Genomic DNA, 56,991 nt, shown 5'->3' with positions numbered 1-56,991 from the left:
GCTCGGGGTTGATCGGCATCGTCGGCTACCGGTTCATCCACATCCTGAACCGGATCGGTACATGGGTGCTCGGCATCGGGATCCTGGTCGGCTTCTGGATGATCCTCACGCACGTGAGCACCGACGATTTCCTGACGCGCGGCGGCTTCAACTTCGCCGGATGGCTCGCGACGGTGTCGCTGTCGGCGTTGTGGCAGATCGCGTTCGCGCCGTACGTGTCGGACTATTCTCGCTATCTGCCGGAAAACGTCGGCGTGGCGTCGACGTTCTGGGCGACCTATCTCGGCTGCACGATCGGCTCGACGCTCGCGTTCATCTTCGGCGCGGTCGCGGTGCTCGCGGTGCCGGCCGGCGCGGACGCGATGGATGCGGTCAAGCAGGCGACCGGCCCGCTCGGCCCGCTGATGCTCGTGCTGTTCCTGCTGAGCGTGATCAGCCACAACGCGCTGAACCTGTACGGCGCGGTGCTCGCGGTGATCACGTCGGTGCAGACGTTCGCGTACAAGTGGATTCCGACCGCCAAGGCGCGTGCGGTGGTGTCGGTCGTGATCTTCGTCGCGTGCTGCTACGCGGCGATCGGCGCGTCGACGAACTTCGTCGGCAATCTGGTGGATCTGGTGCTCGCACTGCTGGTCGTGCTGGTGCCGTGGACGGCGATCAACCTGATCGACTTCTACGTGATCCACAAGGGCAAGTACGACATCCAGTCGATCTTCATGGCCGATGGCGGGATCTACGGCCGCTTCAACCCGCAGGCGCTGCTCGCGTATGCGATCGGCATCCTCGTGCAGATTCCGTTCATGAACACGCCGATGTATGCGGGCCCGATTCCCGCGCATCTCGGCGGCGCGGACCTGTCGTGGCTCGTGGGGCTCGCGCTGACGTCGCCGCTGTACTACTGGCTCGCGACGCGCGACAGCGCGTATCGGCGCCGGCAGACGGGCGCGACGATGCCGCCGACGGCGGCGCGGTAAGCGGGGCGTTTTCGACGCGGGGAAGGAAGCGCCGGGCCGCCGCATCGGTGGTGGTGCGGCGGCCCGTGGAAGCGTTTCGGCATGACGAGGGCAGGCACGCGGCCGGCGACGCGCCGCGAGCCTGCCCGCGCATCACACGACCGCCGAGCGCGCGACCCGCACCGGCACCGACTTGTACGACGGCGTGCCGCTTTCCTTGTCGATGTAGTCGAGCGGCACGAGCACGTTCGCTTCCGGGTAGTACGCGCCGACCGACCCCGGCGCGATGTCGTACTCGATCGCGGTGATCTTCTCGAGACGCAGCGTGCGGCCGGACGCGGTGATCGTCTCGATGTCGACGAGGTCGCCGTGTTCGAGCCCGTACTTCGCGAGATCCGCCGGGTTCATGAACAGCACGTCGCGCCGCCCGAACACGCCGCGATAGCGGTCGTCGAGCCCGTAGATCGTCGTGTTGTACTGGTCGTGGCTGCGCAGCGTGATCAGCCGCAGCACCTGCTCGGCGCCGAGCACGTCGGCATCCTCCTTCACGCCCTTGTAGACCGAGAACATCGCCTTGCCGGTCGGCGTCGGCCACACGCGCTCGGTGGGCGGCAGCGGCAGGCGGAAGCCGCCCGGCGTGCGGATGCGCTCGTTGAACGCCTCGAAACCGGGCACCGTGCGGTCGATCAGGTCGCGGATACGGTCGTAGTCGGCGATCAGGTCGAGCCATGCGACCTTGCTCGCCGGCAGCGTCGCATGCGCGATCCCGGCGACGATCGCGGGCTCCGAGCGCAACTGGTCGGACGCCGGCTTGAGCTTGCCGGCCGACGCGTGCACCATCGACATCGAATCCTCGACGGTGATCGACTGCCGGCCGCTGGCCTGCATGTCGAGCTCGGTGCGGCCGAGCACCGGCAGGATGAAGGTTTCCTTCGCCACCAGCAGGTGCGAGCGGTTCAGCTTGGTGCCGAGATGCACGCTCAGGTCGAGCTTCGCCATCGCCGGGAACGACTGCTCCGGATCGGGCAGCGCGACCGCGAAGTTGCCGCCGAGGCACAGCAGCGCCTTCGCGGTGCCGTCGATCATTGCCTGCATCGCCTGCACGGCGTCATGCCCGTGATGCGCGGGCGGCGTGAAGCCGCACACGTCCTCGATCTTCTTCAGGAACTCGGCCGACGGCTTCTCGGTGATGCCGACCGTGCGGTTGCCCTGGACGTTCGAATGGCCGCGCAGCGGGCACACGCCGGCGCCGGGCTTGCCGATGTTGCCGCGCATCAGCAGCAGGTCGGCGATCAGGCGCACGGTTGCCGTGCCCTTGTTGTGCTGCGTGACGCCCATCCCGTACGTGACGATCGTCGCGTTCGACTTGGCGTAGGCGAGCGCCACCTGTTCGAGCTGCGCCTGGCTGAGTCCGCTTGCGCGCTCGATGTCGTCCCACGACGTGGCGACGAGGTCGGCCGAGAACGCATCGAAGCCGTCGGTGTGCTGCGCGATGAATTCGCGGTCGAGCACGTCGCCGCGTTCGGCTTCCAGCTGCAGCAGCGCCTTCATGATGCCCTTCAGCGCGGCCGCGTCGCCGCCGGCGTCGACCTGGTAGTACGTCGACGCGATCCGCGTCGAGCCGAACGACGCCATCTCGATCATGTCCTGCGGATCGGCGAAGCGTTCGAGCGCGCGCTCGCGCAGCGGGTTGAACACGATGATCGGCACGTTGCGGCGCGAACACTCGTGCAGCGTGCCCATCATCCGCGGGTGGTTCGTGCCGGGGTTGTGGCCGATCGAGATGATCAGCTCGCAGTGGTCGAAGTCCTCCAGCGATACGGTGCCCTTGCCGATGCCGATCGACTGCGGCAGGCCGACGCTGGTCGGCTCGTGGCACATGTTCGAGCAGTCGGGGAAGTTGTTGGTGCCGAGCTCGCGCGCGAACAGCTGGTACAGGTACGCGGCTTCGTTCGATGCGCGGCCGGACGTGTAGAACTCGACTTGGTCGGGCGGCAGCGCGCGCAGCACTTCACCGATGCGCGCGAACGCATCGTCCCATTCGATCGCACGGAACGTGTCGGTCGCGCGATCGTAGACGAGCGGATGCGTGAGCCGGCCCATGTTCTCCAGCTCGTAGTCCGACATGCGCAGCAGCGACGACACGGTGTTCGCCGCGAAGAACTCGGGCGTCACGCGCTTGGTCGTCGCTTCCCACGTGACGGCCTTCGCGCCGTTCTCGCAGAACTGGAACGTCGACTTGTGTTCCTTGTCGGGCCACGCACAGCCGGGGCAGTCGAAGCCGTCGGGCTGGTTGGTCCGCATCAGCACGATCGGCGCCTCGATGGTTTCCATCTGCGTGCGCACCGCATCGGCTGTCGCGCGAAGCGCGCCCCAACCACCTGCGGGCCCGTCGTACTTCCTGATGCCTGGCACTTCGCGTCGATTTGTCATGTGAATCTCCATCAGCCGGTCCCGATGCGGGCGGCTCGGTTTGCGCCGTGTCGCGGCGTGGGGCGGCTCCGTCCGGTGGACGGAGCCGGTCATGCGTGCTCCGGGCGTGCGGGGCACGCGGGGTTTCAGTGCGCCGCCTTCTTCGCGCCGGTCGACTTCTTGCCGGACGGTTTCGCGGCGGGTGCGGGCGGCGGCGTGTCGGCAGGCGTGTCGCCCGTCTTCGCATCGTCGCCTGCCTTGGCCGCCTTGCCGTTCGGTTTCGCGTTGCCGCCGGCGTCCTGCTTCGCGTCCTTGGCGTCCTTCGTGTCCTTCGCTTCCGGCGCGGCGAGGCTGTTGAACTTCACTTCGTCGCTGTCCTTGTCGTAGTCGACTTCGACGCGGTCGCCGGACTTCAGCCGGTCGGCGAGGATCTCCTTCGCGAGCTGGGTCTCGATGGTCTGACGGATCTGGCGCTTCAGCTCGCGTGCGCCGAACTCCGGCTGGTAGCCGGCTTCGGTCAGGTGCTCGACGAGCGCATCGCCCATCACGAGCGTGATGTCCTGCGCGGCGGCCGTGCGCACCACACGGTCGAGCTGGATCTGCACGATCGCGCGGATGTTCTCCTTCGACAGCGCATGGAAGACGATCACCTCGTCGATCCGGTTCAGGAACTCGGGGCGGAAATGGCCCTTCAGCACCTGCATCAGCTCCTCGCGGATCGCCTTGTCGGTCTTGCGCGCGGCTTCCGGCTGCGTGAGGTTGTCCATGATGATCGCGGCGCCGAGGTTGCTCGTCGCGATGATGATCGTGTTGCTGAAGTCGACCACGCGGCCCTTGCCGTCGGTCAGGCGGCCGTCGTCGAACACCTGCAGCAGCACGTTGTAGACGTCCGGATGCGCCTTCTCGATCTCGTCGAGCAGGATCACGCTGTACGGGCGGCGCCGCACGCGTTCGGTGAGCTGGCCGCCTTCGTCGTATCCGACGTAGCCGGGCGGCGCGCCGATCAGCCGCGCGACCGCGTGCCGCTCCATGTACTCGGACATGTCGATGCGGATGATCGCCTGCTCGTCGCCGAACACGGTCTCGGCGAGCGCCTTCGCGAGCTCGGTCTTGCCGACGCCCGTCGGCCCGAGGAACAGGAACGTCGCGATCGGCCGGTGCGTCTGGCCGAGCCCCGCGCGCGACAGCCGCACGGCGTCGCTCACGGCCACCACCGCATCGCTCTGACCGACCACGCGCTCGCGCAGTTGCTCTTCCATCTTCAGCAGCTTCTGGCGTTCTTCCTGCGTGAGTTCGGACACGGGAATGCCGGTCAGCCGCGACACGACCTCGGCGACCGATTCGACCGTCACCTCCAGCGTCTCGGAGCCGGTCTTGCGCTGCCACGCCTCCATCTTTTCATCGACCGTCTTCTGCTTCGCGTTGATCTGCTCCTCGAACTGCTTCGCTTCGTCGAAGCGCTTGCGCGACGTTGCGTAGTCCTGCTCGCGCTTGAGCTGCGCGATCTGCGCTTCGCCTTCCTGGATGTCGGCCGGGCGCGACGTGGCGCTGATCCGCACGCGCGCGGCGGCCTGGTCGATCAGGTCGATCGCCTTGTCGGGGAGGAAGCGCGACGTGATGTAGCGATCGGCGAATTCCGCGGCCGCGACGAATGCGTCGTCGGCGAACGTCACCTGGTGGTGCGCCTCGAGGCTGTCGCGCAGCCCGCGCAGGATCACGATCGTCTGCTCGACGCTCGGCTCCGGCACGAACACCGGCTGGAAGCGCCGTTCGAGCGCGGCGTCCTTCTCGATGTACTTCTGGTATTCGTTGAGTGTCGTCGCGCCGATCAGGCTCAGCTCGCCGCGCGCAAGCGCGGGCTTCAGCACGTTCGCGATATCGAGGCCGCCTTCGCCGCCGCCCTGGCCCGCGCCGACGATCGTGTGCAGCTCGTCGATGAACAGGATCAGTTCGTCCTGCTTCGCGGTGACTTCGTCGATCAGCTGCTTCGCGCGCTCCTCGAATTCGCCGCGATACTTCGCGCCGGCCACCATCGAGTTGATGTTGACTTCGACGAGCCGCTTGCCGCGCAGCACCTCGGGCACGTCGCCGTTGACGATCCGCTGAGCGAGCCCTTCGACGATCGCCGTCTTGCCGACGCCCGGCTCGCCGATCAACACCGGGTTGTTCTTCTTGCGGCGCGCGAGCACCTCGATCGTGCTTTCGATTTCCTGCGCGCGGCCGAGCACCGGGTCGAGCTTGCCCTGGCGCGCGATCGCGGTGAGGTCGCGGCCGAACTTGTCGAGGTTCGGCGTGCCGGTCGGCGCATCGACGCGGCCGTCTTCCGCGCCTTTGCCGACCACCTTCACGACTTTCTGGCGCAGCGCCTCGGGCGTCACGCCGTATTTCTTCAGCAGCGTGCCGGCGATGCTGTCCGGCACCGACGCGAGCCCGATCAGCAGGTGCTCGGGGCCGATATACGAGTGGCCGAGATCGCGCGACGCCTGGAACGCGTATTGCACGGCTTTCTTCACGCGCGGCGAGATCGACAGCTTGTCGAGCGGCGCATCGGGGGCGGCCGTGCCGGTGTGCGCATGCTCGTCGATATACGACTTGATGTCCTGCGGCGACAGCTTCAGTTCCTTCAGCAGTGCGGCGCACACGTCGGTGTCCGCAAGCGCGTAGAGCAGGTGTTCGGAGTCGAGTTCGCTGCGGCGCAGCTCGTGTGCCTTCTCGGCCGCGCGCTGCAGCAGCTCCAGCGTCTGCTCGCTGAATGCGTCGGTCGGATCGACCGACTCGCGCGGCACCTCGGCGGCGAGCGGCGCTTCGTCGTCGAGCCCGCCGAACAGCGACGGTGAGCCGCCACCGCCCAGCAGCGAATCGAACGGGTTCAGCATGCTCTGATGTCGCATCAGCTGGCGGAAGTGGTAATCGCAAATCGAGATCGTCTTGCGCTCGCCGTCCTGCATCACGGTTGCGCGCGCGACGGCCGGCCGGGCGTGACAGATATCGCAAAGTGCGGGCATGGTGGTCTGGCTCCTGTCGGTGAAAGTGGGTCGAAGGGTGACGTCCCGATGCGGTGCGGCGCTTGGGCGCTTCCCGACCGCGAACGCACGACGCGCGGCACGGCGGCGCGCGGGCGGCGCCGGTGCTGTCACGCAGCGCGCGCCGGCGTCGTGCACGGTCGCGGTCAGGGCGGCAAGCGTGCGTGCCGGGTGGAGCCCACGGCATCGCTTCGACTGCGTTCAAAATAGCGAATCGGCGCAGGCCATCCAAGACACAGTTCCGCCGCGGCCCGGCCGCGAATTGCACCCTCGCATGCGCGCGTGTCCGGGCGGCAAGGAGTACAGACGGGCGGGCACGCGGCGGCACGGGCATGCGCGGCGTGTGATGGCAGGACGCGGGAGCGGGCTGGGCGCGATCGGATCGCGGTGCGGCATCGGCGCGCAGGGCGCCGGTTGCCGGCGGGGAGGCGGCGATGCGGGAGGGCGTGCGCGGCGCAAGCGCCGCAGCGGAGGTGTGCCGCGACCGGCCAAGCGCAACCCCGCACGCACCGCAGACGATGCGTGTGTGGCGGCCGGAGGCGAGGGCAGGTTGCACGGTCCGGGCCGGACACGGCGCAACCGTGGCGTGCCGTGGTCAGTCCGGAAGTGTCATCGCCAGCCGTTGCCGGGCGATCCGCTTCACGTCCGTCGACAGTGCCGCATCCGGCAGGCCGTTGGCCCAGACGGAGAACGAATCCTCGATCAGGTTGCGCGTGTCGGGCGGCAACTCCGCCAGGACCAGCGACAAGACGGTGAACAGCACGGCGGTGTCGCCGGCCTGGCTGCTCGCGTTCGCATCGACCGCCTGCTTCAGGCGGTCGACCGACGCCTGCAGCGCCTGCACTGCCTCATTCGACTCGCTCATCACACACTCCATGCAAGATGGGTTTGATCGGCGACGAACATGCGGCCGGCGGTGCGGCCGCTCGCGCGCGACGCCCGGCGGGCATCGCGCGCAGGCAACCGCGGTCAGGCCGCCGTGTTGCCCTGCGGCGCCACGGCCACCGATGCTTCGCTCGTCAGCATCAGGAACGTGAACGTTTCGCGCAGGTACAGGCGGACGACCTTGTCGGTATGACTCGTGTAGCCGATCGATACGTCTTCCCCGAGGTGCAGCTCGTAATCGCCGCCGCGCGTGGACAGCACGCAGCCGCCGCTGATCGCCGGCGCCCAGATGATCTCGCCGCTGACGATCCGCTTGATATGGCCGAGGACCGGATAGCCCTGGTCGCGCGCTTCGCTGAGCGCCGTGTATGCATCCGAGCCGAGCACGACCGAGTACGGGCCGTCGACGCCGGCAAGCCGCAGCGCCTCGAGCGCGTCGCTGATCGCGTCGGGGTAGGCGCCGACGTCCGCCGGCAGCGTGAGCTTGCGGTTCGACGTGCCTTCGCGGATGCCGACGATGCCGGCTGCCTGGTAGCCGTCGAAAATCGCGTTGTCCTCGGCGAATGCGAGCCGCTGCGCGGCTTCCTTCGCCGGTTGCCAGTCGGCGTCGCGCGCGCCGCGCTCGACGCTGTCGATCGCATCGCGGCTCAGCTCGAACGGCACCGTCAGTTCGACGATCGTGCGGACTTCGCGCAGCCGCGCAGTCACCAGCTCGCGCGGCGCGGCGACCTCGACGAGATGCCCGGTGCCGACGGCCGACAGCTCGGGGCCTTCGGGGCCGTCGACGTCGACGACGCGGCGGCCGGCCACCGATCGTTTGAAGGTGCGTGCCACTTCCTCCTCGATTTGTTCCCAGGCGGAAGACGAGATCGGGGCGAGTTCGCGGTGCAGGTTGTTCATGGGTTCTGGTTGCCTCACGTCAGCGAAAACACTTCATGGTGGGCCGATCGGCTGACGGACTGCGCCTGATGCCAGGCCTGCCGATCGCGGGTGAAAATGCATATTAGCAGGCTCGATCGACACCGCTGCAGCACAAATCGAAACGACACCGTGCGGTGGCGCAACTGTTATGCAAGTCGCGTACGGGGAGAGGGGGCAGGCGCGTGCGGCATGCCGCGACCGGATTGCGATACGCGGGTTCCGGACGTCGCTCACGCCGCTCGGGCCGCGCGCGATCACGCGCCGAACCACTTGCTCTCGACGGCGCATCGCGCGTCGTGCATTCTTGCGAACATTCATCCGGCAGGGTTTCCGGAAACCGGGGCTGGGCGGCGTGCAGCTGGCGGGGCCACGCCCGGATGAATCATAGACGCAGCCTATTGAAGCTTCACAACACGTGGAGGTCGTTCATGGCACTACAACTCGTCTCGCCCGAAGACAAATACTTGCTGAAGACGGGCGTCATCAATCACGAGGCGGTCATCGGGCATTTGAAGCAGGTATTGAACGCGTTTGCCGCAAAGCCGGAGTACAGCAAGTTCTATATCGGCATTACCAGTGACCTGTACACCCGGCTGGCGAAACACCGCGCCACCAAGCCTGATTTCAAACTGATGTGCCCGATCTATCTGGAAGCGCACAACCTGGTCGGGAACGCGTTCGACCGTCTGGAGCGCAAGGCCATCGAGACATTCCGTACCGGCATCATGCACCCGCAATCCGGGGAGCGGCTGCTGGCATGCAGCAACGGCCCCGGCGGGGCGCTGCCGAAGAACTGGCTCTATATCCTGGTCGGCTGATTCGCGCGGATGGAACGCCGGGCGCAGTGGCAGGGCGGCGCGGCGGCCCGTGCGCCGCGCGCGCTTCGCGCGAGCGCCCCGGCGGACTGAACCGCGGCCATTTCGGGCACGTCCGGCGCGGGTTGCGCGCCGGGCTGTCATTGGCGCGTTGCCTTACGACGGCACGCCTTTCAGCGAGCCGATTTTCAGCGAGCCGTCGCGATGCGGCGCGGACGAAGCGGGCTCCGGCGCCGCGGCATCCGCGGCCGGCGCCGCGCGATCGGCGAGCGCCTCGAGCAGGTCGGCGGACGGCACGAAGAACAGCGAGCCGGTGACGGCGCGGCTGTAGTCGAGCAGGCGGTCGTAGTTGCCGGGCGGGCGGCCGACGAACATGTTCTCGAGCATCTGCTCGATCGGCGCCGGCGTGCGCGCGTAGCCGATGAAGTAGGTGCCGAATTCGCCCGCGCCCGGGCGCCCGAACGGCATGTTGTCGCGCAGGATCTTCACTTCCTGGCCGTTCTCGTCGAGCGTGGTCAGCGAGCTGTGCGAGCACGACGGCTTCACGTCCGGCGCAAGCTCGATGTCGGACAATTTGGTGCGGCCGATGATGCGCTCCTGCGTCTCGACCGCGAGCGCATTCCAGCCGGCCATGTCGTGCAGGTACTTCTGCACGATCACGTAGCTACCGCCCGCGAATTCCGCGTCTTCGTCGCCGATCACCGTGAAATCGACCGCCTCGCGGCCTTCCGGGTTCTCGGTGCCGTCGACGAAACCGATCATCGCGCGCTGGTCGAAATTGCGGAAGCCGTGCACCTCGTCGACGACCGTGACGGCATCGCCGAGCGCGCCGAGCAGTTGCGTCGCGAGTTCGAAGCACAGGTCCATCGCTTCGGCGCGAATGTGCAACAGGATGTCGCCCGGCGTCGCGACCGCGACGCGCTGCCCCGCACCGAATTCGCGGAACGGATGCAGCGCGGCGGGGCGCGGGTTGCCGAACAGCGCATCCCATGCGTCGGCGCCGAAGCCGCACACGCAGGTGAGGTTGCCGCCCGGCACGCGCTTGCCGACCGAGCGCACGAGCGCGGCGATGTCGCCGCACCATGAACGGATCGTGTCGGCGTGATCGGCGCCGGGATTGATCGTCGCCACGAGGAAGATCGCGCTGCGCGTGATCGTGCTGTGAACGGCCTGGGAGAGCGGGGGAGGTGTCTGCATCGTGGCTTGCCGGTCAGTCATGTCGGGACGGAAGTGCCGTGGCGCGCGAAGGCGAACGGTTGAACTGTGTCATGCGGATGGACGACGTTGCGCGGGCATCGCGCAACGGGCCGCAGCGGTGGCGGCCGGCCGCACGGCGCGTGACCGGCTCGCACCGCGTAACGTCGTCGAGCAAGCAATCTAGCAGCTTCGGCCAGTCTTTGGAACACGTATCGCCAAACTGTCATGCGAATGCGTCAAACAGGGCCGGAATTTGGGCGGCGCACGCGCAGCTGTACTCCTGGTGCATGCGGCGCTGTGCTCTTGAGCGCGCGTGCCGCGTGCAGTAGATTAGGTCCCGCTGCGCCCGCCGACGAGGAGCGTCATCATGAACCTGCTGGAAGCGATGCATGTGTATGTCGCGGTGGTCGAGCATGGCGGCCTGTCCGGTGCGGCGTCCGAACTGCAGCTCGACGAAGCGCAGGTGAGCGAACGGATCGACGGTCTCGAGCGGTATCTCGGCTGCCGCCTGCTGCTGTGCCGCGACCACGACGACGTCGCCTGCACCGACGCGGGCGATGCGTTCCACGTGTGCTGCCGCCGGACGCTATCGGCGGTCGAGCAGGCGATCGGCGCGGCCGGCCCGCACGCGCCGGATAGGCCCGACGCGCACGGTACCGTGCCTGCCGCCGCGCGCGACGCGACGTTCCCGCCGCCCGGCGCCGTTCCAGCCTCATCACCGCGATTGTCACCTTGAATACGACCACCCTTTCCAGCTCGCCGGCCGAGCGCATTCGCCGCCGCTTCGGCCATTTCCTTCACGCGGCCGAACTGGCCGGGCTGATCGTGATCGGGCTCGCGACCGCGTTCGCGATGACGCAGGAGGCGTGGAAGGTCGTGCTCGCGGGCGAGGTGTCGCTGACCGACCTGCTGCTGATGTTCCTGTATCTGGAAGTGCTCGCGATGGACGTGCGCTACCTGCGGCTCGGCCGGTTGCCTGTGCGGTTTCCGTTGTTCATCGCGATGACGTCGCTCGCGCGCGACCTGATCCTGCGCGGTGCAACCGACAGCCCCGAGCGGATGTTGATGACGACGTTCGGGATCGTGCTGCTCGCGGTGGGCGTGCTGATCCTGAGTTTCGGCCAGCACCGCTTCCCGGCCGACGTCGACGATGTCGAGGACGATGCGCATGTGCGCAGGTGAAGCGCGGGCGGCGGGCCGCAAGCATGTTCGCTGTTCCTGCAAGAAAGAGGATGCCGGATGACCACGTATTTCGATGCAACGAAACAGGCGATCGAACTGCAGCACGCGGCGTCGGACGCCTACCGGCTGGCGCGCGACACGCGCGATGCCGATCCGGCGCTCGCACGCGCGCCTTCCGTCGCCAGGCTGCAGCGGGCGGCTGCGCATGCCTATGCCGATGCGGCGCGGGCACGCGCGGCGGCCACCGGCATCTGAAGCGAACCCCGGCGTGCCGTATGCGGTGCGGCCCGCCACTGACCATCCAAGCGAGCGAGGTGTCGAATGACCCATCAACTGATCGTCGCCGTGTTCGGCAGCGTCGATACGGCCCGCCAGGCCGCGAACGATTTCGAGGCGCTGTCGGAGAAGAACGAAGGATTCCACATCGAGAACGGCGTCGTCGTCGAGAAGGACGTGACCGGCAAGCTCGCGGTACTCCATGCCGAATCGCGGCCGTTCAAGGGCGGCGTGATCGGCGCGATCGCAGGCGGTTTGCTCGGCCTGCTCGCCGGGCCGCTCGGCGTGGTCACCGGCATGGCGGCCGGCGCGGGGGCCGGCGTGCTCGCGCAAGCGGCCGGCAATGCGCTGCTCGACGGCACGTTCGTCGAGACGATTGCCGCTCGGCTCGTGCCCGGCAGCGTCGCGATCATCCTGGAAGCGAAGGAGGACACGCCGTTCTCGGTCGACAACGTCGTGACGGGATTCGGCGGCAAGGTATTCCGCCAGACGCTCGATTGAGCGTGTCGCTGTCGAACCGCAAAGGGAGAACCGCATGCGCATCGATCAATCGTACCGGCGCTTCGACATCGCGGCGACGCTGTCGCCGCTGCCCGGCAACCGCAACCGCGCGATCGCGATCGTCGATGTGACGACCGACGATCCGGCCCGCATCGCCGATCTCGGCACCGGGCAATTCCTGCAGATCCGCCAGTGGGTCGAGTCGAACGACGCCGCATCGCTGACGGTGGTGTTCGACGCGTGCAAGGTCGCGATCGATCACTACGCGGATAACGTCGACGACGCTTGAGTGAACGCGGGGCCCGCGCATGACCGGGCCTCGCGCGATCGCTGCCCGACGGTCATCGGCAAGCCGCGATGACGCGCGCCGGCACCGCGCCCGGCGAACGGTTGCCGCGCGATCGCGCGGGGCCGCGCCGTCGCGTTCGAATCTGTTCACCACGCCGGCCGGATTTCGCGTTTCCTCGCCAAACTGTCACTTACATTCGTCGAAATGACGCAGTAGGATGCCGAACCTTGTCTTGATGAGATTCGCATTGCTATCCGCCTTCAATTTCGATAACGGACGAGGTTCGCACCGGGACGCCCGCGCCCGGGCCCGGCTATCCGGCTTCGTGCACCGGCGCGGCCATGCCGCCCGTGCATCGCAGGCCGGTTCACCGCTGGCGGGGCGAGGCGGATGAAGCTCTACGAGAAATTTGCAAACGACATAGAGCGACTCATTCGGCAAGGGGTATATCGACACGGCGATCGTGTGCCGTCGGTGCGGCAGGCGAGCCAGCAGCACCGGATCAGCATCACGACCGTGCTGCACGCGTACCTGCTGCTGGAAAGCCGCGGGTTGCTCGAAAGCCGGCCGCAGTCGGGCTATTTCGTGAACCTGCGGCGCGACGACGGCCATGCGCCGGTGCGCGAGTTGCGGCCGTCGAAGCCGATCGCGATCTCGTCGTCGGTCGACGTGAGCCGGCTGGTGCTGTCGACGCTGCGCTCGATCGGCGCCGACGATGCGGTGCCGCTCGGCTCGCCGTATCCGGACCCGAGCCTGTTCCCGTTCGAGAAGCTGAACCGCTACGCGTATGCGGCCGGCCGCGACAAGTCGCTGTGGGGCGTGACGGACGGGTTGCCGCCGGGGCATCCGCGGCTGATCCGGCAGATCGCGCGACGCTACCTGGAAAACGGGATGTCGGTGGATCCGAACGAGATCATCGTGACGGTCGGCGCGACGGAGGCGATCAACCTGTGCCTGCAGGCCGTCGCGAAGCCGGGCGACACGATCGCGGTGGAATCGCCGACGTTCTACGCGATGCTGCACGCGATCGAGCGGATGGGGATGAAGGCGATCGAGGTGGCGACGCATCCGGAATACGGGATCGACATCGCGGCGCTGGCGGCGATTGCGAAGTCGCAGCCGATCGCCGCCTGCATGGTGATGCCGAACTTCCAGAACCCGCTCGGCTTCCAGATGCCGGACGAGCGCAAGCGCGAGCTGGTCGAGTTCGCCGCGAAGGCCGATCTGCCGATCATCGAGAATGGCGTGTACAACGAACTGTACTTCGGCAACATGCATCCGAGCACGCTGAAGTCGTTCGACCGCCACGACATCGTGCTGCATTGCGCGTCGTTCTCGAAGAGCCTGACGGCCGCGTACCGGATCGGCTGGGCGCTGCCCGGGCGGTATCGCGAGCAGGTCGAGAAGCTGAAATTCCTGAACACGCTCGCGACGCCGTCGCTGCCGCAGCTCGCGATCGCGGAGTTTCTCGAACGCGACGGCTACGAGCATCACCTGAGGCGGATTCGCAAGGCATATGCGCAGCAGGCGAACCTGATGCGTACGATGGTGTCGCGGTTCTTCCCGGAAGGCACGCGCATCTCGAGCCCGGCCGGCGGGTACGTGCTGTGGGTCGAGCTGCCCGCGCAGGTCGATGCGATGCGGCTGTACCAGCTCGCGCTGGAGCAGGGGATCACGATCGGGCCCGGCTACATGTTCTCGATCACGGACAGCTATCGGAACTTCATCCGGCTGAACTACAGCAGCCCGTGGTCGCCGGAGATCGAGCAGGCGGTGATCACGGTCGGCAAGCTCGCCGCCCACTGCCTCGACTGAACGGTCCGCCGCGAGTCGCGTGTCGCGCGCGGCATCACGTCAGCCGGTACGACTGCGCGCCCGTTCCCGCGAGCGTGCCGCCGTCGACGATCAGGTATTCACGGCGAATCGGCTTGCCGTCGAACCAGCATTGCAGGATTTCCAGCGTGCCGGCCGCGTAGCGTGCCTGCGCGGACAGCGACGTGCCGGAGATGTGCGGCGTCATTCCGTTGAACGGCATCGTGCGCCACGGGTGATCGGCCGGCGCCGGCTGAGGAAACCACACATCGCCGCCGTAGCCCGCGAGATGCCCGGACGTGAGGGCATTCACGACCGCGTCGCGGTCGACCAGCTTCGCGCGCGCGGTGTTGATCAGGTACGCGCCGCGCTTCATGCGCGCGATCATCGCCGCGTCGAACAGGTGCTCGGTCGACGGGTACAGCGGGATCTGCAGGTTGACGATGTCGACGGCGCCCGCGAGCGCCGCGGCATCGGCGTGATACGTGAGCCCGAGTGCCTGCTCGACCGATGCGTCGAGCCGGTGGCGCTGCGTGTAGTGCAGGTGCAGGCCGAACGGCTTCAGCCGGCGCAGCACGGCGAGCCCGATGCGCCCCGCGCCGACCGTGCCGAAATGCATGCCCTCGACGTCGTAGCTGCGCGACACGCAATCGGCGATGTTCCAGCCGCCTTGCTGCGCGACCGCATGCGACGGCAAGAAGTTGCGCACCAGCGCGAGCGTCGTCATCACCACGTGCTCGGCCACGCTGATGCTGTTCGAGCCGGTGACTTCGGCGACGGTGATGCGGGCGCGCGCGGCGGCATCGAGATCGACGTGATCGGAGCCGATGCCGGCCGTCAACGCGAGCTTCAGCTTCGGCGCGCGGGCGATCCGTTCGGCCGTCAGGTACGCGGGCCAGAACGGCTGCGAGATCACCACGTCGGCTTCGGGCAGCCGGCGCTCGAATTCGGAGTCGGGGCCGTCCTTGTCGCTCGTGACGATCAGCGTGTGGCCGTGGGCCTCCAGATAGCCGCGCAACCCGAGCGCGCCGGACACCGAGCCGACGAGTTCGCCGGGCCGGAAGCCGGGCGGGCCGGCCGGCGTCGGCGCCGTTTGTCCGTCCGCGTAGCGCGTGATGACCGGAATGGCGTCGCGCACGTAGCGCGGCGGATAGCCGTCCACGGGGTCGGGGTAGAGCACGCACAGGACGGTGGCCATCGGGTAGCACTCCTGGTGACGGGGTGAAGGCGGCACGCGGATTGCGCAGGACGCGCGACGTGCGCGGCAGGCAGCGGGTGTGTTGCGCCGCAACGTTGGTGACGTTCTACGCCCGTCATGGATCGCACGCAAGCTACAGTGCGTGTTTGCGTGCGCTGCGGGGACGTCTGTACCTGTTCTTTTCATGGGGGACGCCGATAATGGGATCGTTACCTGACTCTGCGGGAGCGATGTCATGTCCGGAAGCGATTCCTCGCCTTCACGTCCCGATCTCACGCAAGGCATCGCGCTCGACGATCTCGCCGACGGTGCCATGATCGAGGGCCATGTCGGCGATGCGGCGGTGCTGCTCGTGCGCCGCGCCGACGAACTGTATGCCGTGGGCGCGCAGTGCCCGCACTACGGTGCGCCATTGGCCGACGGCCTGCTCGAGGGCGACACGATCCGCTGCCCGTGGCATCACGCGGCGTTTTGCCTGCGCAGCGGCGAACTGCTGCGCGCGCCGGCGCTCGACGGGCTGCCGTGCTGGCGCGTCGAACGCCGCGACGGCCGCGCCGTCGTGCTCGACGCGCGGCCGGCCGCCGCGCCGCCTGTGCTGAATGCGGCCGGATTGCCCGCGTCGGTGGTGATCGTCGGCGGCGGCGCCGCGGCGATCGCGGCCGCGGTGACGCTGCGGCAGGAAGGCTATCCGCATCCCGTTACGCTGCTGACCGCCGATTCCGATCCGCCGTACGACCGGCCGAACCTGTCGAAGGACTATCTCGCCGGCACGGCCGACGCCGACTGGCTGCCGCTGCGTGCGCCGTCGTTTTATGCCGACCATCGCATCGACGTGCGGTGCGGCACGCGCGTCGCGCGGATCGATCCCGCGCGGCAGGCGGTCGAACTGGCCGACGGCAGCCGCGTCGGCTACGGTGCGCTGCTGCTTGCAACGGGGGCCGAGCCGAACCGGCTGACGGTGCCCGGCGCGGACCTGCCGCACGTGTGCGTGCTGCGCTCGCGTGCCGATTGCGACGCGCTGATCGGCAAGCTGAAAGCGGCGCGCCGCTGCGTCGTGGTCGGCGCGAGCTTCATCGGGCTCGAAGCGGCCGCCGCGTTGCGCACGCGCGGGCTCGACGTGCAGGTCGTCGCGCCCGATGCGCATCCGATGGCGCACGTGCTCGGCGAAGCGCTCGGCAGCACGATCCAGGCGCTGCACGAGTCGCACGGCGTCGTGTTCCATCTCGGCGCGACACCCGCGCAGATCACGCCGGACAGCGTGACGCTGTCGACGGGCGACGTGCTGCCGGCCGATCTCGTGGTGGTCGGCATCGGCGTTCGTCCGAACGTGGCGCTCGCGCAGGACGCGGGGCTGGCCGTCGAGCGCGGCGTGACGGTCGACCGCTTCCTTCAGACGAGTGCGCCCGGCATCTACGCGGCCGGCGACATCGCGCGCTGGCCCGATCCGCTGACGGGCGAGCGGATTCGCGTCGAGCACTGGGTGGTCGCCGAGCGGCAGGGCATCGCCGCCGCGCGCAACATGCTCGGGCAGCAGCGGCCGTTCGATGCGGTGCCGTTCTTCTGGAGCCAGCATTACGACCTGACGATCAACTACGTCGGGCATGCGGAGCAATTCGATCGTGTCGAGATCGATGGCGACCTCGGCGCGCACGATTGCTCGATCGCGTACTGGCGCGGCAACACGCGGCTCGCGGTCGCGACGATCGGCCGCGATCTCGACAGCCTGCAGGCGGAAGCGGCATTCGAGCAGCAGATTGCAGCCGCGTGACAGCGGCATGACGACATGATTCGAACCCGGAGGCGAGATGAATCCCGATGTCCGTGCACGTTTCGAAACCGAGTTTGCGCCGCGCATCGCGGCGCGTGTGCTCGGCCTGTATCGGCCTGGCGAAGTGAGGGTGGATGTCGTGCCGCATGACGGGCAGGGCAGCCCGACCTGTGTCGAGGTGATCGGCCTCACGTCGACGGTCGGATTGCCGAACCGGCTGAACGCGCGGCTCGCGTGGCGTGACGATGCGATCGATGCGTTGCTGGCCGAGCCCGACCGCAGCCGCTTCGACCGCTATCTCGCGGCGCTGCCGGTCACGATCGAACGCTGGCAGTTGGAATTGCCGGTCGATTTCAGCACGCGAACCCAGCGCGATCGCGAGATCCTGATCGGCGATCTGGATTTCGATGCGTGAAACGCGCCGCGCGACGCGCGCCGATGAACCGGTTGCCGCTAGCGGTCGCGTGTCTTGATCATCACGCGGCCCTGGTCGATGCCGCCGCGCAGTGCTTCGTCGCACGTGAGCCATTCGGGGGTGACGAGCTCGGGCGCCGACAGGTCGACCGGCGCGCCGTCGCGGAAGATCCGCACCTGCGCGACCCAAGCGCCGTTCGCGTTGCGCGTCGCATCGACGCGAATCTCGTGATCCATGAAGGTGTCGGTGGCTTGCATCGGTCGGGGCCCTCCGTCGTGCGTGAACGCGGTGCGACGATCGTAGCAGCACGGCGCGCGCCGTGCATCGGAAACGAAGCGGAACCTGCGTGCGATTCGACATGCGCGTCGACGCGCGAACCGGGAGCGAACCTGTGGCCTTCGACCTGACCTTTTCCATCAAGGTGTTCGCGGCGCTGTTCGCGATCATGAACCCGATCGCGAACATCCCGGTGTTCCTGTCGCTGACGGAAGGCGCGGCGGACGGCGTGCGCCGCAGGATCGCGCTGACGGCTGCGATCGGCGTGACGGTCGGCTGCATCGTGTCGGCCGTCGCGGGTGGCGCGATCCTGCATGGGTTCGGCCTGACGATCGACGACTTCCGCCTCGCGGGCGGGCTGCTGGTGCTGCTGATCGCGCTGTCGATGCTGCACGGCGCACCGAGCCGCCAGCATGCGCCGGGCGATCACGAAGGCGCCGTGCCGGCCGCGGACGAGAGCGTCGCGATCTATCCGCTGACGATCCCGCTGCTCGTCGGCCCCGGCACGATCGCGACGATGATCGTGCTCGGGCACAGCGCGCTATCGACCGGGCAGGCATTCGCGTTCGCGCTCGGGCTTGCCGCGTTTCTCGTGCTGCTGGCCGTTTCGTTGTGGTCGGCGCCGCTGATCGGCCATTACCTGTCGCCGCGCGTGACGGCGGTGACACAACGGCTGATGGGGATGATTCTCGCGGCGATCGCGATGCAGATGATCGTCGCGAGCCTGAAGGCCGCGTTCGGGCTACCGCATTGAGCGCGGCGCATCCGAACGCGGCCGCCTGATTTCATGGAGTGGCTGATGAATACGCTGATCGTGTTGTCCTATCCCGACCTCGCGGCCGCGCATCGCGCGCTCGCCGAACTCGATACGTTGCGCGACCGGCACGTCGTCGTGCTGTCGGGTGCGGCGATCGTCGAGTGCGCGGCCGATGGGCAGTTGCGCGCGCATGCAGTCGACCCCGGGCGCACGCCGCCCGGATCGCTGCTCGACAGCGTGGTCGAGCATATCGAATCGTCGCTCGATGCATGGCGCGAGAAGCCGGTGGACGACGCGCTGATCGACCGCGTCGCGCGCAAGGCGCGCCCGGGCACCGTGTCGCTCGGGCTGGCCGCGACGCAACTCGATATCGAGGCGCTGAGTACGGCGCTCGCACCGTTTGGTGGAGAAGTGACCGACACGACGCTGTCGATCGACGACGAACTGAAGCTCGTCGAAGCGATTTCGAAAACGCGCGACGGCGGCAGTCAGGCAGCGTCCAACTGACTGACTCGCTGCCGCCGTCGCGCGGGGGGCTCGATGCGACGCGCGTGACGCAGCAGGGTCTGATCGAACACAAGCTATCGCATCACCCCTGTCGTCATCGACGGATTTCGACATGCGAAAAGTCAGACCGGAAAGTTTGACCGCATAGGACGTCGAAGTGTGCAAAAGACGCGATCGAGACGGCTTCGCGCCGCATGATCCGCTCGAAAACGATGGCGTTCTTACCGATTGCGGCGCATTGAATCTGGCAATGCAGGTGACGTGCGCGGATAGATTTATTCGATCATCGGCGAATGCGCGACATGCGGCTCTTATACTGAGATGGACTGCTTTTCACGGGAGGACAGCCAGTCGGCACGAGAGCATCGATCATGCCGTATCGTGGTGTGACCGATGGCCGGACTTCGCTGCAACCCGCCGCGGTCCCGGCGGAGACGCGTGCCGGGCCGCTTCACAAGGAGGCACGATGCCCTACGTCCTGATCGTCGAAGATGACGCCGACACGCGGACGATGCTTGCGACGCTCGCGCGCACGCAGCAGCTCGCCTGCGACACGGCCGCGACGCTCGAAGAAGCGCGCACGCTCGTCACGACCCATACCCCCGATCTCGTGCTGTGCGATCTCGTGCTGCCCGACGGCAACGGGATGGACCTGTTCGATTCGCTGCCCAAGCGTTCGCACTGCGAAATGGTGCTGACCACCGGCCACGCAAGCCTCGAAACCGCGATCGACGCGTTGCGGCGCGGTGCGACCGACTATCTGGTGAAGCCGCTCAACATGCAGCGGCTGAACAGCATCTTCGCGCGCGTGCCGCGCACCACGGCGCTGCACGAGGAGATCGCCGAGCTGCGCTCGGAATTGCAGCGGCTCGGCCGCTTCGGCCGCATGCTCGGCAGTTCGCCCGCGATGCAGGCGGTCTACGACGCGATCGGCCGGGTCGCGCGCACCGAGGCGTCGGTACTGCTGACGGGGGAATCGGGCACCGGCAAGGAGCTGGCCGCACAGACGGTGCACGACCTGAGCCTGCGCCGCCGCGGCCCGTTCCTCGCGGTGAATTGCGGCGCGATTGCCGCGAACCTCGTCGAGAGCGAGATGTTCGGCCACGACCGCGGCAGCTTCACGGGCGCGGAGCGCCAGCACAAGGGCTTCTTCGAACGCGCGGACGGCGGCACGCTGTTTCTCGACGAGATCACCGAGATGCCGCTGGAGTCGCAGGTCAAGCTGCTGCGCGTGCTCGAGACGGGGCGCGTCACGCGGCTCGGCTCGACGCGCGAGATCGACGTCGACGTGCGCATCGTCGCGGCGACCAACCGCGATCCGGAAGCCGCGATGGCCGACGGCAAGCTGCGGCCCGACCTGTTCCACCGGATCAACGTGTTCCCGATTCCGCTGCCGTCGCTGCGCGAGCGCGGCGACGACATCCCGATGCTGGCCGATGCGTTCCTGCAGCAGTTCAACGCCGAAAGCGGCCGGAACCTGCGCTTCGCGCCGGCCGCGCGCGAAGCGCTGAAGACCTATGCATGGCCGGGCAACGTGCGCGAGCTGCGCAACTTCGTGCAGCGCGCGAGCATCTTCAGCGATGCCGACGTGATCGATTCGCTGCCGCCGCCGATCATGGACGAACTGTCGAACCTGGCCGATTCGCACGAGGATCGCGTGACCGTGCCGTTCGGCACGCCGCTCGAGGAAGTCGACCGGCGGCTGATCCTCGGCACGATCGCGCAATGCGGTGGCGTGAAGGCGCAGGCGGCCGAGGTGCTCGACGTCAGCCTGAAGACGATCTACAACCGGCTCGCGCAGCTCGAAGACGAAGCGGACAAACCGGAATCCTGATGCCGCGCCGACCGCACACGCCACCAGCAGCGCGACCGATGTTCGATCTGTCGCGGATGCGGGCAGGCAACTTCGTCACGGCCGTGATGCTGGTCGCGATCGCGACCGTGCTGCAGGCGCTCGCGATCCGCTTCGGCGGCGTGAACCTGCCGCTCGTGCTGTACTACCCGCTGCTCGCGGGCGCCGCATGGGCGACATCGTTCCTGTTCGGCGTCGTCTCGACCGTGGTCAGCGGCCTGCTCGTGTGGACGCTGTTCCTGTCCGATCCGGCGGCCTATTCGGAGCCGCTGCCCGAGCGGCTCGTGCGGCTCGGCACGTTCGTGCTGGTCGGCGCGCTGGCCTGCGCGGTCGCGTCGATGCTGCGCCATGCGCGCTTCACGAACGATGCGGCGCTGCGCCGCGAAGCGGCTGCCCGCCGGCGGCTCGAAGCCGTGCTGCAGGCCTTGCCGCATGGCGTGATCGCCACCGATACGAACGGGCGGCTCACCTACATCAACGCAGCCGCGGCCGCGCTCGTCGGTTGCCGTCCGGACGACGCGACGGGACAGGCCGCGCGCGACGTGCTGCGGATCGTCGATCGCGACGGCCGGCGCGTTCAATCGACACCGCTCGATCTCGCGCGCGGCGGCGCGGGTGTCGTGTCCGATCGCCACTGGCTGCAGGCGGCGGGCGGCGAGCGGGTGCCGATCGTCGAGGTCGCCGGGCCGCTCGGCGATGCGGACGGCAATGTCGACGGCGCCGTGCTGTTGCTGCGCGACGCCGGTGCGGATCGCTCGCAGGCCGATGCGTCGCGGTTGCAGCGCGCCGTGGTCGACGCGTCGCCGGATGCGATCGTCGGCATCGACACCGACGGCCGCATCGTCAGCTGGAACCCGGCCGCGCAGCGCATGTTCGGCTACGACGAGGACCATGCGCGCGGCCGTGCATTCGAATCGCTGGTCGCGATGCGCTGGCTGAAGCGCAAGCCGCTCGCCCAAGCGTTCGACGACATGCACGAAGCGGTCGGGCCGATCGACCTGCTGTGCGTGCGGCGTGACGGCCGGCGCTTTCGTGCGACCGTGTCGGCGTGCCCGGTGCGCGGCGACGCGCGCGCCTGCGTCGCGTTTTCGCTGACGCTGCGCGAAGCCGGCGCGCAGCGCCGTCGCGACTTGCGCGCGCAACGGTCGCTGCAGGGCGCGCGCGTGGCGCGCGACCAGGCCGCGACATCGAACCGCCTGAAGGACGAGTTGCTCGCGACGGTGTCGCACGAACTGCGCACGCCGCTGAACGTGATCTACGGCTGGGTCGAGGTGCTGCGCAATGCGGGCGACAACGCGCTGCAGCGGCAGGCGATCGATGCGATCGACCGCAGCGCGCGCTCGCTCACGCGCATGGTCGGCGACATCCTCGACGCGTCGTCGCTCGCGACCGGCAAGCTGCAGCTCGACGCGATGCCGGTGGACGTCGTGCGGCTGTTCTCCGATTCGGTCGGCGCGTTCCAGACGGCCGCGTCGGCGGCCGGCATCATGCTCGAATTCGACTGTGCGGCGTCGACCTGCGTCGTGTCGGGCGATGCCGAGCGATTGCGGCAGATGCTGTCGAACCTCGTGTCGAACGCGCTCAAGTTCACGCCGGCCGGCGGCAGCGTGACGGTCGGGCTCGTGCGCGACGACGCCCGGGTGGTGCTGACCGTCTCCGACACGGGGCAGGGCATCGTGCCGGCGTTCCTGCCCCACGTGTTCGACATGTTCCGCCGCGCGGACGATTCGCCCGCGTCGTCGCGGCGCGGGCTCGGCCTCGGCCTGTCGATCGTGCGGCATATCGCCGAGCTGCACGGTGGCAGCGTGACGGTCAAGAGTGCAGGCCGCAATCGCGGCGCGACGTTTACGGTGACGCTACCGGTCGGCTGGCAGCCGATCGGCGCGATGGCGTGGGGGAATGCGCGCGCGGACGACCATCGCGACCCGCCGATGCTCGATACGCAACGCATCCTGATCGTCGACGACGATGCGACCACGCGCGAGAGCCTCACTGCCGCGCTGACGACGTTCGGCGCGGCCGTCGCGATCGCATCGACGGGCCGCGAAGCGCTCGCGGTGGCCGCCGACCTGCGGCCGACCGTCGTGCTGTCCGATCTCGCGATGCCCGACGGCGACGGCTTCTGGCTGCTCGACGCGTTGCGGCACGCCGGCATGAACGGCGGCGGTGCGCCGCCCGCGGTGCGGGTGCTGGCCGTGACCGCGCATGCGGGCCTGGCCGACGAACGCCGGGCGCTCGAGGCCGGGTTCGACGGCTATCTGTGCAAGCCGGTCGACGTGCGAGAACTGGCGGACAAGATCGTGCGCGTGACGAAGCACGACGTCTGACGCTGCGGCCATCCATCCTTCCGCTGCCACGACGGCCTGGGTCGGTGATGCGGTGCCGACCTCGACCGGAGGCGTGCAGGCCGCATCGCGCGCAGCCATCGACGCTCCGTCACGTCCGCTTCGGCTGCGACACGCCTTCGAGCGTGTTCGCGACGTCGTCGCGCGCCGGGCCGGCCGAGCGCGTCGCGATGTCCGCGAGCGACAGCATGCCGACCAGCCGCTTGTCGTGATCGACGACCGGCAGGCGCCGCAACTGCGCGTCGGCCATGTAATGCTGGATCTCGTCCAGCGAATCGTCTTCGAAACACCATTCGATCGGGCCCGACGCGACTTCCTGAATCCGCGTCTCCGGCGGCTTGCCGACCGAGATCGCGCGCACCGCGAGGTCGCGGTCCGTCACCATCCCGACCAGCCGGTTGTTGTCGCACACCGGGAGGGCGCCGATGTCGTAGCGCTCCATCAGTTGCGCGGCATGGCGGATCGAATCGGTCGGCGCGATGCGCACGACGTCCTGCGACATGATTTCGTTGACGCGATGCATGGCGTTCTCCTTGCGGGTGGATGGGGTGATTTTTCCGCGGATTCAGCAAACCGCATGCCGTCCGGTGCGCGCGGCCGGTCAATCGCGGCTGTGTTCGCGCGGCGCTCGCCGCGGCCGGGCACGCCGCCGCCGATGCAGTACCGATTCGACTCACGGCTTGCGCATGGCGGCGAGGTGCGCGAAATGCGTGCCCAAAACTTGCCGCCGGCTTGTAAAAAAAGCCGCGCTGACGGGATGCAAGACGGGGTATGAACCCGCGCGAACCGCGACGATCGGCGATCGGCCCGCCTGGCACGGATACTGCGTAAATCCTGGCTGAATACGAAGCGAAACCCGCTAAACGTCAGGAGGATCATCGATGTCCGTCTCGCTTGCGCTGCAGATGCGACAGCATCTGGCACTTACGCCGAGGCTTCAGCAGTCGCTGCGGTTGCTGCAGTTGTCCTCGCTCGAATTTCAACAGGAACTGCGGCAGGCGCTCGATCAGAATCCGTTTCTCGAGGATGGCCAAGGCGACGAGGAGCCTGCCGCCGACGCACCGGGGCCGCAGGCCGAGGCCGCCGCGCCCGAAGCGGCGCCCCAGGCTGACGACGCTCGCCAGCCGGACGGCGAGGCACCCGAAGTGCCGGAGGTGTCCGAAGTGTCGTTGACGGCCGCGCCCACGATGCGCGGCACGAGCCGCCAGGGCGACGAGTCGGGCGGCCTGTCGCCCGGCGAATGGCTGGCCGCGGAACCGTCGCTGCATCAGCAGCTGCATGATGCGTTGCGGCTCTATCCGCTGAACCGGCGTGACCGCGAAGCCGCGCGCATCGTGATCGACGCGCTCGACGACGACGGCTACCTGCGCCAGGAGCTGGCCGAGCTGCTGGTCGCGGCGGACCCCGCGCTGCTGTTGTCGGAGCAGGATCTCGCGATCGCGCTGCGGCTCGTGCAGATGCTCGACCGGCCCGGCATCGCCGCGCGCTCGCTGTCCGAGTGTCTCGTGCTGCAGCTCGACGCGATCCCGGCCGGCACGCCGGCGCTCGCGGAAGCGAAAGCGATCGCGCGCGAGCATCTCGAGCGGCTGGCGCGTCGCGAGACGGCCGAGATCCAGCGGCGGATCGGCTGCAACCCGCAGACGCTGCAGGCAGCCTGCGCGCTGGTGCGCGGGCTCGACCCGCGCCCCGGCAATCATTACGGCAGCACGCGCGGCGACTACGTGGTGCCCGACGTGATCGTGCGCCAGGTGCGCGACGACTGGATCGTGACGATCAACCCGGCCGTGCTGCCGCGCGCCCGGCTGCACGAACGCTATGCGACGCTGTTCGCGCAGTCGAGCGGCGAGCGCGATTCGCCGCTCGGCCAGCAGTTGCAGGAAGCGCGCTGGCTGATCCGCAACGTGCAGAAGCGCTTCGACACGATCCAGCGCGTCGGCGAATGCATCGTCGCGCGACAGCGCGATTTCTTCCGCTACGGCGAGATTGCGATGAAGCCGCTCGTGCTGCGCGACATCGCCGAGGAACTCGACCTGCACGAATCGACCGTGTCGCGCGCGACGGGCAACAAGTACATGGCCACGCCGCACGGCACGTTCGAGTTCAAGCATTTCTTCCCGCGCAAGCTCGAGGCGGCCGGCAAGGGCGTGTGCTCGGCGGCGGCCGCGAAGGTCCTGATCCGCGACATGATCGCGGCCGAGCGTCACACCGATCCGCTGTCCGATGTCGCGCTCACGCACAACCTCGCGGGTCGCGGCATCCTGCTTGCACGGCGCACGGTGACGAAGTATCGCCAGGCGATGAAGATTCCACCGGCCGACCTGCGCCGCCGCGATGCCGCATGACGGCTGCCCGGGCGAGCCCATCGCGTGCGCGCGCCGACCGTCGCGTCGACGCGCGCGCCCACGACAGGAGCGCAACCATGCCAGCAAAATCGCAAGCTCAGCAGCGTGCCGCGGGGGCCGCGCTGTCGGCCAAACGCGGCAAGACGAAAGTGAAGGACCTCAAGCCGCCGGCCAAATCGATGGCCAGGTCGATGAGCGAAAAGGAACTCGAAAAAATGGCGTCGACGCCGAGACACGGCAAACCGGAGCACAAGCGCGATGCGTGAACGGCGACGACGTGTACTGACAACAGCAGCCATCCAGGAGGTCTCCATGCTTCGATATGCCGTCATCTTCTTCATCATCGCGATCGTGGCTGCCGTGTTCGGCTTCGGCGGTATCGCGGCCGGCGCGGCCGAGATCGCGAAGATCCTGTTCTACATCTTCGTCGTGATCTTCCTGGTCACGCTGCTGCTGGGCGTCGTGCGACGATGAGCGGCGCGCCCGACCGGTCGCAGCGCATCGCGGAACTCGAGCACGCGCTCGCGAACGGTTTCCCGTCGGAGTCGGCCGTCGTCGTGCATGCGGACGACGTGTCCGGGCGGCTGACGATCCGGGTGTCGTGGGTGCGCGTGCCGGCCGACGAGCGCGCGCGCGAATGGCGTTGCGCGGTCGATCTGCGGTTCGATCCGGACGTGATCACGCGTTACGCATCGCTTGGCGCGGCCGACCGGCTGCGCGTGCGCACGCAGCTGTGTGACAGCGCGCGGCGCGCGGTGGACGAGCGCAAGCCGTGCGTCGAGGATGCGGCGATCGAATGCAACGTCGCGCTCGACGTGACGCGCGCCGAACTCGACGCGGCGCTGCGCGCACGCTGACACGAGAGGCGCATGCGAGAGCGCGGCGGGGCGATCCGCGTGGCCGTTGCATCCCCGAACGCGGCGAGCGCATGTCGATGCCGATTCTTCGTTCAAATACGCCGGCGCCGCCACCCGCGTGGCGGTTCGATTGCGTGGCCGCGCGCATCGTCACGAATCCATCAGCGCCGATGTTGCAGACGGTGATACCAGTTCATCAGCGGCGTGGCGGTGATCCCGTGCGCGATCACCGATGCCGACACGACGGCCAGCACGGGTGCCGCGAGCGGGCGCACCGTGTCGGCGGGCCCGTGTTCGAGCGCGAACAACAGGTAGTAGAACGAGCCGATTCCCCGGATGCCGAACCATGCCATCAGCCGCCGCTGGGCATGCGTTGCGCGCGAACCGGCGAGCGTGACGAGCACCGCGAGCGGCCGCACGGCGACGAACAGCAAGACGGCCAGCGCGGCCGCGCCCCACGTGAGCAGCGGGCCCGGCAGCGTCGTGAGCACGCTGCCGATCATCATCATCACGACGGCCTCCGCGATCCGTTCGAGTTCGACCGTGAAGCCGAGCACCGATTCGGCCATGTACGCATGCGCTTTCTCCGGATGCTTCTCGGTGGCGACGACGTCGGCCGAATCGATCTGGCCGATCACTTCGCGCGGCGTGCGGTTGCCGCTCGCGCGATGTTCGACACGACGCATCGCGACCCCGGCCGCGAACGCCGCGATGAACCCGAACGCATGCGCGAACTGCGCGGCGCCGAACGACAGCACGATCAGCGCGAGCGCGAAGAAGCCTTCGAGGCCGAGCGCCTGGGCGTGACGCGTGCGCAGCCAGCCGATCGTCTTCGTCGTGATCCAGCCGAGGCCGCCGCCGATCGCGGCCGCACCGGCGATGCCCCATAGCGCGGCGAGCGCGAACGCGCCCGATAGCGGCGGCCATCCGTGCGTCGCGTCGGGTGCGCCGCACAGCGCGAGCCCGGCCAGCGCGAACGGCAGCGCAATGCCGTCGTTCAGGCCGCCTTCGCCGGACAGCGCGAAGCGCACGAGGTCGCGATCGCCCGGGTCGTGCACCTGCACGTCGTGCGCGAGCACGGGGTCGGTCGGCGCGAGGATCGCCGCGAGCAGCAGCGCGGGGCCCCAGTCGAGCCCGAGTGCGAGCATCGCGCACGCGGCGAGCAGCGGCACGGTGATGCCCATCGCGAGCAGGCCGAGGCGGCACGGCACGTGCCACAGCCGGTCGGTGAGCGGCACGCGCAGCCGCAGCCCGATCGCGAACAGCGAAACGAGCAACGCGATCTCGATGATCTCGCGCAGCAGCCGCGCATCGCGGCCGATGTCGAGCTGCAGCAGGCCGGCGCCCGACGGGCCGAGCGCGACGCCGAGCGCCAGGTAGATCATCGCGGCGCTGCACGGCAGATGGCGCAGCGCGGACGTCGCGACGCCCATGCCCATCAGCACCGCGCCGACGATCAGGTACCAGAGCGTCTCGTGCATGTCCGCCGTCCCGGCAGGCCGATTGCGTGCCCGCGCGCCGTCAGGGCTCGAGGCCGAACGCTTCGCGCGGTTGCCGCCTTGCGCGTTCGCGTGTCGTGCGGCGCGTTTTCGGCAGGTTGCGGCCCGCGCGATTCATGTCGACGTTCGGCATCGACATCGCCGACAGGAACGGCGACGCGCGGCGGCGGCCGTGTTCGGCCGAATGCTTCAGCGACGCAGCGATCGCGGCCGGATCGCCGGACTTGAGGATGCCAGGCTCGACGTCGAGCACAGTGCTTTTTTGCATGACGCCGTTGAACTCGCGCTTGCGGTGTCGCGGGGCGATGCCGCGTCAGGCGCTTGCCGTGCGTGCGGGAAGCGATGGCAGAAGACATTGTGTGGGCTCCATGGGGTTCGCGGGGACGTAATACGGGCGTTGGCGCCGCAAACCGCGTGCCGCGCGACGCGCATCACCCATGCGATGAACCCGTGCCGAGGGCGGCACGGGTGTTGCTGGAGTACACGGGCAGGACATGCCATCCCGCCATCTCGCCATCACGCAGGAGGACATCATGCAATCGCATTCCAGGATCTGGCTGGAGAACGACGAGATCGACAACGACGCCGACGATCTCGATACGACGGTCCATGTCGACGTCGCAACGGGCAGCATCATGTTTCAGGCGGCGTGGGCGCCGGCGGCCGACCCGCCACCCGAGACCGACGGGCATTCGGTCGTGCTCGTGCTCGACTGCGACACGATGGAGCGCTACGCGAATCTCGACGAAGGTACGCGGATGCGCGTGCACGCGATCCTGCACGACACGGTGCAGGACCTGCTCGACCGCGTGCCCGGCGAACACGCGACGCTGACGATCGAGCTGACCGACGCGATGCTCGACGCCGCGTGTCGTCTGCAGTAACCGCGTCGATCGGCCTGCCGGTAATCGCACTCGAACGGGTTTGCAGGCACGCCGCTTGCGGCACGACTAGCACGGCACGGCACGACACGACGCGTGCCGCCACGCTGAAGGAGGCGCTCATGAGCGGCAGGTTGGATCATTGCAAGGCCACGATCCTCGCGGTCGACGGCTTCGACGAAGCCGAACGCGTCGCGCCGCGGCGCGTGCTCGCGGCCGACGGCGCGCGGGCCGATCGTGTCGCGGCGCGGGGCGCCTGAGACGATGCCGGCCGATTCCACCCGTCGCGTGACGCTGGTCGACGAGTCGCCCGTGTTCGACGGCGCGGCGCTGCAGGTGTGTTTCGTCGTCGACGTCGATGGCGAACCGCAAACCTGCGCGATCACGGTCGAAGCGCTGGAAGACCATTTCGGCGCGCAGTCCGCGCTGGAGGCCGATCTGCGCGATGCGTTCGAGCATGGCCGCGCGCGGATCGAAGCCGTCTGCGCGGAAGTACTGGCCGACGGCAACGGCGGCGTGGTGCTGCACAGCGGCGATTTCCGCGCGCCGGCGGGCCTGTCCGGGTCGCGGCGGTCCTGACCCGACTGGCGTGTCCGGCGCGCCGTGCTCCGACCCGCGCTCGTCGTTACACGACATTGAAAACTTTGCACCCGCCGCTGGCCGCCGCCGGGTGCCGGATCGCGTCGCGCGCACGTGGCCCGGGCGGCGGGCGCGCCGCGCAAACCGGCACGGTCCCTGCATGAGGGTCTTCGTGCCGGCGCGCACCGCGCGCAGCCGCCAACGGGGAACGAGCATGCTGTCCGCCCATGAATTCGCCACGCTGTTACTGGTGCATCGTGCACCGGAGCAAATCCAGAGCGACCGCGAGGATGTCGTCGCGCTGGTCGCACGGCACCTGGTCGTGATGCAGTACGACGACGCGTCGGGCGAGCGCCGGCCGGCGCTGACCGCCGAGGGGCTGTCGGTCGTGCGGTGCGTGCAGCGCAACGACGCGAGCGAGCCCGACGTCACCGATGCGTGACGGGCGGGCGCGCGGCGACGAGCACCGCGACGGGCAGCGCGGCCAGGCAGCGGGCGAGTGGCAGCGTGCGTCCCGTCAGGTCGATCGTGTCCCGCGTATTCAGGCAATCCGTCCATGGCCCGTCGATATCGCGCGGCAGCACGACCGCCGTATCGCCCCATCGCGCGGGCGCCACACGCGGCAATTCCGGCGTTTCGCCGAGCAGCGGGCACGCGAGCCGCGTCGCGACCACCACCACGGCGGCCTCATCGTTGCACCGCGCGAACGCCACCGCATGACGCCCGAGCGGGCCGCGCACGCGCAGCGGCACATACGCGCCGTCCGCGAATGCCGCTGGCCACCGCGCGCGCAGCGCGAGCATGCGCTCGACCAGCGCCCGCTTCACGCGCGCATCGGGCCACGCCGGCAGGTACGACGCGACCGGCCCGTCGACCCGTTCGGCCGCGAGCGCCGCGAACGGCACGTCGCGCCGGTTGTCCGGATCGACGAGCGAGTGATCCCATGATTCGGTCCCTTGATACAGGTCGGGCACGCCGGGCGACGCCATCCGCAGCACGGCCTGCGTCAGGCTGTTGATGACGCCGGCCGGCGCGATCCGCGCGACGAACGCATGCAGCCGGTGCGCGAAATCGCCGGCGCCGCGCGGCGTCAGGATCGCGCGGACGAATGCCGCGCAATCGCGCTCGTAGCGCATATCGGGCGCGAGCCAGTCGGTGTGCCGCTTCGCCTCGCGCAGCGCCTTCGTCTGCCACTGCGCGACGCGTTCGGCCAGCGCCGCGAGCCCCGTCGCATCGTCGGGCGCGAGTCCGGGCGGCCAGCAGCCGACGAGCGTCTGATACAGCATCGCCTCGGCGGCCGGCCCCGGCGTCCACGCGAGATCGCGATGCGCGCCGCCGCGATGCGGCCGGTTGAGCGCGGACCAGTCGAGCGACGCCGCGCGCCACGCGTCGGGCAATTCGCTGAGCACGGCCAGCCGCGCACGCGCATCCTCGCCGCGTTTGTGGTCGTGCGTGGCGGTGGCGACGAGCCCGTGCGGCACGGTGCGCGCGCGGCGCCGGTTGCGCGCATGGAACGCGCCGCGCGACAGGCTGAAGTCACCGGCGTCGGCGCCGACCTCGTTGCGCGACAGCAGCCGGCCGTAACGATAGTGGGCCGTATCCTCGACGCCCTTCGCGGCGAGTGGCGCGGTGAGCTGCGCGAACGCGACGCGCGCCGCGTGCAGCGCGGCGGGGTCCGCGCGCGGCACGCGTGCGACCGGCAACCCGAGCCAGGTGGCGACGTGATCGAGCGCGAACCGGTCGGCCGGATCGACGGCCGTGCATGCGCGTTCGTACGCATGCCCGAGCACGCGGCGATCGGCGTCGGCGGGCGCTTCGTCGCGCGCCGGATACAGCCGGTACACCGGCAGTTGCACCGCAAGTTCGCCCAGTACGCGCCGAATCGCGATCAGGCTGACGTCGCGCGTCGCGGGCGCCGCCCGTGCGATGCCATGCAACGCCCGCGCGGCACGCGCATGCTCGCCGGCGAGCATGCGCATCAGCACGCGGCGCTTGCCGTCGAGCGCTTCCTGCGCGAAGGTGCGCGACGAACCCGACACGTGCGCCCAGTGCGCGGCCAGCGGCGCGGCGCCGGCCGGATCGTGCAGCAGCGCGCCGACGTCGTTCATGAAGTCGTAGCCGGTCGTGCCGTCGACGGCCCAGTCGGCGCGCAGCGTCTCGCCGGGCGCGAGGATCTTCTCGACGACGACGTACGGCCGCGCGTCGCGTTGCGCGGCAAGTCGCTCATGCAGCCGCCGGCAATACGCGCGCGGATCGGCGAGGCCGTCGACGTGATCGACGCGCAGGCCGTCGATGCAGCCGGCCGCATGCAGCCGGAGCGGAAGCGCATGGACGGCATCGAACACCGCGTCGTCGTCGACACGGACGGCCGCGAGCGTCGCGATGTCGAAGAAGCGCCGCCAATTCAGCTCGTCGGCGGCCGTGCGCCACCAGGCGAGCCGGTAGTGCTGGCGTTCGAGCAGCCGGTGCAGGCACGCGCGCGAGCGCGCGCGGCGCGGATCGGCGCCGCGCAGCACCGCGTCGAGCGCATGCGGGCCGTGCGCGGCCGCGTGATCGCGCAGCGCCGCGTGCGCGGCGGCCAGTCGTGCGCTGTCGCGGTGCGGCGCGGCGTCGAAGCGTTCGGCGAGCGCGTTCAGGTCCGCGCGATTCGCGATGCGCAGGATGTCCGCATAGGTGGCGGCGGCCACCGGTAGCCGTCGCCCGGGGCACGACACGAAGAAGCGTCCGGCGGCCGGATCGACGTCGAGCGTGATGTCGCCGGCCGCGAGTGCCTCGCCGTACGGCGTGCCGAGGCAGGGCAACAGGACCTTGCCGTCGAGCGCCGCGTCCGGCGGATGCCAGTCGATGTCGAAGTGGCGTGCGTACGGGCTCGCGGGCCCCCATTCGAGCACGTCGTTCCACCAGCCGTTCGACGAGCCGCCGACGCCCATGTGGTTCGGCACGATGTCGACGATCACGCCCAGCCCGTGCGCGCGCAGCGCGGCGACGAGCCGGACGAAACCGGCTTCGCCGCCGAGTTCGGCGTTGAGCGTGCCGTAATCCACGGTGTCGTAGCCGTGTCGCGAACCGGGTTCGGCCGTCGCGACCGGCGACAGGTACAGGTGGCTCACGCCGAGCCGCGCGAAGTAGCCGGCGTGTGCGGCCGCGTCGTCGAACGTGAAGCCCGCATGCAACTGCAGGCGCAGCGTCGCGCGTGGTGTCATGAGCCGGGCTCCCGCGTACGGCGCGCACGCACGACGGCCGCGATGCGCTCGCGCACATCGGCGTCGAACAGCGTATCGATCGCGCGCGGCAGGCGCTGCCGCCAGTTCGGGTGCCCGCAGGGCGGCCCCGGCAGGTTCGGCTGCATGTCCAGCGCGAGCAGATCCTCGAGCGGCACGATTGCGAGCGGCGACGGGCTGCGCGCGACGTACGCGAGGATCGCGGCGACGGGGGGCGCGTCGGCGCGCGGGGCGATGGCGCCGGCCGGCGCACAGCCTGCGTGCTGCAGCGCGCGCCACAGCGCCGCGCGTTCGGTGGCGCGCGCCGCATGCGCGGCGAGGACGTCGGGATCGACGGCGGGCGGCGCTGTGGCAGGGCGGGGTTCCGGACGCGGCGCAGGGTCGGGCGCGGTGGCCGGGCGGGGCGCGATGTGGTGCGGATCGTGCGTGCTTGCCTCGTCCGGCGCGGGCGGCGCCGCGTCGCGCGCCGCCGCACCGTCGGACTGCCCTGCCGCGGCCTCGGCCGCGATCCGGCGCCATGCCAGATCGACGCCGCGCCACCAGCCGGCCACGGTCGGCAGATCGTGCGTCGACGACATCGCGATCGCGTCGCGATCCCATTCCGCCGGCGGCCGGAACGCGCCGCCGGCATCGCGCTCGAACCACAGCACGCGCATCCCGGCGATGCCCTGCGCGCCGAGCCGCTCGCGCAAGCCCGCCGGCACCGTGCCGAGATCCTCGCCGATCGCGAGCGCGCGATGACGCGCCGCCTCGAGCGCGACGAGCCGCACGAGATCGTCGACCGGATAGCGCAGGTACGCGCCGTCGCGCGGCGAGCCGCCGTCCGGCACGATCCACATCCGCGCGAAGCCGAGCACGTGATCGATGCGGATGCCGCCCGCATGCGCGAACGCCGCGCGCAACAGCTCGACGAACGGCACGAAGCCGTTCGCGCGCAATGCGGCGGGCGTCCAGGTCGTCACGCCCCACGCCTGGCCGGCCGCGTTGAACAAATCGGGCGGCGCACCGAGCGACACGCCGCGCAGCAGCGTCGCGCCATGCGCCCACGCGTCGCTGCCCGCGCGGTCGGAGCCCACCGCGAGATCGGCGATCAGCCCGACGGCCATGCCCGCGCCGCGTGCCGCGTGCTGCGCGTCGCGGAGCGCGCGCGACGCGCACCATTGCAGGAACGTGTGGAACGCGACCGTGTCGGCGTGGGTGTGCGCGAACGCGTCGACTTCAGCGGATCCCGGCTCGCGCCACGGCGCGGGCCAACGCCGCCAGTCCGCGCCGACGCCGCGTTCGATGCAGAACGCCTGCAGCGCGTCGAAACGCGCATGCGCCTCGAGTGCCGCGCCGCCCGCCGCGCGAAACCGCTGGAACGCGCCGCGTGACGGGTCGTCGCTGGCTCGCCACGCGTCGAAGCACGCACGCAGGTGGCGCAGCTTCAGCGGCAGCACCCGCGGCCAGTCGATCAGCGGCGCGTCGGCCGCCGCACCGGGCGCGCGATGCGCGGCAGCGGCGCCCGGCACCGCGTCGCAATCGAGATACGCGACGTTGTGCCAGCGCCGTGACGACGGCGAATACGGGCTGTCGTGCGCGGGCAGCGCCGGAAAGCCGGCGTGTGTCGGGCTGATCGCCACCGCCTGCGCGCCGTGCCGTGCCGCATGCGCGGCCAGTCGCGCCAGCGCGGTGTAGTCGCCCGCGCCGTCGTCGCCGGCGCGGCGCAGGCTGTAGAGCTGCGCCGCGATGCCCCAGTGGCCGCCCGCGTCCGCCGCGCGCGGGTCGAACGGTGGCGGGCGCGGCGGCGCGATCGTGAGCCCGATGCGCTGGTCGCCGACGTCGAGCGCGTGATAGCCGGGTATCGCCAGCGGCGGCAGCGTGCCGTGTTCGCCCGCGCCGCCGACGCGCCCGTCGACATGCCCGCCTGTTTCGAGCGTGATCCGGAAGCGCGCGCCCGGCGGCGCGACCGCGGCCGGCAGGGTCAGCGGCCGGCCCGCGTCGCCGGTGACGACGCGCGGCGGTGCCGCGTTCGCGTTGGCGAGCGCGGCGGCGCTTGCCACCCGCTGGCTCGCCGTGCCGCACGGCCAGCCGAGCGCGTCGACGAGCGCGGCGAGCGCGCCGTCGTCCACCCGCCGCGCGATGCCGCCCGCATCGGTCCAATCGGATTCCAGGCCGGCCGCGCGCGCGAGTTCGGCGATCGACACGTCGGTCGTCATGATCGGCCCTGTCCGTTCGCGCGGTGCTGTCGCGCATCGTGGTTGACGTTGCCGTCGCGCCACGCGATGCCCGCGCGCGGCGGCAGCCGCAGGTCGCGCAGCCGGTCGCGGGCGCGCGGCGGCGTCTCGAACACGATCTTGCCGACCGGCAGCGCGGGCAGCACCGCGTCGTGCGAGCCGAGGTTCAACGCGATCGTCAGCGTGCTGCCGTCGCCGAGGCGCCAGCGGGCGACGAGCGCCTGCGGGTCGCCGTCGCCCGCGAGCAGGTCGACGCCGAGCGCGCGCGCGCCGGGCAGGTTCGGCGTCACGAGCGCCGCGCGCACGGCCAGCGCGCTGCGGTAGAAGCGCCGCCATGCGTCGGCGTCGGGCGTGGTTTCGTCGCGACTGCCGTGCAGCGTCGAACGCACGAACGTCGCGATGTCGTTCGGATCGGGAATCGCGCTGCGATGCGCGGCGTCGGCGAAGGCCGGAAAAGCCGCGAATTCGCGGCGCCGGCCTTCGCGCACCGCGTCGGCGAGCGCGCCGCGATAGTCGGTGAAGAACTGGAACGGCTGCGTGCTGCCGTCCTCCTCGCCCATGAACAGCAGCGGGATCGACGGCGCGAGCAGCAGCAGCGCGGTCGCCGCGCGCACCGCATCTTCGTTCGCGAGCGTGCGCAGCCGTTCGCCGAACGCGCGATTGCCGACCTGGTCGTGGTTCTGCAGGAAGGCGACGAACGCGGTCGGCGGCAGGTGGGCGCTCGGTTCGCCGCGCGCGGCGCCGTCGTGCAGCGGCGACGGTTCGCCCTGGTACGCGAAGCCTTCGCCGAGCGTGCGCGCGAGATGGCGCAGCGGCGCGTCGGCGTACGCGCGGTAGTAGCCGTCGCGCTCGCCGGTCAGCAGCACGTGCGCGCTGTTGTGGAAGTCGTCGTTCCATTGCGCGTCGAAATCGCCGGGCCCGAGCAGGCTTGCCGCGTTGCGTTCGTTCTCGAGCACGAGGTGCACATGACGCGTGTCGCCCGCATACGCGCGCACGCGGCGCGCGAGTTCGCGCAGCCACGCGTCGTCGTCGATCGCGTGCGCGGCGTCGATGCGCAATCCGTCGAAACAGAATTCGTCGAGCCAGTACAGCGCGTTCTCGATGAAGAACGCGCTCGTTTGCGCGCACGAAAAGTCGATGGCCGGCCCCCACGCGGTCTGCCGGTCGGTGCGGAAGAACGCGGGCGCATAGCGCGGCAGCAGGTTGCCTTCCGGGCCGAAGTGGTTGTAGACGACGTCGAGGAACACCTGCAACTCGAGCCCGTGCGCGGCATCGACCAGCGCCTTCAGTTCGTCGGGCCGCCCGTACGACGCATCGGGCGCGAACGGCAGCACGCCGTCGTAGCCCCAGTTGCGCATGCCGGGGAACGCGTTGACGGGCATCAGCTCGACCGCGGTCACGCCGAGCGCGGCGATCTCCGGCAGGCGCCGCTCGACGCTCGCGTAGCCGCCGCATGCGCCGACATGCAGCTCGTACAGCACCGTCTCGTGCCACGGGCGGCCGCGCCATGCGTCGTGGCGCCAGCGGTACGCAGCCGGATCGACGACCTGGCTCGGGCCTGCCACGCCGCCCGGCTGGAAGCGCGACGCGGGATCGGGCACCGAGAGATCGCCGTCGACCCGGTAGCGATACAGCGTGCCGGGGCCGCAGGGCGCGACGACCTCGAACCAGCCGTCGCCGACCGCGGTCATCGCGATCGCGGGCGTGTTTTCGCCCTCGATCTCGACGGCGGCCGTGCGGCTCGCGGGCGCCCACAGCCGGAAGCGCGTGCGGCCGCCGTCGACGCAGGTCGCGCCGAACGACATGTCGAACGCGTGCGGGCCGGATGGATGGGCGGAGCGTGATCTCATGGCGAGTCTCCCGAGGACAGGTCGGGCGGCACGGCGGCCACCGCGATCGCGGCCGCGTGCGCGGCGACGTCGAGCCCGTCGGCCGGCCACGTGCGCGGGCCGGCGTCCGGCGTGGCCGTGTCGACCAGCACGCGATAGTCGAGCGCCGGGGCGGGCGGCGCGAACACGACCGTCTCGGACGACGCGTTCAGCATCACGAGCAGCGCCTCGGTGCGCCCGGTGCGGCCCGTGCCGACGCGCCGCATCGTCAGCGCGCGGCGCTCGCGGTCCTGCCACGCGGGCACCGTCATCGCGACGCCGCGCTCGTCGAACCAGTCGATCTCCGCCATGCCCGGCGCGGCGTCGTGGTCGCCCGACGGATAACGCGGCGCGGACATCACCGGGTACATGCGCCGCAGCGCGGCGAGCCGCGACACGAAGCGCATCAGCGTCACGGCTTCGTCGCTGCGTGCCAGATCCCAGTCGAGCCACGACAGCTCGTTGTCCTGGCAGTACGCGTTGTTGTTGCCGTGCTGCGTGCGGCCGAATTCGTCGCCGGCCACCAGCATCGGCGTGCCGAGCGCGGTGAACAGCGTCGCGAGCATCGAGCGCGCGACGCGCGCGCGCACGTCGCGGATCGCCGCGTCGTCGGTCGGCCCTTCGGCCCCCCAGTTCGCGCTGCAGTTGTCGTCGCGGCCGTCGCGGTTGTCCTCGCCGTTCGCATCGTTGTGTTTCGCCGAATACGACACGAGATCGGCGAGCGTGAAGCCGTCGTGCGCGGTGATGAAATTGACCGAGGCCCACGTGTGGCGCCGCTGGCGGTTGAACAGGTCGGCCGACCCCGCGAGCCGCGCGGCGAGCTCCGGCCGCTGGCCCGCATCGCCGCGCCAGAAGCGCCGCACGGTGTCGCGAAAGCGGTCGTTCCATTCGGCGAAGCCGGGCGGGTGGCGGCCGAGCTGGTAGCCGCCGGGGCCGAGATCCCACGGCTCCGTGATCAGCTTGCGCTGCGCGAGCACCGGGTCCTGCCGCAGCGCGTCGAAAAACCCCGCGCCGGGATCGAAGCCGTGTTCCTCGCGGCCGAGCGTCACGCCGAGGTCGAAGCGGAAGCCGCCGATGTTGAACGCGGTGGCCCAGTAGCGCAGCGAATCCATCACCATCTGCACGACGCGCGGATGCGACAGGTTCAGCGTGTTGCCGCAGCCGGTCTCGTCGACATGGAAGCGGCGGTCGTCCGGCATCAGCCGGTAGTAGCTTGCGTTGTCGAGGCCGCGCCACGACAGCGTCGGGCCGAGCTCGTTGCCCTCGCACGTATGGTTGTAGACGACGTCGAGCACGACCTCGATGCCGGCCGCATGCAGCTGGCGGATCGCGATGCGCATCTCGTCGAGCCGCCGCGTCGCGAGATAGGCGGGCTCCGGCGCGAAGAACGCGGCCGTGTCGTAGCCCCAGTAGTTGCGCAGCCCGCGGTTCACGAGCGCGCGTTGCTGCAGGAACGCGTGGACGGGCAGCAGCTCCACCGTCGTCACGCCGATCGACAGCAGGTGATCGATGAACGCCGGATGCGCGAGCGCCGCGAACGTGCCGCGTTCGGGCGGGCGCAACCCGGCGCGACGCATCGACGCGCCGCGCACGTGGGTTTCGTAGATCACCGTGTTGCGCCACGACACGCGCGGGCGCCGGTCGTCGCGCCAATCGAACGCCTCGTCGACCACCACGCACTTCGGCATCGCGGGCGCCGAGTCGCGGCGGTCCATCGACAGGTCCGCGCGGTTCGAATGGACGCGATAGCCGAACAGCGCGTCCGACCAGCGGAACTGGCCGACCAGCTTGCGCGCGTACGGGTCGAGCAGCAGCTTGGTCGAGTTGAAGCGATGGCCGTGCTGCGGCTGGTACGGGCCGTCCGCGCGGAACCCGTACACGGTGCCCGGATGCGCGTTGGGCAGGTAGCCGTGCCACACCTCGTCGGTGCATTCGGGCAGGTCGAGGCGCGCGAGCTCCTTGCGACCGGTCGGATCGAACACGCACAGCTGGATGCGCTGCGCGTGCGCGGAAAACACCGCGAAGTTGGTCCCGAGGCCGTCCCAGGTCGCGCCGAGCGGATAGCTGCGGCCGGATTCGAGACGGGCGGGCAGGGCGGTCGGCATGAGGCGGATCTCCGTGTCGGGGGCGCGGGCAATCAGGCAGGGCGCAGCCACAGCGTCGAGAGCGGCGGCAGGCGCAGGGTCGCCGACCACGCTTCGCCGTGCGCGGGCACGGCTTCGGCCCACACGGCGCCGTCGTTGCCGGCGTTGGTGCCGCCGTACGGCGCGGCATCGGTGTTCATCAGTTCGCGCCACGGTCCGGGCGCGGGCAGGCCGACGCGGTAGCTTGCGCGCGGCACCGGCGTGAAATTGCAGACGGCGACCACGACGTGTCCGGCGTCGTCGCGGCGCACGAACGCGAACACGCTGTTGTCGCGGTCGTCGCCGATCAGCCACGCGAAGCCGGCTGCGTAGCAGTCGAGCGCATGCAGCGCGGGTTCGGCCGCATACGCGCGGTTCAGGTCGCGCACGAGCCGCTGCACGCCGCGATGCGCGGGCGCGTCGAGCAGGTCCCAGTGCGGCGTCGCGTCGTGCGCGAATTCGGCCCATTGCGCGAACTCGCTGCCCATGAACAGCAGCTTCTTGCCGGGATGCGCCCACATGAAGCCGAAGTACGCGCGCAGCGTCGCGAGCCGCTGCCACGCGTCGCCGGGCATCTTCGCGACGAGCGAGCCCTTGCCGTGCACGACCTCGTCGTGCGACAGCGGCAGCACGAAGCGCTCGGAGAACGCGTAGATCAGCCCGAACGTCATCCGGTCGTGGTGATAGCGGCGGTGGATCGGGTCCTCGCGCAGATACGCGAGCGTGTCGTGCATCCAGCCCATGTTCCACTTGAAGTCGAAGCCGAGCCCGCCATTGACGGTCGGCGCCGTGACGCCGGGCCACGCGGTCGATTCCTCCGCGACGGTGACGACACCGGCCGGTGCGGCCGCACCGTGCAGCGTGTCGTTCAGCAGGCGCAGGAATGCGACCGATTCGAGGTTCTCGCGGCCGCCGTGCACGTTCGGCACCCATTCGCCCTCGGCGCGCGAATAGTCGCGGTACAGCATCGACGCGACCGCGTCGACGCGGATGCCGTCGACGTGATACCGGCGCGCCCAGGCGAGCGCCGACGCGGCGAGGAACGCGCCGACTTCCGTGCGCCCGACGTTGAACACGCAGGTGTGCCAGTCGGGATGCAGCCCTTCGCGCGGGTCGGCGTGTTCGTACAGCGCCGTGCCGTCGAATTGCGCGAGGCCATGCGGATCGTCGGGGAAATGCGCGGGCACCCAGTCGACCAGCACGCCGATGCCGGCCGCATGCGCGCGGTCGACGAAGCGCGCGAAGCCGTCGACCGGCCCGAAACGCGCGGACGGCGCGAACTGCGCAAGCGGCTGGTAGCCCCACGAGCCGCCGAACGGGTATTCGGCGATCGGCATGAACTCGACGTGTGTGAAGCCCATCCCCTGCACGTACGGAATCAGCCGCTCGGCGAGCTCGTCCCACGTCGCGCTGCGGTTCATCTCCTCGGGCACGCGCTGCCACGACTCCGGATGCACCTCGTAGATCGACCACGGCACGCGGTAGCGGTCGGCGTGCGGCCGCGCGCGCATCCAGCCGTCGTCGTGCCAGGCGAACGCGTCGAGCGCCGCGACGTCGGCGACGACCGACGCCGTGCGCGGCGGCGCTTCGGTCGCGCGCGCACAGGGATCGGCCTTGTGCGGCAGCACGCGCCCGTCGGCCGCGCGCAGCTCGTACTTGTAGCGCTCGCCCGCGCCGATGCCCGGCACGAACAGCTCCCACACGCCCGACGGCCGCCGCAGCCGCATCGGATGGCGGCGGCCGTCCCATCCGTTGAAATCGCCGACCACCGACACGCGCTGCGCGTTCGGCGCCCAGACCGCGAAGCGCACGCCGTCGGTGTCGCCGATGCGCGCGGGCGTCGCGCCGAGGCAGTCGAGCACGGCGGCCGGGTCGCCGGCCGAGAAGCGCGCGAGCACCGCGTCGTCGAGCAGCGTGCCGAACGCATACGCATCGTCGATCACCTGCCGCGCGCCAGGCCACTCGATCGCGAGCCGGTAGTGGGGCGCGCCGCCGTTGCGCGGGATCGTCCCCGCGAAGCAGCCGGCCCGATCGACGCACGCGAGCGTGCCGAGGTCGGCGCCTTCCGGCGACAGCGCATGCACGCTTTTCGCGCCGGGCAGCAGCGCGCGCACGACGACCCGGCCGGTTTGCCCGTGCGGGCCGAGGCACGCGAACGGATCGGGATGGCGGCCGGCGAGCAGCGCATCGATATCGGATCGTTCGAACAGCGTCTCGGTCATGACGTGCCTCCGTCGTCGGATGCGGCGCCGTCATCGAGCAGCCGTTCGACCAGCGCGGCGAGCCCGCCGACCGGCACGCTCAGCCAGTCGGGCCGGTTCGCGGCTTCGTAGCGCAGCTCGTACGACGCCTTGTCGATCAGGAACAGCGCGAGCAGGCGATCGGCGTAGCGCGGGTCGACGAAACGCGCGGGCGCCCGTTCGGCGGCGGCGCGATAGCATTCGACGAAGCGGTCGGCGGCGGCCTGCCCGAAGCGGTCGAACAGCGCGCGCTTGCGGCCGGCCGCCTGCGGCGGCGCCTTCTCGATCGCGAATTGCGCGATCGCGCTCACGTACGACAGCGAACGCAGCAGGCCGGCCACGTCGCGCAGCGGATGCGATTTCGCGCGGCGGCGCTCGAGCGAGCGCGCCGGCTCGCCTTCGAAGTCGATCAGCAGCGCGTCGCCTTGCACGTCGAGCACCTGGCCCAGATGGAAATCGCCGTGGATCCGCATGCATTGCGCATCGAGCGTGCGCGGCACGAGTTCGCCGAGCGCGCGCACGGCCGCGTCGCGCGATGCGAGCAGCGTGTCGGCCGCCGCGCGCATCGCGGGATCGAGCGCATCGAGCCGCGTGTGCAGCACGTCGAGCGCGTGCTCGAACGACGCGATCGCGTCCGCGCACCAGCCTTCGACGTGTTCGGGCGTCGCATGCTCCGGCGCGAACGCGGGATCGTCGGAGGGCTGCGCGAGCGCGACGTGCAGCTGGCCGAGCCGCGTGCCGATGATCCCCGCGAAGGCCGCGTAGCCGAGCAGCGCGTCGGGTACCTCGTCTGTTTCGGCGGTCTCGTCGTCGTCCGCGGCCGGCAGCGCGAGCTCGTCCACCGCGCGCCGCAGGAAGTCGAACGAACGCGTCCACGCGTCGCCCTGGTTGTCGACATAGCGCTGCAGGATCGCGACCGTGTGCGGTGTGCCGTCCGGATCGACGTGCACGACTTCGCCCGCGAGCGTCGCGGTGTTCGGGTAGCCGATCCGCGTCAAGTGCCGGCTCATTTCCGCTTCCGGATGCACGCCGTGCGCGACCTTGCGGACCAGCTTCAGCACGATCGCGTCGCCGATCACGAGCGAGCTGTTGCTCTGCTCGGCCGCGAGCCAGCGCACTTCGGCGTCGTCGCCGGGATCGAGTGCGGCGAGCGCGTCTTCCGGCAGGAACGCGAGCCGGCCGCCGTCGGAGGTCGGCACCACCGCAGCGTCGCGCAGCTTGCGCAGCATGCCGCGCGCGAACGCCGGCAGCGCGAACGCGTCGGTCAGGTAGCCGACCGTATGGCCGCGCCGCACGCGCGCCAGCGCGAGCTGCGCGAACAGCGGCTGCGAGGTTTCACCCCCCCATGCGGTCGCGAGCGGCACGACGTAGCGTTCGACGTCACCCGGCTCGCCGGATTCGACCCAGGCCTCCGCATACTGGAACGGTTCGCCCGGCACCGGCGTGACGACCTTCAGCCGGGCCGTGCCGACCGCGCGATCCTTCGAGGCGAACCAGCGCCGCCGCGCGAGCCACGACGGCAGCGCATCGTGCGCGAGCACGGGCAGCTGTTCGACGTCCGGCCGCGCATCGCCGCGCCGCATCACGAGCGTCACGTATTCGGGCAACGGCTCCGCCTGGGGGTGCCGCCACGACGGCTCGCGGCCGTGCTCGGCCAGGACGAACCACAGGAAGCCATACGGCGGGAAGGTGAGGAGATACGGGAGCTGGCCGATCGGCGGAAACGGCGAATCCGACGTCATCTCGATCGGCACGCGCCCCGCGAATTCGGACAGGTCGAGCTCGACGGCCTGCGACGCGCGCGACAGGTTCGCGACGCACAGCACCGGATCGTGCCCGTCCAGCTCGCGCAGGTACGCGAGCACCTTGCGGTTCTCCGGGCGCAGGAAGCGGATCGTGCCGCGCCCGAACGCCTGCGATGCGCGGCGGGTCGACAGGATGCGGCGCGTCCAGTTCAGCAGCGAATGCGGGTCGCGCGTCTGCGCTTCGACGTTGACGGCGTCATAGCCGTACAGCGGCCCCATCACCGGCGGCAGCACGAGCAGTTCGGGGTCGGCGCGCGAGAAGCCGCCGTTGCGGTCGGACGACCACTGCATTGGCGTGCGCACGCCGTCGCGGTCGCCGAGGTGGATGTTGTCGCCCATCCCGAGCTCGTCGCCGTAATAGATCACCGGCGTGCCCGGCATCGACAGCAGCAGCGAGTTGATCAGCTCGATGCGGCGCCGGTCGCGTTCCATCAACGGGGCGAGCCGGCGCCGGATGCCGAGGTTCAGCCGCGCGCGCCGGTCGCTCGCATAGGTCTGCCACAGCAGGTCGCGCTCGGAGTCGGTGACCATCTCGAGCGTCAGTTCGTCGTGATTGCGCAGGAACACGGCCCACTGGTTGCTCGGTGCGAGTTCCGGCGTCTGCCGCATGATGTCGACGATCGGGAAGCGGTCCTCGCTCGCGATCGACATGTAGATGCGCGGCATCAGCGGGAAATGGAACGCCATGTGGCATTCGTCCTCGTCGCCGAAATATTCCTGCACGTCTTCGGGCCACTGGTTCGCTTCGGCGAGCAGCATCCGGTTCGGATACTCGGCGTCGATCGTCGCGCGGATCCGTTTCAGGATCGCGTGCGTCTCGGGCAGGTTTTCGTTGTTGGTGCCCTCGCGCGCGACGAGATAAGGTACCGCGTCGAGCCGCAGCCCGTCGATGCCGAGGTCGAGCCAGAAGCGCATCACCTGCATCACTTCGCGCACGACGGACGGGTTGTCGAAATTCAGGTCGGGCTGGTGCGAATAGAAGCGGTGCCAGTAGTACTGGCCGGCGACCGGGTCGTACGTCCAGTTCGACGTTTCCGTATCGAGGAAGATGATCCGCGTGCCCGCGTATTTCGTGTCGGTGTCGGACCACATGTAGTAGTCGCGGTGATTCGAGCCCGGTTTCGCGCGGCGCGCGCGCTGGAACCACGGATGCTGGTCCGACGTGTGGTTGATCACGAGCTCGGTGATCACGCGAATGCCGCGCGCATGCGCTTCGCGGATGAAGCGCCGCACGTCGGCGAGCGTGCCGTAGTCCGGATGCACGTCGCGGTAGTCGGCGATGTCGTAGCCGTCGTCGCGGCGCGGCGACGGGTAGAACGGCAGCAGCCAGACCGTGTCGACGCCGAGTTCGGCGATGTAGTCGAGCTTCGCGATCAGGCCGGGGAAATCGCCGATGCCGTCGTTGTTCGAGTCGTAGAACGACTTCACGTGCACCTGGTAGATGATCGCGTCCTTGTACCACAGCGGATCGTCCGCGCAGAGCGCCGGCGCGCGGCGGCGCGCACGGCGCCGGCGCGGCGTGCCGGCCGGCGCGAGCGACGGGAATTGCGCGCGGCGTACGTCGTCGAGGGAATCTTCGCGTTTCATCATCCGTGCACTCCCGAAGGTGGCCGGGCCTCGCCCGGTTCGCGCGCCGCCGCCCGCGCGGCGCCTGGAGACGGCGTGAGCCGCCAGATCGCATACGGCCGCACGTGCGGATCGAGCGACACGTACTGGCGATGCTCGCGCCAGGTTTCCGCATGCGCGGCGTCCTGCTCGAGCGCGTCGAGCGGTTCGCCGTCGACGAGCCCGAAGCCGCGCCACAGCGACGCATCGAGCGTGAAGTTCGCGACCTGCGGATGCCACGGGTCGATGCTGATCGCGACGACGACCACGCTGTCGAATGCGGGCGTCGCCTTCACGAACACGAGCACCGAGTCGTTGTCGGCATCGGCGAACGTGAGGCCGAGATGTGTCTGCAGCGCAGGGTGGGCGCGCCGCGCGCGGTTCAGCCGCGCGACCTCGGCGCCGATATGCGCGGCCTTGCTCCAGTCGCGTGCGCGCAGCTCGTATTTCTCCGCGTTCGCGTATTCCTCGCTGTCCGGCAGCGACGCCGATTCGCCGAGCTCGAAGCCCGAGTACAGGCCCCACGATCCGGCCAGCGTCGCCGCGAGCGCCGCGCGGATCACGAACTGCGTGCGCGGCGCGTTCTGCAGGTGGCGCGGGTTGATGTCGGGCGTGTTGACGAAGAAGTTCGGCCGGAAGAATTCGCGCGCGGGGCCGGTCGTCAGCTCGGTCAGGTAGTCGATGAATTCGCGCTTCGACTCGCGCCACGTGAAGTACGTGTACGACTGCGAGAAGCCGACTTTCGCGAGCCGATACATCATCGCCGGCCGCGTGAACGCTTCGGACAGGAACACGACGTCCGGGTGCCGGCCGCGCACGTCGCCGATCATCCACGCCCAGAACGGCAGCGGCTTCGTGTGCGGATTGTCGACGCGGAAGATCCGCACGCCCGCGTCGACCCAGAACAGCACCGCGTCGCGCAGCGCGAGCCACAGGTCGGGCAGCGCGTCCGGCGCGTAGAAATCGGGGTTCACGATGTCCTGGTAGCGCTTCGGCGGATTCTCCGCGAAGCGCAGCGAGCCGTCCGGCCGCCACGCGAACCAGCCCGGATGCGCAGCGAGCCACGGATGGTCGGGCGAGCACTGGATCGCGAAATCGAGCGCGATCTCGAGCCCGTGGCCGCGCGCGGCATCGACCAGCGCGCGGAACGCGTCGAGCGTGCCGAGCTGCGGATGCACGGCCGTGTGGCCGCCGTCCGGCGAGCCGATCGCGTAAGGGCTGCCGACGTCGTCGGGGCCGGCCTTCAGGCTGTTGTTGCGTCCCTTGCGCGCGGTCGTGCCGATCGGGTGGATCGGCGGGAAATACAGCACGTCGAAACCCATGTCGCGGATGCGCGGCAGGTGCGCGATCACGTCGTCGAACGTGCCGTGCCGGTGCGGATCGTCGCTCGCCGAGCGCGGAAACATCTCGTACCAGCTGGAGAAGCGCGCCGCGCGGCGCTCGACGTCGACCGGGAAGGTCGTCGTGTCGTGCGTGACGAACGGACGGTAGCGCAGCGCCGCGAACGCGTCGGCGAGCGGCGCCGCGCCGAGCTGCGCGAGCCGCGCGTCGGCCGGCGCATCCCTGAATTCGGCGGCGAGCCGTTCCATCCGCGTGAGCGCGCGCGCATCGAGCGGGTCGGCGAGCTTGAGCGCGGTGGCGAGCAGCAGCTGCGCTTCGCGCAGTTCGAGCGTCACGTCCTGGCCGGCCGCGTGTTTCTTCGCGACATCGTCGACGAGCGACGCCCAGTCGTCGCGCCAGGCGAGCACGCGAAATTCATGGCGGCCGAGCCGGTCGAGCGAGACGCGCGCGTGCCAGCCGTCGTTCGGTTCGGCTTCGAACGGGATTTCGCGCCAGTCGTCGTCGCCGGCGGCGCGCCACTGCAGCGCGGCCGCGAGATGCGCGTGCCCGTCGGTGAAGATCGATGCGTGGACGACGAGCGTTTCGCCGATCACGCGCTTGACCGCGAAGCGGCCGCCGTCGACCGACGGTTCGACGCGCTCGATCGGGATGCGGTCGGCCGCGAGCGCGGCGGACAGCGCCGCGCGCTCGAGTGCGGCGTCCTGGCGTGTCGTGACAGGCGGCGCCTGCCACGCATGCAGCAGCGCGCAGGCGCCGGGTGCGAGCGTGAACGGCTGGAGTGCGGCCGGCGGGCGGGTTTGCGCGCCGCCGGATGTGGCGACGCGCGTGAATCCGCCCGGCACGCCGGGCAGGATCGTCGCGGGATCGACCGTCACCGCCGCGTCGAGATCGGGATTCAACGCGATCAGCAGCGCCGCTTCGTCGTGTTCGAGCGACGGGCCGGCGCCGCGCAGCAGCGCGGTCGCCGGTGCGCCAGGCGCGCTCAGCTGGACGATCTCGCCGCGCGCGGCCGCGACGGGCATGGCGCGACGCCACGCGTTCGCATCGGCAATCGCGCCCGACAGGTCGAAGCGCGCGCCGTCGAACGCGGCGTGGAAGCGTGTGGCATCGGCGTCGCGCGCCATCAGCGGCACCGTGACGCCGCGCTCGAAGCCCATCGGCACGAGCCAGCCGGTGCCGACGGCCGCGGCCGTCCACAGTGCACGGCGATACGCGCGAGCGACGGTGTCATCCGGCGCGTCGGGCCAGTCGTCGGCGAGGCGCGCGCCGTCGAACGCATCCGGAAACGCGATCGGCGAGCCGATGCGTCGCAGCAGCCGATGTTCGTCGACGAACCACGGGGCGCGCAGGTCCCACCAGCGCACCGATGAAAACACCGCGTCGAACCCGGCGCCTTCGAGCCGCGCGAGCGCGTCGCGCGCATGGCCGGGCACGCCGGCGAGCACCGCCACGTCAGGGCGCGCGCGACGCAGCGCCGCGCGCCAGCCGGGCCACCAGTCGGCCGGCAAATGATGCGGCGCGTCGATGAGGAAACCGGCCGCGCCCGCATCGGCGAACGCGGCGAGGTGCGTGCACCACCACGCGGACAGCGCGTCGCGCGCCGCGTCGTCGCCGAGGTTCGCGTGAGCGACATCCTGCGCGTGCGCGGCGCCGCGCGGATCGATCAGCGCATCGTCGTGCGTGCGTTCGACGTACCAGTCCGGGTGCTCGGTGCGCAGCGGATTCTCGCGTGCGATGCGGTCCGGCACGACTTCGAGCAGCAGGCGCAGCCCGTGGCCCTTTGCGAGCTGCGCGAGCCGCGAGAAGGTTTCGAGCGCGCCCGCGCGTGTCGCGAACGATTGGGCCGGACGCCGAAAATCGGCCACGTGGCGCGGATAGCCGGCGACGCTCGCGGCCCAGAAGGCGCCGACCAGCACGTGATCGAAGCCCATGCCCGCGGCATGCGCGAACGTCTGCGGCCATGCGTCGAGCGGCCCGACGAGGCGGGCGTCGCAGAACTGGATATGCGGAGCGAAGATCGGCGTGGCGTTCATGGCGCGGGGCACAGGGGCGGCGGTCGGTGACGCCGGTTCGCCGCAACGCACGTGCCTGCCGGGTGGTTTCCCGTGCGGCGGGGCCTGCGCGGGATGCCGACGACAACGGACTGTCGTTTTTACACGATCGGGAATCGCGCGGTCATCGCGGGCCGATGTCACGGTCGTCGTCGATGCGCCGCAACAGCGCATCGCAGCGTTCGCGCAGCGCGCGCAGTTCCGGCGAATCGGCGTCGAGCCGCTCGTGCTTGCCGCTGTCGGGATCGCGGTTCGCGACCGCGATGTCGTAGATTCCTTGCGCGATCGTCGCGGACGCGTCCGCGATCCTGACCCGCGCAAGCCATCCGCATTCGGCGTGATGGCACGCGAGCCAGGCGCGCTGCGCATCGACGACCTGATCGGTCGTGGGCCATGCGCCGGAACGCATGCGCGCGGCCAGCTGGTTCGTGACGAGATAGGAGAGCAGATCGGTCGTTTGATTCACACGAGGCTCCTTGGCGAAGGGTCGGGACGTTCGATCCGCGAGACGGGAAGGCGCCGGTGCGCCGATCGTCGTCCGGTCGCAGGGTCGTGAACCGCTTCGCCGGCTCGCGGCGCGTGCCGGCGGCGGTTCGACGCGCCATCGTCGCGCAAGCGGCGTGCCGGCTGGCGGGTACCGGGCACGGCGCATGCGCACCGGGCCGACGGGTGCGCGGCGATTACGCGGCGCGCATTTTTTGCATCGTCAGCGCAGACAGGCACAGGAGGCCGCCGTGCAAAATCGACAGGATGCCCAGATCCGCGACCCGTATCGCGGGCACGAGATACGCGTGTGGGCGCGGCGCAACGACAGCGGCACGTGGCGCGGCGAGGTGCAGGTGTATGTCGGCGACGAGCGCCGCGAGCTGCTCGTGCCGGCGGCCGACGGCCCCGACTGGATGACCGAGAGCGAAGCGCTGCGCGCGGGCGTCGAGCGCGGCCGCTATCTGGTCGACAAGCACATCGATGACGATTGAGTCGCGCGGCCGCCGCGCGCCGGTCTGGCGGGGGTGTGGCCGGTCGTTCGCGGCTTGACGAAACCGACGGTGATACGGCGCAGGGGCCGCCGGCGGAGCAGGCGTTTCAGGGCCGCGCCGCAATCTCGTCGAGATGCCGCAGCAGATCGGCCGGATCGTCGTACACCCGCAGCGCGCCCGCTCGTTCGAGTTCATCGCTGCCGTATCCGCCCGACAGCAGCCCGACGCCGAGCGAGCGGCAGCGGGCAGCGGCCAGCATGTCCCAGATGCTGTCGCCGACCACGACCGTGTGTTCGATCGGCACGTTCAATTGCGCGGCGGCCGTCAGGAACAGGTCGGGGTCCGGCTTCGCATACTTGACCTGGTCGCGCGTGACCACGACGCTCTTCGCCGGATCGACGCCGAGCGCCGCGAGATTGATGGCGGCCGTTTCCATCCGCCCGCTGGTCGCGATCGCCCAGCGAATCCCCGCCGACGACAGCGCGGCCAGCAGTTCGCGGGCACCCGGCAGCGGACGAACCTGCGCGCGCAGCCGCTGGTACGCGGCCGCATGCAGCCGGGCGAGCCGTTCGACGCGCTCGGCGTCGATATCGCCCGCCGTCTCGCGCAGCAGCTGGTTCAGGAACAGGCCGCCGCTCATGCCGATCTTGCGGTGGATGCGCCACACGGACAGTTCGATGCCTTCGGCATCGAGCGCTTCCTTCCACGCGAGCACGTGCTGATAGACGCTGTCGACGAGCGTACCGTCGAGATCGAACAGAAAAGACGTTTCAATGCGCACGGGAATCTCCTGGCTGGAAAGGGTTCGGGCGAACGGGTCGCGAGAAGCGTGTCCGCACATTATCGGCGCACGGCCATGTCATGACCATGTCCCGCGGCCGTCTCGTACCACCTCGCGCCGCGCCGTGTCGTGCGCCGCTGGTACAATCGCCGCGATCGCCGGGCCGGGTTCTCCGCGCCGCGCGCCCCCAACCCTCGTCTCGTCGATTCCAGGTATGGCCACACCGGACGCCGTCAGTTCCAAGCACTCGTGGTGGGGTGTACTGACCCTGGCACTCACCGCCTTCATCTTCAATACCACCGAATTCGTGCCCGTCGCGCTGCTCAGCGCGATCGGCGACAGCCTGCACATGCAGCCGACCGACGTCGGCCTGATGCTGACGATCTACGCGTGGGCCGTGGCCGTCGTGTCGCTGCCGTTGACGCTGGCCACGCGCCATGTCGAGCGCCGCAAGCTGCTGATGGGGGCGCTGCTGGTGTTCATCGGCAGTCATGTGGTGACCGGCGTCGCGTGGAATTTCGCGGTGCTGATGGTCGGCCGGCTGGGCATCGCGTGCGCGCATGCGGTGTTCTGGTCGATTTCCGTGCCGCTGGCCGTGCGGCTCGCGCCGAGCGACCGGAAAAGCCGTGCGCTCAGCCTGCTGGCGATGGGCACGGCGATCGCGATGGTGGCCGGCATTCCGCTCGGGCGGGTGGTCGGCGAGACGTTCGGCTGGCGGGTCACGTTCCTGATCATCGCCGGCGCGGCGGGCGTCGCGTTGCTGCTGCTGCGCGCGACGTTGCCGGTATTGCCGAGCCAGGGCGCCGGGTCGCTCAGCAGCGTCGGCGTGTTCCTGCGCAAGCCCGCGCTGGTGGCGCTGTACGCGATCACCGTGCTCGTCGTGTCCGCGCATTTCACGTCGTACACGTACATCGAGCCCTTCGTCCAGGGCGTCAACCATGCGAGCAGCAGCCGGATCACGTATGTGCTGATCCTGTTCGGCATCGCCGGCATACCGGCCGCGATCTGCTTCAACCGTATCTATCCGCACCGGCCGGACGATTTCCTGCTCGGGTCGATCGTCGCGCTGGCGGGATGCCTGCTGATCCTGTTCCCGTGCGCGCTCAATATCGTCACGCTGTCCGTGCATACGCTGGTCTGGGGCGGGGCGATCGTCTGCTTCGGGCTGGCGATGCAGGCATGGGTGCTGAAGCTGGCGCCGGAGGGAACCGACCTCGCGGTGTCGATTTTCTCCGGGCTGTACAACGTCGGCATCGGCGCCGGCGCGCTGATCGGCAACCATATCGCCAGCGACTTCGGGCTGGCGTGGGTCGGCACGTTCGGCGGCGTGGTCGGCGCGGTTGCGGTCGGGATCGCGTGGCTCGCGTTGCGGCTGCATGCGAGGCAGGCGGTGGCGTAGCCGATGCCGGGTTGCGGCGGGCGGCATGTTGCATGTGGCGCAGGCGGCCACGGCCCAGCCTCGCGCGTCGCCGGTCATGCAACCGGGTAACCGCCGTCGGCGACGAGCGCATGCCCTGACACATAGCTGGGATCGTCCGACGCGAGGAACGCGCCGATCGTTGGCCTCTCCTCGGCGTCCTGCCGGTGTCGATGCGGCAAAGGCCAGTTGCGCGTCTTGCGACGGCCAGGTGCCGCGATGATGGAACGGCGTTTCGATCCACCCCGGGCACAGTGCGTTCACGCGCACGCGTCGCTTGAACCGTTCGATCGAAGCGGTCTTCAAATCGCCGCAAGACACGCGGCAAGCCGACATAATGCGGCATCATCATGTTGCCGACGCACCCGCATTCGGTGCCCGATATTCGACTGGAGACCGTGTATGCCGATACCCCGGATTGAAACCCGCGACGCGATGGGCGACCCCGATGTGGTCTATCTCAACCCGGATCACGTGCTGTGGATGTCGCAACCGACCGCGGCGCAGCGCCGGCCGGGCGGCACGGCCATTCGCGTGGACGACCGCGTGAAGGGCGGTGCGTTGCTGATGGCCGACAATCCGCCGCCCGCTCGACTGCTGCAGGATCTCGGGCCGTTCGTGACGGTGACGCTGGCGAACCCGTCGTCCGACTATCCGGACGGTCTCGTTCACATACGTGCGCAGGCGATCGTCAAGATCGCGCCGGACGACCCCGACAAGCCGCTCGCCGAGCGCACGCTCGGCTGGGTTCACGTTCAGGACGGCTCTGCTTTCAAGGTCAGGGATTACGCCGGCGTGGCCGCGCAATGGCAGGCGTCGATGGCGGCTGCCGGCCGCTGAGCGGGCCTTCACGTCTGCGCCATGACGCCGCGGCCCGCCGTGCCGCAGTTGGCCGGCCGTGGTTCTTCCCGGGAAGCCGGCTGCCATGCGTCGTGCGCCGGGGCGAACTGCCCGGGTGTCGGCGGGCCGTGCGAAGCATGAGCCCGCTCGCTGTCGGATTCGACGCGAGAGACGCGCCGCATCGATCAGCCGAGTAACATGGCGCATCGTGACGAACCGGTGCTCGTTCGGGCCTTCGTCGCGACAGCGCCCGTCGAAGCGCTCGATGCGGGTGTTCTCCAGCGGCTTATCGAGGAACCGTCCGTCATGAACCTTTCCGCGTCCGATATCACGCCGGAAGAACTCCGGCTGTTCGGCGACATCGTCGCCCGCCTGGAAGCGCTGGGGCCGGTCGTCGACGTGAGGACGGTCGTGCTGCCCGCGATCACGCAACTGCTCCGCGCCGATTTCGCCGCGTCGTTCGACTGCGACGAACAAACCGGCCTGTGGCGCAACGGGTTCTCGTACAACGTCGATCCGTTGCAGATCGCCCGGTACGAAGCGTGGTTCCAGCATATCGATCCGGTCACGTCGCAACTGTGCGCGCGCCGCGTGGCGACCTGCGTCGACGAGGTGGTGAGCCGGCGCGAGCTGGAGCAGACCGAGTTCTACAACGATTTCCTGTGCCGCGACGGCATGCACCACGGCATCAATGTCTACGCGTTCGACGGCGCGACCCACGTGGGCGACCTGCGGATCTGGCGGGCGCAGGGGCGGCCCGATTTCACCGAGCGCGACAAGCTGCTGCTGAACGGCATCGAGCCGTTTTTCCGGCGCGCGCTGCTGCGACGGCGCCATGCGTGCGCGGGGCTGACCGAGCGCGAGAGCGACGTCGCGCGGCTCGTCGCCGCCGGCTATCCCGACAAGGACGTCGCGCGCACGCTCGGCATCGGGCTGTCGACGGTCCGCACGCATCTGCGGCGCGTGATGGCGAAGAAGGGCGTCGCCAACCGCGCGAGCCTGGCGGCCGCGCTGGCGTAAGCGGCAGCGTGGCCGTGCGGCCGTCGGCCGGGGTCATCCATTGTGATGATGGGCGTCAAAATCGGCTCGCCCTACCGTGTGTCGATCCCCCATGACGAGGAACGACGACGATGCCCACCCTGGGAACCCTGACGCTCACCGAAGCCCGGAACGCGATCCTGCGCCGGGAGTTTTCCTGTGTCGAATACGCGTACGCCCTGATCGAGCGGCACGCACGCTGGCGCTACCTGAACGGCTTTACCTGCGTCGACGACGCGCGGCTGCTCGCCGAAGCGGCCCGCTGCGACCGCGACTTCGCGACGTCGGCCGCCCCGCCCGTGCTGCTGGGCCTGCCGATCGCGATCAAGGACAACATCGACACCGCCTGCCTGCCGACCGGCAACGGCACGCTGGCGCTGCACAACCGCGTGCCGCCGCAGCACGCGCCGGTCGTCGCGCGGCTGCTGGCGCACGGGGCGCTGATCGCGGGCAAGGCGAACCTGCACGAGCTGGCCTTCGGCGTATCGGGCAACAACCGCGTGACGGGCGCGGTACGCAACCCGTACGACTTCAACCGGATCCCGGGCGGCAGCAGCAGCGGCTCGGGCGCACTGGTCGGCGCGGGCGTGGTGCCTGCCGCACTCGGGACGGACACCGGCGGCTCGGTGCGGATTCCGGCGGCGCTGTGCGGCGCCGTCGGCCTTCGCCCGACCGTGGGGCGCTACCCGTCGGCTGGCGTGGCGCCGATTTCGCGCACGCGCGACACCGTCGGGCCGATCGCGCGGTCGGTCGAGGACATCGCGCTGCTCGACGCGATTCTGTCGGGCACCGGCACCGGCGCGCCGACGGCGATGCCGACGCGCAGCGCGACGCGCCCGGTGCGCCTGGCGGTCCCGAGCACGACGTTCTGGCGCGGCCTCGCACCGGATGTCGACGCGGTGGCGAATGCCGCGGTGGCGAAGCTGGCGCAGGCGGGATTCGAGTGCGTCGACCTTGACCTGAACGACTATCCGGGGTTCTTCGACGACGAACCGGCCGTCATCGCGATGTATGAATTCCGTTCGTCGATGCACGCGTACCTGGTCGAGAACGGCTACGACCTGTCGGTCGACGATATCGTCGCGAACGTGGGAAGCCCGGACGTCGCGAAGATCGCCCGTCATATCACCGGCCCGGACGGTATTGGCGAAGCGGCTTATCGCACCGCGCTCGACCGCCGGACACGATCGCGTGCCGCGTATCGGCAGTGCCTCGCCGACAGCGGCGCCGATGCGCTGGTCTTTCCGACCACGATCGCCGCGGCCTGCCCGATTCCGTCGGGCGACGCGATGATCCTCAACGGCGAAACCGCTTCGGTGTTCTCGACCTACATCCGGAATACCGAGCCGGGCAGCAATGCCGGCGTACCGGGCATGACCGTCCCGGCCGGCCTGACGGCGGCCGGGCTGCCGGTGGGTCTCGCACTGGATGGGGCGGCCGGCGCCGATCGCGAACTCATCGCGGTCGCGCGGGAGGTCGAGCGGGTGCTCGGGCGGTTGCCGGCGCCGGACGACGGGTACGGGGTGGAGGGGCGGCTGGCCGGCTACCCAGGTGGCGACGGCGCGTCGTGACGCGTGATCGGCCAGGACGCTCGGCGAGTCGATCGCGACCGGACGCGATCGACTCGGCTGTCGCGTTCGTGGCCGCGCGCCGGTGCGGCTGCCGGGGCCACGCCGTCGTAGTACCCGGCCGCGGTCAGTACCTGCGTTGTCGGATCGATTGCCATTTCGTCGGCAATGAAAATGGTCACGGCCTGCTGCGTCACTATCGCAACGTTCGCGAGCCGATGCACCGGTGCTGCCATTTGGATCACCGCACTGAAACCCTTGCGACCCATCAGGAAAACCCTGATGCGGCCCGGTGAAGTCGCGCTTTGATGCCGTGGCCGGCGCGACGGCCGGCACCGTTCCTGCGTCCGGCACCCCGCGTCCCGAGCGGCTGCTTTCCCCAGATCCAGCATGGCTTCCAGACCATTCTGGCTGTCATTGAGGGTATGACATGTCGCGGAATTCCAGTGATAACCCGCGATTTCAATACCTCTCAGGTATTGAAAAGCCCGCCTAAAAGTATTGGACGCTCGATCCGGCCGAGACGTATAAATCGCCTCAAGAACTTCACCCCCACGGCGTGCCCCATGTCCTCCGTCACCATCGAACGCATCGAAACCCGCCTCGTTGACCTGCCGACGATCCGCCCGCACAAGCTGTCGGTGGCCACGATGTACGGCCAGACGCTGATGCTCGTGAAGGTGTTCTGCAGCGATGGCGTGACGGGGCTCGGCGAAGGCACGACGATCGCCGGCATGGCGTACGGCCCGGAAAGCCCCGAGGCGATGAAACTGGCGATCGACACGTATCTCGCGCCGGCAATCGTCGGCAAGGACGCAACGCGCATCCAGACGCTGATGGCGTTCCTCGGCAAGCTCGCGAAGGTCAACCACTTCGCGAAGAGCGCGCTCGAAACCGCGCTGCTCGACGCGCACGGCAAGCGGCTCGGCGTGCCGGTGAGCGAGCTGCTCGGCGGCCGCCGCCGCGATCGCCTGCCGGTTGCGTGGACGCTCGCGTCGGGCGACACGGCCACCGACATCGCCGAAGCCGAGCGGATGCTCGACCAGCGTCGCCACAACGTGTTCAAGCTGAAGATCGGCGCGAAGGCGCCCGATACGGATATCCGCCACGTAGCCGAGATCAAGAGGGCCGTCGGCGATCGCGCCTCGGTGCGCGTCGACGTGAACATGGCTTGGAGCGAAACACAAGCCGCGCGTGCGATTCCGGCGCTGGCCGATGCCGGCTGCGAACTGGTCGAGCAGCCGGTGGCCTCGGCCGCGGCGCTGGCGCGCCTGATGCGCCGCTTCCCGGTCGCGCTGATGGCCGATGAAATCCTGCAGGGCCCCGACAGCGCATTCGATATCGCGAAGCATCACGGCGCGGACGTGTTCGCGATCAAGATCGAACAGAGCGGTGGCCTGTTCGCCGCGCAGCGTGTCGCCGCGATCGCGGATGCGGCCGGCATCGAGCTGTACGGCGGCACGATGCTCGAAGGCGCGTTCGGCACGGTGGCCTCTGCACACCTGTTCGCGAGTTTCGCGAACCTGCAGTGGGGCACCGAACTGTTCGGGCCGCTGCTGATCACCGAAGAGATACTGACGCAGCCGCTCGATTACAGCGACTTCGAACTGACCGTGCCGGACGGCCCTGGCCTCGGCATCGAGCTCGACGAGGACAAGGTCAGGCGTTTCACCCGCGACGGGCTGACGAAAGTCGCGCGATAGATAACCCGAGCCAGGCAAAGGCCGTCGTTCCCCCTAATACACGTGGAGACACCATCATGAGCGTCAAAGTTTTCGATACCCGGGAAGTGCAGGAACTGCTGAAGGCCGCGTCGAACGCGGGCGCGAACGGCGCGAAGGGCGGCAACGCGCGCACGCAGCAGGTCGTGCTGCGGCTGCTCGGCGACCTGTTCAAGGCGATCGACGATCTCGACATCACGCCCGACGAAGTGTGGGCCGGCGTCAACTACCTGAACAAGCTCGGCCAGGACGGCGAAGCGGCGCTGCTCGCGGCCGGCCTCGGCCTCGAGAAGTATCTCGACATCCGGATGGACGCCGCGGACAAGGCGGCCGGCCTCGACGGCGGCACGCCGCGCACGATCGAAGGGCCGCTGTATGTCGCGGGCGCACCGGTGCGCGACGGCGTGTCGAAGATCGACCTCGACGCGGACGACGGCGCAGGCCCGCTCGTGATCCACGGCACGGTGACGGGCCTCGACGGCAAGCCGATCGCGGGCGCGGTGGTCGAATGCTGGCACGCGAACTCGCACGGCTTCTATTCGCACTTCGACCCGACCGGCAAGCAGAGCGATTTCAACCTGCGTGGCGCGGTGAAGACGGGGGCCGACGGCAAGTACGAATTCCGCACGCTGATGCC

The 56,991-nt window shown here is 69.7% G+C and carries 48 protein-coding genes (2 of these 48 cut by a window edge); 29 read left to right on the top strand and 19 right to left on the bottom strand.

Annotated elements, in window-relative coordinates:
- A protein-coding gene (locus ACPTTC_RS37290) for a purine-cytosine permease family protein (RefSeq protein ID WP_423396285.1) crosses the window boundary here: on the top strand, positions 1-974 show its 3' portion. Its footprint begins 448 nt before the window's first position; only the last 974 of its 1,422 coding nucleotides appear in the window; its start codon lies beyond the left edge, outside the window; it ends in the stop codon at positions 972-974.
- Between the two features lie 132 nt (positions 975-1,106).
- On the opposite strand, the gene ACPTTC_RS37285 is transcribed toward ACPTTC_RS37290, so the two are convergent.
- The 4 genes from ACPTTC_RS37285 to ACPTTC_RS37270 all read right to left on the bottom strand — a co-directional run bounded on the left by ACPTTC_RS37285 (position 1,107) and on the right by ACPTTC_RS37270 (position 8,173).
- Entirely contained in the window at positions 1,107-3,386 is a 2,280-nt protein-coding gene (locus tag ACPTTC_RS37285) for an FdhF/YdeP family oxidoreductase (RefSeq protein ID WP_423396284.1), read from the bottom strand.
- A 125-nt stretch (positions 3,387-3,511) separates the two neighbouring features.
- Complete coding sequence (locus ACPTTC_RS37280) at positions 3,512-6,370, bottom strand: AAA family ATPase (protein WP_423396283.1); 2,859 nt, start codon at positions 6,368-6,370, stop codon at positions 3,512-3,514.
- Positions 6,371-6,983: 613 nt separating this feature from the next.
- Positions 6,984-7,253 (bottom strand): hypothetical protein, encoded by a 270-nt coding sequence (locus ACPTTC_RS37275; RefSeq protein ID WP_423396282.1) that lies wholly within the window; start codon positions 7,251-7,253, stop codon positions 6,984-6,986.
- A 104-nt stretch (positions 7,254-7,357) separates the two neighbouring features.
- Positions 7,358-8,173, bottom strand: a complete 816-nt coding sequence (locus ACPTTC_RS37270) for a family 1 encapsulin nanocompartment shell protein (RefSeq protein ID WP_423396281.1) — start codon at positions 8,171-8,173, stop codon at positions 7,358-7,360.
- Positions 8,174-8,622: 449 nt separating this feature from the next.
- Here ACPTTC_RS37270 and ACPTTC_RS37265 point away from each other — a divergent pair, with 449 nt between their 5' ends.
- Positions 8,623-9,012, top strand: coding sequence for a GIY-YIG nuclease family protein (locus ACPTTC_RS37265; RefSeq protein WP_423396280.1), 390 nt, complete (start codon positions 8,623-8,625; stop codon positions 9,010-9,012).
- Between the two features lie 153 nt (positions 9,013-9,165).
- Here ACPTTC_RS37265 and ACPTTC_RS37260 read toward each other — a convergent pair whose 3' ends face one another.
- Positions 9,166-10,227, bottom strand: coding sequence for a Dyp-type peroxidase (locus ACPTTC_RS37260; protein WP_423396279.1), 1,062 nt, complete (start codon positions 10,225-10,227; stop codon positions 9,166-9,168).
- A gap of 346 nt (positions 10,228-10,573) precedes the next feature.
- Between ACPTTC_RS37260 and ACPTTC_RS37255 the strand changes: the two genes are divergently transcribed.
- From ACPTTC_RS37255 to ACPTTC_RS37230, 6 genes are all read left to right on the top strand, one after another.
- Positions 10,574-10,942, top strand: a complete 369-nt coding sequence (locus ACPTTC_RS37255) for a LysR family transcriptional regulator (RefSeq protein WP_423396278.1) — start codon at positions 10,574-10,576, stop codon at positions 10,940-10,942.
- Positions 10,939-11,388 (top strand): phosphate-starvation-inducible protein PsiE, encoded by a 450-nt coding sequence (locus tag ACPTTC_RS37250; protein WP_423396277.1) that lies wholly within the window; start codon positions 10,939-10,941, stop codon positions 11,386-11,388. The genes ACPTTC_RS37255 and ACPTTC_RS37250 overlap by 4 nt, the downstream gene beginning before the upstream one ends.
- Positions 11,389-11,445: 57 nt before the next feature.
- Positions 11,446-11,643, top strand: a complete 198-nt coding sequence (locus ACPTTC_RS37245; protein ID WP_423396276.1) for a hypothetical protein — start codon at positions 11,446-11,448, stop codon at positions 11,641-11,643.
- Between the two features lie 66 nt (positions 11,644-11,709).
- Entirely contained in the window at positions 11,710-12,165 is a 456-nt protein-coding gene (locus ACPTTC_RS37240) for a DUF1269 domain-containing protein (protein WP_423396275.1), read from the top strand.
- A gap of 34 nt (positions 12,166-12,199) precedes the next feature.
- Complete coding sequence (locus ACPTTC_RS37235) at positions 12,200-12,454, top strand: hypothetical protein (RefSeq protein ID WP_175952107.1); 255 nt, start codon at positions 12,200-12,202, stop codon at positions 12,452-12,454.
- Positions 12,455-12,844: 390 nt separating this feature from the next.
- Positions 12,845-14,269 carry a PLP-dependent aminotransferase family protein gene (locus tag ACPTTC_RS37230; protein WP_423396274.1) on the top strand — a complete coding sequence of 475 codons (1,425 nt, stop codon included), beginning with the start codon at positions 12,845-12,847 and terminating at the stop codon, positions 14,267-14,269.
- Between the two features lie 34 nt (positions 14,270-14,303).
- On the opposite strand, the gene ACPTTC_RS37225 is transcribed toward ACPTTC_RS37230, so the two are convergent.
- The gene (locus ACPTTC_RS37225) at positions 14,304-15,464 is read right to left on the bottom strand and encodes an NAD-dependent formate dehydrogenase (protein ID WP_423396273.1); all 1,161 of its coding nucleotides are present in this window, start codon (positions 15,462-15,464) and stop codon (positions 14,304-14,306) included.
- 235 nt (positions 15,465-15,699) lie between these two features.
- Here ACPTTC_RS37225 and ACPTTC_RS37220 point away from each other — a divergent pair, with 235 nt between their 5' ends.
- Together ACPTTC_RS37220 and ACPTTC_RS37215 are read left to right on the top strand one after the other, a co-directional pair.
- Complete coding sequence (locus ACPTTC_RS37220) at positions 15,700-17,232, top strand: FAD-dependent oxidoreductase (protein ID WP_423396272.1); 1,533 nt, start codon at positions 15,700-15,702, stop codon at positions 17,230-17,232.
- Between the two features lie 37 nt (positions 17,233-17,269).
- On the top strand, positions 17,270-17,647 hold the full coding sequence (locus ACPTTC_RS37215) for a DUF5594 family protein (protein WP_423396271.1): 378 nt from the start codon (positions 17,270-17,272) through the stop codon (positions 17,645-17,647).
- A 38-nt stretch (positions 17,648-17,685) separates the two neighbouring features.
- On the opposite strand, the gene ACPTTC_RS37210 is transcribed toward ACPTTC_RS37215, so the two are convergent.
- Positions 17,686-17,904, bottom strand: coding sequence for a DUF6566 family protein (locus ACPTTC_RS37210; RefSeq protein WP_423396270.1), 219 nt, complete (start codon positions 17,902-17,904; stop codon positions 17,686-17,688).
- Positions 17,905-18,038: 134 nt separating this feature from the next.
- Here ACPTTC_RS37210 and ACPTTC_RS37205 point away from each other — a divergent pair, with 134 nt between their 5' ends.
- The 4 genes from ACPTTC_RS37205 (at position 18,039) to ACPTTC_RS37190 (ending at position 23,366) form a co-directional block, all read left to right on the top strand.
- A complete protein-coding gene (locus ACPTTC_RS37205) occupies positions 18,039-18,677 on the top strand; it encodes a MarC family protein (protein WP_423396269.1) in 639 nt (212 codons plus the stop codon).
- 45 nt (positions 18,678-18,722) lie between these two features.
- Positions 18,723-19,187, top strand: a complete 465-nt coding sequence (locus tag ACPTTC_RS37200) for a hypothetical protein (protein WP_423396268.1) — start codon at positions 18,723-18,725, stop codon at positions 19,185-19,187.
- A 466-nt stretch (positions 19,188-19,653) separates the two neighbouring features.
- On the top strand, positions 19,654-21,021 hold the full coding sequence (locus tag ACPTTC_RS37195; RefSeq protein WP_423396267.1) for a sigma-54-dependent transcriptional regulator: 1,368 nt from the start codon (positions 19,654-19,656) through the stop codon (positions 21,019-21,021).
- A gap of 38 nt (positions 21,022-21,059) precedes the next feature.
- Positions 21,060-23,366, top strand: coding sequence for an ATP-binding protein (locus ACPTTC_RS37190; protein ID WP_423396266.1), 2,307 nt, complete (start codon positions 21,060-21,062; stop codon positions 23,364-23,366).
- 109 nt (positions 23,367-23,475) lie between these two features.
- Here ACPTTC_RS37190 and ACPTTC_RS37185 read toward each other — a convergent pair whose 3' ends face one another.
- Positions 23,476-23,907, bottom strand: a complete 432-nt coding sequence (locus ACPTTC_RS37185; RefSeq protein ID WP_089429609.1) for a CBS domain-containing protein — start codon at positions 23,905-23,907, stop codon at positions 23,476-23,478.
- Positions 23,908-24,265: 358 nt separating this feature from the next.
- Here ACPTTC_RS37185 and ACPTTC_RS37180 point away from each other — a divergent pair, with 358 nt between their 5' ends.
- From ACPTTC_RS37180 to ACPTTC_RS37165, 4 genes are all read left to right on the top strand, one after another.
- Complete coding sequence (locus ACPTTC_RS37180; protein ID WP_423396265.1) at positions 24,266-25,726, top strand: RNA polymerase factor sigma-54; 1,461 nt, start codon at positions 24,266-24,268, stop codon at positions 25,724-25,726.
- 77 nt (positions 25,727-25,803) lie between these two features.
- On the top strand, positions 25,804-25,992 hold the full coding sequence (locus ACPTTC_RS37175) for a DUF3008 family protein (RefSeq protein ID WP_423396574.1): 189 nt from the start codon (positions 25,804-25,806) through the stop codon (positions 25,990-25,992).
- Positions 25,993-26,038: 46 nt separating this feature from the next.
- The gene (locus ACPTTC_RS37170) at positions 26,039-26,200 is read left to right on the top strand and encodes a DUF1328 domain-containing protein (protein WP_011349711.1); all 162 of its coding nucleotides are present in this window, start codon (positions 26,039-26,041) and stop codon (positions 26,198-26,200) included.
- On the top strand, positions 26,197-26,583 hold the full coding sequence (locus ACPTTC_RS37165; RefSeq protein ID WP_423396264.1) for a DUF3022 domain-containing protein: 387 nt from the start codon (positions 26,197-26,199) through the stop codon (positions 26,581-26,583). The genes ACPTTC_RS37170 and ACPTTC_RS37165 overlap by 4 nt, the downstream gene beginning before the upstream one ends.
- A 161-nt stretch (positions 26,584-26,744) precedes the next feature.
- On the opposite strand, the gene ACPTTC_RS37160 is transcribed toward ACPTTC_RS37165, so the two are convergent.
- Positions 26,745-28,064, bottom strand: a complete 1,320-nt coding sequence (locus ACPTTC_RS37160; protein ID WP_423396263.1) for a cation:proton antiporter — start codon at positions 28,062-28,064, stop codon at positions 26,745-26,747.
- Positions 28,065-28,104: 40 nt separating this feature from the next.
- A complete protein-coding gene (locus ACPTTC_RS37155; protein WP_423396262.1) occupies positions 28,105-28,350 on the bottom strand; it encodes a DUF3175 domain-containing protein in 246 nt (81 codons plus the stop codon).
- A 265-nt stretch (positions 28,351-28,615) separates the two neighbouring features.
- On the opposite strand from ACPTTC_RS37155, the gene ACPTTC_RS37150 reads away from it, so the two are divergent.
- The 4 genes from ACPTTC_RS37150 to ACPTTC_RS37135 all read left to right on the top strand — a co-directional run bounded on the left by ACPTTC_RS37150 (position 28,616) and on the right by ACPTTC_RS37135 (position 29,984).
- Complete coding sequence (locus tag ACPTTC_RS37150; protein ID WP_226200611.1) at positions 28,616-28,966, top strand: hypothetical protein; 351 nt, start codon at positions 28,616-28,618, stop codon at positions 28,964-28,966.
- Between the two features lie 119 nt (positions 28,967-29,085).
- Complete coding sequence (locus ACPTTC_RS37145) at positions 29,086-29,223, top strand: hypothetical protein (RefSeq protein WP_423396261.1); 138 nt, start codon at positions 29,086-29,088, stop codon at positions 29,221-29,223.
- Between the two features lie 4 nt (positions 29,224-29,227).
- Positions 29,228-29,542 (top strand): DUF1488 domain-containing protein, encoded by a 315-nt coding sequence (locus ACPTTC_RS37140; RefSeq protein ID WP_423396260.1) that lies wholly within the window; start codon positions 29,228-29,230, stop codon positions 29,540-29,542.
- 214 nt (positions 29,543-29,756) lie between these two features.
- Positions 29,757-29,984, top strand: a complete 228-nt coding sequence (locus ACPTTC_RS37135) for a hypothetical protein (RefSeq protein ID WP_423396259.1) — start codon at positions 29,757-29,759, stop codon at positions 29,982-29,984.
- Here ACPTTC_RS37135 and treY read toward each other — a convergent pair.
- The 8 genes from treY to ACPTTC_RS37095 all read right to left on the bottom strand — a co-directional run bounded on the left by treY (position 29,971) and on the right by ACPTTC_RS37095 (position 48,421).
- The gene (gene treY, locus ACPTTC_RS37130; RefSeq protein WP_423396258.1) at positions 29,971-32,745 is read right to left on the bottom strand and encodes a malto-oligosyltrehalose synthase; all 2,775 of its coding nucleotides are present in this window, start codon (positions 32,743-32,745) and stop codon (positions 29,971-29,973) included. The two genes, ACPTTC_RS37135 and treY, sit on opposite strands and share 14 nt — an antisense overlap.
- Positions 32,742-34,961 carry a 4-alpha-glucanotransferase gene (gene malQ / locus ACPTTC_RS37125; RefSeq protein ID WP_423396257.1) on the bottom strand — a complete coding sequence of 740 codons (2,220 nt, stop codon included), beginning with the start codon at positions 34,959-34,961 and terminating at the stop codon, positions 32,742-32,744. Before malQ ends, treY begins: the two co-directional genes overlap by 4 nt.
- Entirely contained in the window at positions 34,958-36,829 is a 1,872-nt protein-coding gene (gene treZ / locus ACPTTC_RS37120) for a malto-oligosyltrehalose trehalohydrolase (RefSeq protein WP_423396256.1), read from the bottom strand. Before treZ ends, malQ begins: the two co-directional genes overlap by 4 nt.
- A complete protein-coding gene (glgX, locus tag ACPTTC_RS37115; RefSeq protein ID WP_423396255.1) occupies positions 36,826-38,952 on the bottom strand; it encodes a glycogen debranching protein GlgX in 2,127 nt (708 codons plus the stop codon). Before glgX ends, treZ begins: the two co-directional genes overlap by 4 nt.
- A gap of 32 nt (positions 38,953-38,984) precedes the next feature.
- A complete protein-coding gene (glgB, locus tag ACPTTC_RS37110; protein WP_423396254.1) occupies positions 38,985-41,192 on the bottom strand; it encodes a 1,4-alpha-glucan branching protein GlgB in 2,208 nt (735 codons plus the stop codon).
- Complete coding sequence (gene treS, locus ACPTTC_RS37105; protein ID WP_423396573.1) at positions 41,189-44,602, bottom strand: maltose alpha-D-glucosyltransferase; 3,414 nt, start codon at positions 44,600-44,602, stop codon at positions 41,189-41,191. The genes glgB and treS overlap by 4 nt, the downstream gene beginning before the upstream one ends.
- Positions 44,602-47,994, bottom strand: a complete 3,393-nt coding sequence (locus tag ACPTTC_RS37100) for a maltotransferase domain-containing protein (RefSeq protein ID WP_423396253.1) — start codon at positions 47,992-47,994, stop codon at positions 44,602-44,604. The genes treS and ACPTTC_RS37100 overlap by 1 nt, the downstream gene beginning before the upstream one ends.
- Before the next feature lie 142 nt (positions 47,995-48,136).
- Entirely contained in the window at positions 48,137-48,421 is a 285-nt protein-coding gene (locus tag ACPTTC_RS37095; protein WP_423396572.1) for a hypothetical protein, read from the bottom strand.
- Positions 48,422-48,746: 325 nt separating this feature from the next.
- Between ACPTTC_RS37095 and ACPTTC_RS37090 the strand changes: the two genes are divergently transcribed.
- On the top strand, positions 48,747-48,989 hold the full coding sequence (locus ACPTTC_RS37090; RefSeq protein WP_226200621.1) for a DUF6566 family protein: 243 nt from the start codon (positions 48,747-48,749) through the stop codon (positions 48,987-48,989).
- A gap of 106 nt (positions 48,990-49,095) precedes the next feature.
- Here ACPTTC_RS37090 and ACPTTC_RS37085 read toward each other — a convergent pair whose 3' ends face one another.
- The gene (locus tag ACPTTC_RS37085) at positions 49,096-49,770 is read right to left on the bottom strand and encodes an HAD family hydrolase (protein WP_423396252.1); all 675 of its coding nucleotides are present in this window, start codon (positions 49,768-49,770) and stop codon (positions 49,096-49,098) included.
- A gap of 214 nt (positions 49,771-49,984) precedes the next feature.
- Between ACPTTC_RS37085 and ACPTTC_RS37080 the strand changes: the two genes are divergently transcribed.
- The 6 genes from ACPTTC_RS37080 to catA all read left to right on the top strand — a co-directional run.
- On the top strand, positions 49,985-51,169 hold the full coding sequence (locus ACPTTC_RS37080; RefSeq protein ID WP_423396251.1) for a sugar transporter: 1,185 nt from the start codon (positions 49,985-49,987) through the stop codon (positions 51,167-51,169).
- A gap of 420 nt (positions 51,170-51,589) precedes the next feature.
- Positions 51,590-52,027, top strand: coding sequence for a hypothetical protein (locus ACPTTC_RS37075; protein ID WP_423396250.1), 438 nt, complete (start codon positions 51,590-51,592; stop codon positions 52,025-52,027).
- A 306-nt stretch (positions 52,028-52,333) separates the two neighbouring features.
- Complete coding sequence (locus ACPTTC_RS37070) at positions 52,334-53,047, top strand: helix-turn-helix transcriptional regulator (RefSeq protein WP_423396249.1); 714 nt, start codon at positions 52,334-52,336, stop codon at positions 53,045-53,047.
- A gap of 110 nt (positions 53,048-53,157) precedes the next feature.
- Positions 53,158-54,636 (top strand): indoleacetamide hydrolase, encoded by a 1,479-nt coding sequence (gene iaaH / locus ACPTTC_RS37065; protein ID WP_423396248.1) that lies wholly within the window; start codon positions 53,158-53,160, stop codon positions 54,634-54,636.
- 563 nt (positions 54,637-55,199) lie between these two features.
- On the top strand, positions 55,200-56,336 hold the full coding sequence (locus ACPTTC_RS37060) for a muconate/chloromuconate family cycloisomerase (protein WP_423396247.1): 1,137 nt from the start codon (positions 55,200-55,202) through the stop codon (positions 56,334-56,336).
- A gap of 56 nt (positions 56,337-56,392) precedes the next feature.
- Positions 56,393-56,991 carry the 5' portion of a catechol 1,2-dioxygenase gene (gene catA / locus ACPTTC_RS37055; protein ID WP_423396246.1) on the top strand. The gene runs 346 nt beyond the window's last position, so 599 of the gene's 945 nt are visible here — the first part of the coding sequence; the start codon lies at positions 56,393-56,395; the stop codon falls past the right edge of the window.

The organism is Burkholderia mycopellens, assembly GCF_964265025.1.
Lineage (GTDB): Bacteria > Pseudomonadota > Gammaproteobacteria > Burkholderiales > Burkholderiaceae > Burkholderia.
The sequence above is the reverse complement of the archived record's forward strand: the minus strand, read 5'-3'. Positions and strand labels throughout refer to the sequence as shown.

Excerpts from the sequence above, each read along its gene's own strand:
- ACPTTC_RS37255 (WP_423396278.1), top strand. The coding sequence starts at position 10,574 with ATGAACCTGCTGGAAGCGATGCATGTGTATGTCGCGGTGGTCGAGCAT.
- ACPTTC_RS37155 (WP_423396262.1), bottom strand. The coding sequence starts at position 28,350 with ATGCAAAAAAGCACTGTGCTCGACGTCGAGCCTGGCATCCTCAAGTCC.
- ACPTTC_RS37280 (WP_423396283.1), bottom strand. The coding sequence starts at position 6,370 with ATGCCCGCACTTTGCGATATCTGTCACGCCCGGCCGGCCGTCGCGCGC.
- treY (WP_423396258.1), bottom strand. The coding sequence starts at position 32,745 with ATGACACCACGCGCGACGCTGCGCCTGCAGTTGCATGCGGGCTTCACG.
- ACPTTC_RS37225 (WP_423396273.1), bottom strand. The coding sequence starts at position 15,464 with ATGGCCACCGTCCTGTGCGTGCTCTACCCCGACCCCGTGGACGGCTAT.
- treS (WP_423396573.1), bottom strand. The coding sequence starts at position 44,602 with ATGAAACGCGAAGATTCCCTCGACGACGTACGCCGCGCGCAATTCCCG.
- ACPTTC_RS37185 (WP_089429609.1), bottom strand. The coding sequence starts at position 23,907 with ATGCATCGCGTCAACGAAATCATGTCGCAGGACGTCGTGCGCATCGCG.
- ACPTTC_RS37245 (WP_423396276.1), top strand. The coding sequence starts at position 11,446 with ATGACCACGTATTTCGATGCAACGAAACAGGCGATCGAACTGCAGCAC.
- ACPTTC_RS37200 (WP_423396268.1), top strand. The coding sequence starts at position 18,723 with ATGAATACGCTGATCGTGTTGTCCTATCCCGACCTCGCGGCCGCGCAT.
- ACPTTC_RS37140 (WP_423396260.1), top strand. The coding sequence starts at position 29,228 with ATGCCGGCCGATTCCACCCGTCGCGTGACGCTGGTCGACGAGTCGCCC.
- ACPTTC_RS37190 (WP_423396266.1), top strand. The coding sequence starts at position 21,060 with ATGTTCGATCTGTCGCGGATGCGGGCAGGCAACTTCGTCACGGCCGTG.
- ACPTTC_RS37075 (WP_423396250.1), top strand. The coding sequence starts at position 51,590 with ATGCCGATACCCCGGATTGAAACCCGCGACGCGATGGGCGACCCCGAT.
- ACPTTC_RS37135 (WP_423396259.1), top strand. The coding sequence starts at position 29,757 with ATGCTGTCCGCCCATGAATTCGCCACGCTGTTACTGGTGCATCGTGCA.
- ACPTTC_RS37145 (WP_423396261.1), top strand. The coding sequence starts at position 29,086 with ATGAGCGGCAGGTTGGATCATTGCAAGGCCACGATCCTCGCGGTCGAC.
- ACPTTC_RS37080 (WP_423396251.1), top strand. The coding sequence starts at position 49,985 with ATGGCCACACCGGACGCCGTCAGTTCCAAGCACTCGTGGTGGGGTGTA.
- ACPTTC_RS37165 (WP_423396264.1), top strand. The coding sequence starts at position 26,197 with ATGAGCGGCGCGCCCGACCGGTCGCAGCGCATCGCGGAACTCGAGCAC.
- ACPTTC_RS37285 (WP_423396284.1), bottom strand. The coding sequence starts at position 3,386 with ATGACAAATCGACGCGAAGTGCCAGGCATCAGGAAGTACGACGGGCCC.
- ACPTTC_RS37160 (WP_423396263.1), bottom strand. The coding sequence starts at position 28,064 with ATGCACGAGACGCTCTGGTACCTGATCGTCGGCGCGGTGCTGATGGGC.
- ACPTTC_RS37060 (WP_423396247.1), top strand. The coding sequence starts at position 55,200 with ATGTCCTCCGTCACCATCGAACGCATCGAAACCCGCCTCGTTGACCTG.
- treZ (WP_423396256.1), bottom strand. The coding sequence starts at position 36,829 with ATGAGATCACGCTCCGCCCATCCATCCGGCCCGCACGCGTTCGACATG.
- ACPTTC_RS37265 (WP_423396280.1), top strand. The coding sequence starts at position 8,623 with ATGGCACTACAACTCGTCTCGCCCGAAGACAAATACTTGCTGAAGACG.
- ACPTTC_RS37260 (WP_423396279.1), bottom strand. The coding sequence starts at position 10,227 with ATGACTGACCGGCAAGCCACGATGCAGACACCTCCCCCGCTCTCCCAG.
- ACPTTC_RS37150 (WP_226200611.1), top strand. The coding sequence starts at position 28,616 with ATGCAATCGCATTCCAGGATCTGGCTGGAGAACGACGAGATCGACAAC.
- ACPTTC_RS37220 (WP_423396272.1), top strand. The coding sequence starts at position 15,700 with ATGTCCGGAAGCGATTCCTCGCCTTCACGTCCCGATCTCACGCAAGGC.
- malQ (WP_423396257.1), bottom strand. The coding sequence starts at position 34,961 with ATGACGACCGACGTGTCGATCGCCGAACTCGCGCGCGCGGCCGGCCTG.
- ACPTTC_RS37170 (WP_011349711.1), top strand. The coding sequence starts at position 26,039 with ATGCTTCGATATGCCGTCATCTTCTTCATCATCGCGATCGTGGCTGCC.
- ACPTTC_RS37230 (WP_423396274.1), top strand. The coding sequence starts at position 12,845 with ATGAAGCTCTACGAGAAATTTGCAAACGACATAGAGCGACTCATTCGG.
- ACPTTC_RS37215 (WP_423396271.1), top strand. The coding sequence starts at position 17,270 with ATGAATCCCGATGTCCGTGCACGTTTCGAAACCGAGTTTGCGCCGCGC.
- ACPTTC_RS37095 (WP_423396572.1), bottom strand. The coding sequence starts at position 48,421 with ATGCGTTCCGGCGCATGGCCCACGACCGATCAGGTCGTCGATGCGCAG.
- iaaH (WP_423396248.1), top strand. The coding sequence starts at position 53,158 with ATGCCCACCCTGGGAACCCTGACGCTCACCGAAGCCCGGAACGCGATC.
- ACPTTC_RS37210 (WP_423396270.1), bottom strand. The coding sequence starts at position 17,904 with ATGCAAGCCACCGACACCTTCATGGATCACGAGATTCGCGTCGATGCG.
- glgB (WP_423396254.1), bottom strand. The coding sequence starts at position 41,192 with ATGACCGAGACGCTGTTCGAACGATCCGATATCGATGCGCTGCTCGCC.
- ACPTTC_RS37175 (WP_423396574.1), top strand. The coding sequence starts at position 25,804 with ATGCCAGCAAAATCGCAAGCTCAGCAGCGTGCCGCGGGGGCCGCGCTG.
- ACPTTC_RS37270 (WP_423396281.1), bottom strand. The coding sequence starts at position 8,173 with ATGAACAACCTGCACCGCGAACTCGCCCCGATCTCGTCTTCCGCCTGG.
- ACPTTC_RS37195 (WP_423396267.1), top strand. The coding sequence starts at position 19,654 with ATGCCCTACGTCCTGATCGTCGAAGATGACGCCGACACGCGGACGATG.
- ACPTTC_RS37180 (WP_423396265.1), top strand. The coding sequence starts at position 24,266 with ATGTCCGTCTCGCTTGCGCTGCAGATGCGACAGCATCTGGCACTTACG.
- ACPTTC_RS37070 (WP_423396249.1), top strand. The coding sequence starts at position 52,334 with ATGAACCTTTCCGCGTCCGATATCACGCCGGAAGAACTCCGGCTGTTC.
- glgX (WP_423396255.1), bottom strand. The coding sequence starts at position 38,952 with ATGCCGACCGCCCTGCCCGCCCGTCTCGAATCCGGCCGCAGCTATCCG.
- ACPTTC_RS37100 (WP_423396253.1), bottom strand. The coding sequence starts at position 47,994 with ATGAACGCCACGCCGATCTTCGCTCCGCATATCCAGTTCTGCGACGCC.
- ACPTTC_RS37235 (WP_175952107.1), top strand. The coding sequence starts at position 12,200 with ATGCGCATCGATCAATCGTACCGGCGCTTCGACATCGCGGCGACGCTG.
- ACPTTC_RS37240 (WP_423396275.1), top strand. The coding sequence starts at position 11,710 with ATGACCCATCAACTGATCGTCGCCGTGTTCGGCAGCGTCGATACGGCC.
- ACPTTC_RS37275 (WP_423396282.1), bottom strand. The coding sequence starts at position 7,253 with ATGAGCGAGTCGAATGAGGCAGTGCAGGCGCTGCAGGCGTCGGTCGAC.